Source organism: Actinocorallia aurantiaca, from assembly GCF_039533685.1.
Taxonomy (GTDB): Bacteria; Actinomycetota; Actinomycetes; order Streptosporangiales; family Streptosporangiaceae; genus Actinocorallia; species Actinocorallia aurantiaca.
Map to the genome: position 1 here is coordinate 183,975 of NZ_BAAATZ010000029.1, position 56,247 is coordinate 240,221.

53 protein-coding genes (1 of these 53 cut by a window edge) are annotated in these 56,247 nt (G+C 71.2%); 23 read left to right on the top strand and 30 right to left on the bottom strand.

The window, feature by feature from the left end; genetic code table 11:
* The coding region (locus ABD327_RS28770; protein WP_344454857.1) for a hypothetical protein at positions 1-2,100 on the top strand (2,100 nt) is incomplete at its 5' end.
* A gap of 131 nt (positions 2,101-2,231) precedes the next feature.
* Here ABD327_RS28770 and ABD327_RS28775 read toward each other — a convergent pair.
* From ABD327_RS28775 to ABD327_RS28825, 11 genes are all read right to left on the bottom strand, one after another.
* Positions 2,232-2,963, bottom strand: a complete 732-nt coding sequence (locus tag ABD327_RS28775; protein ID WP_344454859.1) for a hypothetical protein — start codon at positions 2,961-2,963, stop codon at positions 2,232-2,234.
* Positions 2,964-2,980: 17 nt separating this feature from the next.
* Positions 2,981-4,279 (bottom strand): MCE family protein, encoded by a 1,299-nt coding sequence (locus ABD327_RS28780; RefSeq protein WP_344454861.1) that lies wholly within the window; start codon positions 4,277-4,279, stop codon positions 2,981-2,983.
* A 7-nt stretch (positions 4,280-4,286) separates the two neighbouring features.
* A complete protein-coding gene (locus ABD327_RS28785; protein WP_344454863.1) occupies positions 4,287-5,267 on the bottom strand; it encodes an MCE family protein in 981 nt (326 codons plus the stop codon).
* Positions 5,264-6,310 (bottom strand): MCE family protein, encoded by a 1,047-nt coding sequence (locus ABD327_RS28790; protein WP_344454866.1) that lies wholly within the window; start codon positions 6,308-6,310, stop codon positions 5,264-5,266. Before ABD327_RS28790 ends, ABD327_RS28785 begins: the two co-directional genes overlap by 4 nt.
* Positions 6,307-7,332, bottom strand: a complete 1,026-nt coding sequence (locus tag ABD327_RS28795; protein WP_344454869.1) for an MlaD family protein — start codon at positions 7,330-7,332, stop codon at positions 6,307-6,309. Before ABD327_RS28795 ends, ABD327_RS28790 begins: the two co-directional genes overlap by 4 nt.
* On the bottom strand, positions 7,332-8,393 hold the full coding sequence (locus ABD327_RS28800; RefSeq protein ID WP_344454871.1) for an MlaD family protein: 1,062 nt from the start codon (positions 8,391-8,393) through the stop codon (positions 7,332-7,334). Before ABD327_RS28800 ends, ABD327_RS28795 begins: the two co-directional genes overlap by 1 nt.
* A 1-nt stretch (position 8,394) precedes the next feature.
* Positions 8,395-9,450, bottom strand: coding sequence for an MlaD family protein (locus tag ABD327_RS28805; protein WP_344454873.1), 1,056 nt, complete (start codon positions 9,448-9,450; stop codon positions 8,395-8,397).
* Positions 9,447-10,310, bottom strand: coding sequence for an ABC transporter permease (locus ABD327_RS28810; protein WP_344454876.1), 864 nt, complete (start codon positions 10,308-10,310; stop codon positions 9,447-9,449). The genes ABD327_RS28805 and ABD327_RS28810 overlap by 4 nt, the downstream gene beginning before the upstream one ends.
* Positions 10,310-11,038, bottom strand: a complete 729-nt coding sequence (locus tag ABD327_RS28815) for an MlaE family ABC transporter permease (RefSeq protein ID WP_344454877.1) — start codon at positions 11,036-11,038, stop codon at positions 10,310-10,312. The genes ABD327_RS28810 and ABD327_RS28815 overlap by 1 nt, the downstream gene beginning before the upstream one ends.
* Before the next feature lie 169 nt (positions 11,039-11,207).
* Positions 11,208-12,014 (bottom strand): SDR family oxidoreductase, encoded by an 807-nt coding sequence (locus ABD327_RS28820; protein ID WP_344454878.1) that lies wholly within the window; start codon positions 12,012-12,014, stop codon positions 11,208-11,210.
* A gap of 33 nt (positions 12,015-12,047) precedes the next feature.
* Positions 12,048-12,806, bottom strand: a complete 759-nt coding sequence (locus tag ABD327_RS28825; protein ID WP_344454879.1) for an SDR family NAD(P)-dependent oxidoreductase — start codon at positions 12,804-12,806, stop codon at positions 12,048-12,050.
* Between the two features lie 103 nt (positions 12,807-12,909).
* Between ABD327_RS28825 and ABD327_RS28830 the strand changes: the two genes are divergently transcribed.
* Both ABD327_RS28830 and ABD327_RS28835 read left to right on the top strand, forming a co-directional pair.
* Positions 12,910-13,755: an SDR family NAD(P)-dependent oxidoreductase gene (locus tag ABD327_RS28830; RefSeq protein ID WP_344454880.1), complete on the top strand. Its 846-nt coding sequence runs from the start codon at positions 12,910-12,912 to the stop codon at positions 13,753-13,755.
* A 2-nt stretch (positions 13,756-13,757) separates the two neighbouring features.
* Positions 13,758-14,255 carry a nitroreductase family deazaflavin-dependent oxidoreductase gene (locus ABD327_RS28835; protein WP_344454882.1) on the top strand — a complete coding sequence of 166 codons (498 nt, stop codon included), beginning with the start codon at positions 13,758-13,760 and terminating at the stop codon, positions 14,253-14,255.
* Positions 14,256-14,308: 53 nt separating this feature from the next.
* Here the strand turns inward: ABD327_RS28835 and ABD327_RS28840 are convergent, their stop codons facing one another.
* Genes ABD327_RS28840 through ABD327_RS28870 form a run of 7 tightly spaced genes read right to left on the bottom strand, consistent with a single transcriptional unit; the run spans position 14,309 to position 21,978 of the window.
* On the bottom strand, positions 14,309-15,130 hold the full coding sequence (locus ABD327_RS28840) for an enoyl-CoA hydratase/isomerase family protein (protein ID WP_344454884.1): 822 nt from the start codon (positions 15,128-15,130) through the stop codon (positions 14,309-14,311).
* 10 nt (positions 15,131-15,140) lie between these two features.
* On the bottom strand, positions 15,141-16,184 hold the full coding sequence (locus tag ABD327_RS28845; protein ID WP_344454886.1) for a phosphotransferase family protein: 1,044 nt from the start codon (positions 16,182-16,184) through the stop codon (positions 15,141-15,143).
* Positions 16,181-17,266 (bottom strand): TIGR03857 family LLM class F420-dependent oxidoreductase, encoded by a 1,086-nt coding sequence (locus ABD327_RS28850; RefSeq protein ID WP_344454888.1) that lies wholly within the window; start codon positions 17,264-17,266, stop codon positions 16,181-16,183. The genes ABD327_RS28845 and ABD327_RS28850 overlap by 4 nt, the downstream gene beginning before the upstream one ends.
* 14 nt (positions 17,267-17,280) lie before the next feature.
* Complete coding sequence (locus ABD327_RS28855; RefSeq protein ID WP_344454890.1) at positions 17,281-18,486, bottom strand: cytochrome P450; 1,206 nt, start codon at positions 18,484-18,486, stop codon at positions 17,281-17,283.
* An 8-nt stretch (positions 18,487-18,494) separates the two neighbouring features.
* Entirely contained in the window at positions 18,495-19,679 is a 1,185-nt protein-coding gene (locus tag ABD327_RS28860) for a cytochrome P450 (protein ID WP_344454892.1), read from the bottom strand.
* Positions 19,679-20,497: an SDR family oxidoreductase gene (locus ABD327_RS28865; protein WP_344454894.1), complete on the bottom strand. Its 819-nt coding sequence runs from the start codon at positions 20,495-20,497 to the stop codon at positions 19,679-19,681. The genes ABD327_RS28860 and ABD327_RS28865 overlap by 1 nt, the downstream gene beginning before the upstream one ends.
* Positions 20,498-20,508: 11 nt before the next feature.
* A complete protein-coding gene (locus ABD327_RS28870) occupies positions 20,509-21,978 on the bottom strand; it encodes an aldehyde dehydrogenase (RefSeq protein WP_344454896.1) in 1,470 nt (489 codons plus the stop codon).
* Positions 21,979-22,130: 152 nt separating this feature from the next.
* On the opposite strand from ABD327_RS28870, the gene ABD327_RS28875 reads away from it, so the two are divergent.
* The 7 genes from ABD327_RS28875 (at position 22,131) to ABD327_RS37525 (ending at position 28,809) form a co-directional block, all read left to right on the top strand.
* Positions 22,131-22,877 carry an SDR family oxidoreductase gene (locus ABD327_RS28875; protein ID WP_344454898.1) on the top strand — a complete coding sequence of 249 codons (747 nt, stop codon included), beginning with the start codon at positions 22,131-22,133 and terminating at the stop codon, positions 22,875-22,877.
* 220 nt (positions 22,878-23,097) lie between these two features.
* Positions 23,098-23,919: a class I SAM-dependent methyltransferase gene (locus tag ABD327_RS28880; protein WP_344454900.1), complete on the top strand. Its 822-nt coding sequence runs from the start codon at positions 23,098-23,100 to the stop codon at positions 23,917-23,919.
* 121 nt (positions 23,920-24,040) lie between these two features.
* Complete coding sequence (locus ABD327_RS28885) at positions 24,041-24,634, top strand: NUDIX hydrolase (RefSeq protein ID WP_344454902.1); 594 nt, start codon at positions 24,041-24,043, stop codon at positions 24,632-24,634.
* A gap of 527 nt (positions 24,635-25,161) precedes the next feature.
* A complete protein-coding gene (locus ABD327_RS28890) occupies positions 25,162-26,715 on the top strand; it encodes an IS200/IS605 family accessory protein TnpB-related protein (protein ID WP_344454904.1) in 1,554 nt (517 codons plus the stop codon).
* Between the two features lie 122 nt (positions 26,716-26,837).
* Positions 26,838-27,224 carry a hypothetical protein gene (locus ABD327_RS28895; RefSeq protein ID WP_344454906.1) on the top strand — a complete coding sequence of 129 codons (387 nt, stop codon included), beginning with the start codon at positions 26,838-26,840 and terminating at the stop codon, positions 27,222-27,224.
* Entirely contained in the window at positions 27,221-28,585 is a 1,365-nt protein-coding gene (locus tag ABD327_RS28900) for a CocE/NonD family hydrolase (protein WP_344454908.1), read from the top strand. The genes ABD327_RS28895 and ABD327_RS28900 overlap by 4 nt, the downstream gene beginning before the upstream one ends.
* Positions 28,585-28,809, top strand: a complete 225-nt coding sequence (locus tag ABD327_RS37525) for a CocE/NonD family hydrolase C-terminal non-catalytic domain-containing protein (RefSeq protein ID WP_425547253.1) — start codon at positions 28,585-28,587, stop codon at positions 28,807-28,809. Before ABD327_RS28900 ends, ABD327_RS37525 begins: the two co-directional genes overlap by 1 nt.
* Positions 28,810-28,850: 41 nt before the next feature.
* Here the strand turns inward: ABD327_RS37525 and ABD327_RS28905 are convergent, their stop codons facing one another.
* Entirely contained in the window at positions 28,851-29,213 is a 363-nt protein-coding gene (locus ABD327_RS28905) for a hypothetical protein (protein ID WP_344454911.1), read from the bottom strand.
* Positions 29,214-29,312: 99 nt separating this feature from the next.
* On the opposite strand from ABD327_RS28905, the gene sigJ reads away from it, so the two are divergent.
* The gene (gene sigJ / locus ABD327_RS28910) at positions 29,313-30,212 is read left to right on the top strand and encodes an RNA polymerase sigma factor SigJ (RefSeq protein WP_344454913.1); all 900 of its coding nucleotides are present in this window, start codon (positions 29,313-29,315) and stop codon (positions 30,210-30,212) included.
* Positions 30,213-30,237: 25 nt separating this feature from the next.
* On the opposite strand, the gene ABD327_RS28915 is transcribed toward sigJ, so the two are convergent.
* The 3 genes from ABD327_RS28915 to ABD327_RS28925 form a co-directional block, all read right to left on the bottom strand.
* Positions 30,238-31,392: an acyl-CoA dehydrogenase family protein gene (locus ABD327_RS28915; RefSeq protein WP_344454915.1), complete on the bottom strand. Its 1,155-nt coding sequence runs from the start codon at positions 31,390-31,392 to the stop codon at positions 30,238-30,240.
* A gap of 41 nt (positions 31,393-31,433) precedes the next feature.
* On the bottom strand, positions 31,434-32,726 hold the full coding sequence (locus ABD327_RS28920) for an acyl-CoA dehydrogenase family protein (protein WP_344454917.1): 1,293 nt from the start codon (positions 32,724-32,726) through the stop codon (positions 31,434-31,436).
* Between the two features lie 67 nt (positions 32,727-32,793).
* Positions 32,794-33,492, bottom strand: coding sequence for an enoyl-CoA hydratase/isomerase family protein (locus ABD327_RS28925; protein ID WP_344454919.1), 699 nt, complete (start codon positions 33,490-33,492; stop codon positions 32,794-32,796).
* Between the two features lie 127 nt (positions 33,493-33,619).
* Between ABD327_RS28925 and ABD327_RS28930 the strand changes: the two genes are divergently transcribed.
* From ABD327_RS28930 to ABD327_RS28945, 4 genes are read left to right on the top strand one after another with little or no spacing between them, the layout of a single operon-like run.
* The gene (locus tag ABD327_RS28930) at positions 33,620-34,870 is read left to right on the top strand and encodes a hypothetical protein (protein ID WP_344454921.1); all 1,251 of its coding nucleotides are present in this window, start codon (positions 33,620-33,622) and stop codon (positions 34,868-34,870) included.
* Positions 34,870-36,099: an acyl-CoA dehydrogenase family protein gene (locus ABD327_RS28935; protein ID WP_344454923.1), complete on the top strand. Its 1,230-nt coding sequence runs from the start codon at positions 34,870-34,872 to the stop codon at positions 36,097-36,099. Before ABD327_RS28930 ends, ABD327_RS28935 begins: the two co-directional genes overlap by 1 nt.
* Positions 36,100-36,111: 12 nt before the next feature.
* Complete coding sequence (locus tag ABD327_RS28940) at positions 36,112-37,644, top strand: class I adenylate-forming enzyme family protein (RefSeq protein WP_344454925.1); 1,533 nt, start codon at positions 36,112-36,114, stop codon at positions 37,642-37,644.
* A complete protein-coding gene (locus tag ABD327_RS28945; protein WP_344454927.1) occupies positions 37,641-38,435 on the top strand; it encodes an enoyl-CoA hydratase/isomerase family protein in 795 nt (264 codons plus the stop codon). The genes ABD327_RS28940 and ABD327_RS28945 overlap by 4 nt, the downstream gene beginning before the upstream one ends.
* Before the next feature lie 60 nt (positions 38,436-38,495).
* Here the strand turns inward: ABD327_RS28945 and ABD327_RS28950 are convergent, their stop codons facing one another.
* A complete protein-coding gene (locus ABD327_RS28950; RefSeq protein ID WP_344454929.1) occupies positions 38,496-39,314 on the bottom strand; it encodes an enoyl-CoA hydratase/isomerase family protein in 819 nt (272 codons plus the stop codon).
* A 65-nt stretch (positions 39,315-39,379) separates the two neighbouring features.
* Here ABD327_RS28950 and ABD327_RS28955 point away from each other — a divergent pair, with 65 nt between their 5' ends.
* Positions 39,380-40,627 (top strand): CaiB/BaiF CoA transferase family protein, encoded by a 1,248-nt coding sequence (locus ABD327_RS28955; protein ID WP_344454931.1) that lies wholly within the window; start codon positions 39,380-39,382, stop codon positions 40,625-40,627.
* Between the two features lie 124 nt (positions 40,628-40,751).
* Here ABD327_RS28955 and ABD327_RS28960 read toward each other — a convergent pair whose 3' ends face one another.
* From ABD327_RS28960 to ABD327_RS28980, 5 genes are all read right to left on the bottom strand, one after another.
* Positions 40,752-40,940: a hypothetical protein gene (locus ABD327_RS28960; protein ID WP_344454933.1), complete on the bottom strand. Its 189-nt coding sequence runs from the start codon at positions 40,938-40,940 to the stop codon at positions 40,752-40,754.
* The gene (locus ABD327_RS28965) at positions 40,937-42,700 is read right to left on the bottom strand and encodes a hypothetical protein (protein WP_344454935.1); all 1,764 of its coding nucleotides are present in this window, start codon (positions 42,698-42,700) and stop codon (positions 40,937-40,939) included. The genes ABD327_RS28960 and ABD327_RS28965 overlap by 4 nt, the downstream gene beginning before the upstream one ends.
* Before the next feature lie 163 nt (positions 42,701-42,863).
* Positions 42,864-43,388 (bottom strand): hypothetical protein, encoded by a 525-nt coding sequence (locus ABD327_RS28970; RefSeq protein ID WP_344454937.1) that lies wholly within the window; start codon positions 43,386-43,388, stop codon positions 42,864-42,866.
* A 149-nt stretch (positions 43,389-43,537) separates the two neighbouring features.
* Positions 43,538-43,855 carry an STAS domain-containing protein gene (locus tag ABD327_RS28975; protein ID WP_344454939.1) on the bottom strand — a complete coding sequence of 106 codons (318 nt, stop codon included), beginning with the start codon at positions 43,853-43,855 and terminating at the stop codon, positions 43,538-43,540.
* Positions 43,855-48,015 (bottom strand): SpoIIE family protein phosphatase, encoded by a 4,161-nt coding sequence (locus ABD327_RS28980; RefSeq protein WP_344454941.1) that lies wholly within the window; start codon positions 48,013-48,015, stop codon positions 43,855-43,857. Before ABD327_RS28980 ends, ABD327_RS28975 begins: the two co-directional genes overlap by 1 nt.
* A gap of 232 nt (positions 48,016-48,247) precedes the next feature.
* Between ABD327_RS28980 and ABD327_RS28985 the strand changes: the two genes are divergently transcribed.
* Together ABD327_RS28985 and ABD327_RS28990 are read left to right on the top strand one after the other, a co-directional pair.
* Complete coding sequence (locus ABD327_RS28985; RefSeq protein ID WP_344454943.1) at positions 48,248-49,573, top strand: PP2C family protein-serine/threonine phosphatase; 1,326 nt, start codon at positions 48,248-48,250, stop codon at positions 49,571-49,573.
* Positions 49,570-49,926: an STAS domain-containing protein gene (locus tag ABD327_RS28990; protein ID WP_344454945.1), complete on the top strand. Its 357-nt coding sequence runs from the start codon at positions 49,570-49,572 to the stop codon at positions 49,924-49,926. The genes ABD327_RS28985 and ABD327_RS28990 overlap by 4 nt, the downstream gene beginning before the upstream one ends.
* Positions 49,927-50,054: 128 nt before the next feature.
* Here ABD327_RS28990 and ABD327_RS28995 read toward each other — a convergent pair whose 3' ends face one another.
* On the bottom strand, positions 50,055-50,837 hold the full coding sequence (locus ABD327_RS28995; protein WP_344454948.1) for a tyrosine-protein phosphatase: 783 nt from the start codon (positions 50,835-50,837) through the stop codon (positions 50,055-50,057).
* A gap of 106 nt (positions 50,838-50,943) precedes the next feature.
* Here ABD327_RS28995 and ABD327_RS29000 point away from each other — a divergent pair, with 106 nt between their 5' ends.
* Positions 50,944-52,179, top strand: coding sequence for an isochorismate synthase (locus ABD327_RS29000; RefSeq protein WP_344454950.1), 1,236 nt, complete (start codon positions 50,944-50,946; stop codon positions 52,177-52,179).
* On the opposite strand, the gene ABD327_RS29005 is transcribed toward ABD327_RS29000, so the two are convergent.
* Positions 52,161-52,820 (bottom strand): TetR/AcrR family transcriptional regulator, encoded by a 660-nt coding sequence (locus tag ABD327_RS29005; protein WP_344454952.1) that lies wholly within the window; start codon positions 52,818-52,820, stop codon positions 52,161-52,163. The two genes, ABD327_RS29000 and ABD327_RS29005, sit on opposite strands and share 19 nt — an antisense overlap.
* 273 nt (positions 52,821-53,093) lie before the next feature.
* Here ABD327_RS29005 and ABD327_RS29010 point away from each other — a divergent pair, with 273 nt between their 5' ends.
* The 4 genes from ABD327_RS29010 to ABD327_RS29025 all read left to right on the top strand — a co-directional run.
* Positions 53,094-54,590 (top strand): glycoside hydrolase family 10-like protein, encoded by a 1,497-nt coding sequence (locus ABD327_RS29010; protein WP_344454954.1) that lies wholly within the window; start codon positions 53,094-53,096, stop codon positions 54,588-54,590.
* Positions 54,591-54,667: 77 nt separating this feature from the next.
* Entirely contained in the window at positions 54,668-54,874 is a 207-nt protein-coding gene (locus ABD327_RS29015; protein WP_344454956.1) for a DUF3040 domain-containing protein, read from the top strand.
* A 535-nt stretch (positions 54,875-55,409) separates the two neighbouring features.
* Entirely contained in the window at positions 55,410-55,850 is a 441-nt protein-coding gene (locus ABD327_RS29020) for an ATP-binding protein (RefSeq protein ID WP_344454958.1), read from the top strand.
* Positions 55,851-55,891: 41 nt separating this feature from the next.
* Positions 55,892-56,247, top strand: partial view of a hypothetical protein gene (locus ABD327_RS29025; RefSeq protein ID WP_344454960.1) — the beginning only. 2,695 nt of this gene lie beyond the right edge of the window; only the first 356 of its 3,051 coding nucleotides appear in the window; it begins with the start codon at positions 55,892-55,894; its stop codon lies beyond the right edge, outside the window.

The window sequence follows — 56,247 nt, forward strand, 5'->3', positions numbered from 1 at the left end:
GTCGTCGTGCGGCAGTTCGACGCGGTGCTCATGTCCGCCGGGTTCAAGCTGTCCCGGGAGGCGATGGAGCACCTGGCCGGGCTGGACGAGGGGACCGTCGTCGACTTCGCGGTCCGGACGCTGGGGGTCGTGCGGCGGGAGGTGGGGGACCACGTCCGGCACAACACCTACTTCAAGGACTTTCCGGCGGGAGTGCCGGACACGGTGGATTTCTGGGCGCGGTGCCTGGCGGAGGCGCTGCTCGACCCCGCCGTCATCGAGGCGGGCGGGCTCGACGGGCTCACCGCCGGGGGCAGCCTCAACTTGCTGGCGCTGCCGTCCTACGGGCGTTACCTGCACACCTACGAGGAGATGCTCGCCGCCCACGACGAGCTGATCCCCTCGGCGGGGGACAGGGTCACGGTGCTGCACCTCGGCGGGACGGTCGACGATGAGGCGTCGAGGCTGTATCTGGCGCTCGCGGGCGGCCGGGCGCCGCTCGGCGAGGACGACCTCGACGCGCTGCGGAGGCTCGCCGGGCACTGCGCGGACGGGCCGCAGCCCGAGGCGGTCCCGGTACGGGAGAACCGTGCGGTCATCAACCGGGTGAGGCTGGCCGCGGGACGGGAACTGCTGGTCGACACCGTCACCGACGTGCTCCGGCTGGCGTGGGCCCTCTCGGCCGTGGAAGGGGAGGAGGAGCCGGAACCGGCGCGGTTCCGCTCGCTGGCCCGCCGGGAGCGAAGGGCGCTGCTGGCCGCGCTGGACGGGGTCGTGGCCGCGTCGCCCGCGAAGCTCGGGGACGTCCCGCCCTACCGGGAGCAGTGGAAGCGGCTGGGGGAGCGGCTCCACCCGCACGAGTATCCGCGCTGGCCGCACGCGGCCCGGGTGTTCGCCGTCGCGCGCGGGGAGGAGCGGGTGCGGTCGTTCTCCGCGCGGGTGCAGGCGGCCATGGCGGCGGAGGACGTGCCGGGCGCGGCGAGGCTGCTGACGGCCGCTCCGGGTGTTCTGTTCCGGTCGCTGGACTGGCTGGCGCGCTCGGCGTCCTCGGAGGAGGAGCGGCGCGTGGTGCTGGAGGCCGCCGGGTCCGCGGTGGAGCGGGTGTCGGGACGGGTGCTGCTGTCCATGCGGGAGCACCTGGTGAACCGGGTCGAGTCCCGGGGCGGGAGCCGGGTGTTCGTCAACCGGCACGGCAGGGCGTGGGTCGCGGACGACCGGCGGGAGCCGCTCGACGCCGACCTGGCGGGGCGGCTGTGCGCCCTCCTGGACGCCGAGGTGACGCGGCGGCTGCCCGAGGTCGGGCACCTGGTGGTCGACCGGGACGTGTGGCAGGTGGCGCTGCCCCTGTCGGGCAAGTCGTCCCCGTCCGGGTTCGGGGTGCTGCCGCGTGGTTCGGTGTCGCCGGTGGAGGGCGGGCTGCTGCGCTTCTTCATCCACTGGCGGGAGCGTGAGGAGAGGACCGACTTCGACCTGTCGGCGCTCCTGCTCGACGAGGACTACACGGGCGCCTCCCATCTGTCGTGGACGCAGCTGACCGGGTTCGGCGGAGAGCACTCCGGCGACATCACCTCCGCCCCGGAGGGGGCCAGCGAGTTCATCAACCTGGACCTCGGGAGGCTGGAGCACCGCGTCGTCGTCCCGCAGGTGCTCATCTACGACGGGGAGGGCTTCCACGAGGTCGCCGAGTCGTTCTTCGGCTTCATGACGCTCGACGCCGAGCAGGCGGGGGCGCCGTTCGAACCGGCGACGGTGCGGATGAAGTCCGACCTGCGAGGGGCGGGCCGGGGGGCGCTGCCGCTGGTGTTCCTGCGCGGTGAGGACGGGAGGTGGCGGGCCAAGTGGCTGCACCTCTTCCTGCGGGGCGCGGCCCGATTCAACCAGGTGGAGACGACCGGTGTGACGGCGACGCCCCTGGTCCGCACGTTCGTGGACCGGGAGTTCCTGCGCGTCCGGCATCTGACGGACCTGTGGGCGGCGAAGGCGGGAACGGTCTCGTTCCTCGGCGAGGGCGACCTTCCGGACGCTCCCGTGACGTTCGTCGGCATGGAGCGGCCCGAAGAGCTCCCCGAAGGCTCACAGGTGTTCGACCTGACCAATTTGGCGGACTTGATCCCCGCCTGAGTGCTACGGTGCTCGCAGGCGAGGCCATGAGACGGGTTCCTTCTAATTTTTTTCCAAAAAATGTGATCTACCCGTCTCGCTCTCCTCGCCCCTGAAAAAGGCTCCCGGTCATCCGGGAGCCTTTTCCGTTGTCAGGGCGTCTTCGTCTCCGGCTCCGCGTCGGGCTTCTCGGTGGTGCCGTCGGGCTTGGTGAGGCTCTCGTCGTCGGCCGCGAGCGTGGCCATCGAGTCGACCTTCCAGACGCCCTTCTCCAGGATCAGCTCCAGCATGAGCTTCGTGCCGAGCACCCGCCGCACCCCGGCGGTGCTGCTCACCTCGGTGTCGAGCACGACGAGGGTCCTGGCGCGCTGCCCGTCGACCTCGTTGACGTAGACGTCCCGCACCGTGGCCTTGGCATTGGCCTCGTACTTCCTGATGACCTCGGCGAGGCCGTCGAAGGCCGTCTGGTAGCTCTGCCCGAACTCCGCCGACGACAGCGAGCCGATGCGTTCGCGGGCGCCGTCCAGCTCGGTGTAGCGGTAGGCGAGCAGCGCCTGGCTGAACTCCGCGGACCTGGTCCGGACGAGCTGCTCGGTGTGCGCGGCGTCCCCGAGCCGGTCCGCCTCCCGCCACTGCAGGACCGCCGTGGTCACCGAGGCGATGAGGACCAGGACGACGGCGGCGACGAGGAGGATCCCGCCGACCGGGATCCGCACCGCCACGGTGTCCCGGCCGGATTTCTCCACAGGCGTCTCGGGCGTCTCGGGTGTCTCTTCGGGCGCCTTCTCCTCGACGGCCTCCGGCTCCGAGCCAGGAGTCTTCTCGGCGTCTTCGACGGGTTCTCCGGTGACGTCCTCGTCGACGTCTTCGGCCTTCGTCGTCATCTTGGTCTCCCGGGTTGTCATCGAGACGTGCTGCGGAAACGGCGGACGGTGTGGGCGGCGACGCCGAACAGCACGAGGCCGCCGAAAAGGATGGGAAGCAGGGTCAGCCAGTCGCCCTTCCCCTCGTCGGGGGATCCGGCGGCCCTGGGGGCGATCGTGGTGAACGGCTGCGGATCCCGGCCGGAAGGGACGCCGCCCTCCTGCCGGGCGGTGCCGGCGGTCTCGGCCGCCTCGGCCGCCTCGGGGGACCGGTGCTCCGTACGCCGGTCGGTGCCCGTCTTGCAGTAGTAGACCGGCGGGACGTGCGGGTCGGCGAGCTCCTGCGAGTACTCCTGGGCGTTGGTCGTCGGCCCGGCCAGGGTGATCAGCAGCTTGACCTTCGCGTACATCCCCTCGGGCCGCTTGATGAGGATGTGGTCGGAGACCACGGGGAAGTCCTTGTGGATATTCGTGAGCGCGCGCTTCAGTTCTTTGGCGTTCGCGTCGGTGAACAGCGGCGCGCCGGGGGTCTCCAGCGCGGTGAGCAGGCAGCGCATCCCGGGCTTGGACTCGTTCAGCAGCCCGTTCACCTGCTCCAGGAAGCCGGGCGAGCGGTCCAGCAGGCTGTCGAGCTCGGCACGGGAGCCACTGAGCGTCCCGGTGAACGCGGCCAGGTCGTTGAGGCCCGACGCCAGCTCGGTCCGCGACCCGGACAGGGTGTGCGTCAGCTGGGTGAGCTGGACGGCGAGCGCGTCGAGCACCCCGGAGTTGTCCGCGAGCGTCCCGGTGAGCCGGTCGAGGTCGGCGAGGGTGTCGCGCAGGTTGTTCCCCTGCCCTTCCAGGCCGGTCGCCAGCTCGCCGGTGAGGATCTTGATGTCCTCCGGCTTCACCGAGTTCAGCAGCTTCCCGGCGCTTTCGAACAGGCGCTGGTATTCGACGGCGACCTTGGTGTTCGCCAGCGGGACGACGTCCCCGTCCTTCAGAGGGGTGCCCCTCGGGCCCGTCGGGGGCGTGAACTCCACGTACGGTTCACCGACCGCGGACTTGCGCAGCACCTGGGCCGTCGCGTTGCCCGGCACGTCGACGCCGTCGTCGAGTTCGACCGTCACGTCCACCCGTCCGGTCTTCAGCGCGACCCGGTCGACCCGGCCGATCTTGACGCCGAGGTAGTCGACCTCCAGGTCCTCGCGCAGGCCGGGCAGGGAGGAGAACTCGATCCGCACCCGGAAGGTCTCCTCGCCGATCCGGATCGGCAGGAGGGAGGTTCCGGCCCAGACGAGCATGATGACGGCGATCGCGGCGAAGACGCCGAGGTTGAGCAGGATCCGTGGCCTCATCCGCGCCTCACCTCGGTCCCATGAGCTCTTCGAGCGTGTCGGCGAAGTCCGGTTTCTTCGGGGCGGAGCCGGTGGGGAGGAAGCCGTTAAGCCACACGTGGATGAGGGCCTGGCCCTCGTTGGTCATCGACGGGGCCTTGGCGAATCCGGTGAGCAGGCCGGTGGTGAAGGCCTTGAGCTGGTCCTTGCCCTTGATCATCCGGCCGAGGACGGCGTCGAGCCGCAGCAGCAGCGTGCGCAGCCGGGCGCCGTGCCGGGTTCCCACCTTCGCGTTCACCGCCTCGGCCATCTCGGTCAGCTCCTTCACCGCCTGCTTGAGCTCCCTGCGGTCCTTGCGGACCCGGGCGGTGGTCTCGATCAGAGTGCCGGGAAGCCGGTCCAGGGACTGCCCGCTCGCGGCCAGCGACCGGCCGAGCCGGCCCATGCCGTCGATGACGTCCGCGAGGTCCCGGTTGGCCGCGGCGTAGCTGTCGGAGATCTCGGTGGCCTTCTCGATGATCTCGTGGAGTTTCGGCCCCTGCCCCTCGAGCCCGGTGGACAGCCCGGTGACGATGTCCCCGAGGTCCTGCCCGCCGAGCGCGGCGATGACCGGAGCGACCCGCTCGGTGACCTGCTCCAGGCCCGGCTGCACGTCGGTCACGGTGATCGTCGCCTCGCTCGCCAGGAACCCCGAGACCTCCTTCGGCGGCTCGAGCCGCACGTAGTTCTCTCCCAGCAGCGAGACCTTGGCGACGGTGGCGGTGGTGCCGGCGGGGACCCGCGTCCCGTCGACGAGCGACATCGTCACCTTCACCCTGTAGCCCTGCAGCCGGATCCCGGTCACCGAGCCGACCGGGACGTCGGAGATCTGCACCGAGTGCCCGGTGACGAGGTTCTGCACGTCGTCGAACACCGCGTACAGGGTGAGGTCCCCCCGGGGGGCGCCGATCAGCTGGATGGAGCACGCGCTGGTGGAGAGCGCGACGGCCAGGACGAGCAGCCTTCTCACGAGCCGCCTCTCTTCACCGTCTTGTCGACGCAGTTGCCGAGCGGCTTGTCGAGGCACGGGACCTCGCCCCAGCCCATGAGGTCGAAGATGGGCTGCAGCCAGATCCGCATCGTCGCGTTGAGGTGGACCCGGATCGCGGCGACGTCGTTCTTCCTGTCCCAGGTGTTGACGGCGAGGTCGGTGAACCGCGCCAGCCCGGTGATCGTCTCGGAGATCGAGGCGCTGTTGGACTTCAGCGTCAGCACCAGCGTCGAGGACTGCGCCAGGGTGGCGGGCAGCTTCTCCCGGTAGGCGGTGATGACGACCTCGCCCTTGCGGACGAGGGTCTCGAGGCCGACGAGGAAGTTCTTCAGCCTGGTCCGCTCGTCGGCGAGCTGCCCGCCCACCTCGGCGACCGAGTCGATCAGCGTGCGCAGCTTGTCCTCCCTGCGGTTGAGCGAGGACGACAGGTCGCGCAGCCCCTCGGCGACGGAGACGATCTGCTCGTCCTGCGCCGCGAGGTCGCCGGCGAGCTCGGCGGTCGTCGACAGCGCCCCGTTGATCGAGTCGCCCCGGCCCTCCAGCAGTTCGGCCCCGCTCCCGACGAGCTGTTCGACCTTCTTCGGGTCCACCGACTCGGCGAGCGTGGTGAAGGCCGACAGCGCCTCGTCGATCTCCACGGCGGGCTCGGTCCGCTCGACCGGGATGACCGTGCCGGGCTTCGCCCGTTCGTCTCCCGGCCTCCACGGGGGGAAGAGGATGACGCTGCGCTCGCCGATGGCGCTCTCGGCGGCGATCGTCGCCTTGACCCCGGCGGGGAGGGGAACGTCGGAGTCGACTCTCAGCTTCACGCGGACCCGGTCGTTCTCCACCCGGAGGTCCTCGACGACGCCGACGTTCGCGCCGATCACCTTGACGCGCGACTTCTCGTAGAGCGCGGGCGTCTTCTCGAAGTAGACGACCACCGGGTAGGCGCCGCCCTCTTCCAGGACTCCGCAGCCGCCCAGGCCGAGCATCAGCGAGCCGCTCATGGCCGCCGTGAGGAGTTTGCGTGGTGCCGTCACCGTCCTCCTCCCATGCTGTCGGCGAGCTTGCGGATGTCCTCGGCCGACAGGAGGCCGAGCTGCGTTCCGATGGCGTCCACCCAGGGGCCGTGGCTGTTGCTGGCGTTGAAGGTGGTCAGCGTCGGTCCCATCCAGGCGAGCAGGGTGTTGAGGTCGCCGATCTGCGGGCTCAGCTCGCCGACCACGCCCTCCAGGTCGTCGATGAGCTCGATGAGGTCGGCCTGCTCGCGGCTGATCAGCTTGCTGATCCGGGTGACCGCCGAGTCGCCGCTGCCCAGCAGCACCGACAGCTCGGCCTGGCGGTCGCGCAGCTCGTCCAGCAGCTTCTGGATGTTGCGCGCCAGCGCGGCCAGCTGGGTGTCCTTGGACTTGGCCAGCTTCAGCAGGCGGTCTCCGTCGGAGACAAGCCGCTTGAGCTGCGGTCCGGACTCCTCGAGACCGTCCGCCAGGTCGGTGAGGTTGCGCAGGGAGCCGACGAGCCGCTCGCGGGTCTTCGGGGAGATCCCGGTGACCTGGTCGATGACCTCGGAGATGAGCTCGGTGTCGAGGTCGGCCAGGCCCTTGGTGCCGGACGCCAGCAGGTCGTTCACCGTGGTCGGCGTCTGGGTGCGGTCCAGCGGGATCCGGCGCCGCTCCTCGGAGAGGCCGGACATGTGCGGCTCGGAGACCGGGCCGGCCAGCCGCAGGTACCGGCCGCCCAGGATGTTGGAGGTCCTGATCTCCGCCCGGGTCTGCGGGCCGAGGGCGACCTCGGAGTCCACCTTCCAGGTGATGAGGACAGTGCCCCGGGAGAAGTCGGGCTCCACCGCGGTCACCTCGCCGACCTTGATCCCGGCGACCTTCACGTCGTTTCCCGAGTGCAGCCCGCCGGTGTCGGCGAACACCCCGGTCATGGTGTAGCGGCTCTGCAGCAGGCCGAGGCTTCCGGTGAGGAAGACCGCGAGCAGCAGCAGCCCGATGACCAGCGTGGAGACCAGGCCGAGCACGATCGGATCGCGGTCGCGGAAGGACTTGAGCGCCATCACTCTCCTCCCAGGATGAGCTTCCGCAGGGCCTTGGGGGACTCGGCGGGATGCTCCGTCGAGCCGACGAGTTTCGGATCGAAGGGGCACGGCCCGGGGGAGAGGGTGACGCAGGGGGCGGTGCCGGTGACGTACTGGCCGTCGTTGAAGGTGTCGTACAGCCGCTGGAGCTTCGGGCCCATCACGGTGATGGTCTCCAGGAGCGGGCCGAGGTTGCGCTCCGTTCCGCCCATGACCTCGGCGAGCCGGTCGACGACCGAGGTGAGGTCGTCGGCGTTGTCGCCCATGACGCGGTCGGTGGTGCGCAGCATGGCCGACAGCTCCTTGAGGGCGTCGTCGACGAGTTCGCGGTTGTCGACGAACGCCTGGGAGAGGGTGACGAGGTCGTCGGAGGCCTTGATGATCTGCTTGTCGCGTTTGGCGATGATGCCGGTGACGGTGGAGTAGTCGTCCAGCATCTTCTGGAGCGTCTCCCTGCGGTCCGCGAGGGTGGAGGAGAGCTTGTCGACGTTGGTCAGCAGCTGGGCGATGTCGTCCTCGTTGCCGTCCAGCGCCAGGTAGACGGACATGAGGATCTCGTTGACCCGGCCGGAGTCGAGGTTGCGGGTGAGCGGCTCCAGCCGGTTGACCAGGTCGCCGATGTCCACGACGGAGCGGGTGCGCTCGATGCGGTCGCCGTCGCGCAGCCGCTCGGCGCTCGTTCCGGGGACCAGGTAGACCACGCGCTGGCTGATCGCGTCGCGCCAGCGGATGGCGGCCTGGCTGTCGGCGGGCAGCCGGTGCTCGGCGTAGATCTTGAGTTCGACCTTCGCCCTGCCGTCCTCGACCCTGATCGAGCCGACCTGCCCGACGGGCGCGCCGGCGATCTTCACCTTGTCGCCCTCGACCAGCCCGCTCACGTCGTCGAAGACGGCGGTCACCTCGTAGGTCTCGTTGAAGTCCAGCCTGGCGATCTGCGAGGCGATGACGTAGGTGAGGGCTCCGGTGAGCGCCAGGAACGCGACGAGCTGGAGGAGCGCGGAGCGGCGGCCGCGGCGCCGGGCGTCGGAGGAGTCCCGCATCTCAGCTCCCCCCTCTCTTCTTCTTCGTCTTCTTCCGGGAGGTGTCGGAGACGTCCCCCATGGGGCAGACACCGAGGAACATCTGGCAGGGATCGCTGGGCAGCACGATGTTCACCGCGAGCATGCGCTTCTTCTCGCCGATGGGCGCGAAGCCCAGAGCCCGGTAGATCGGCATCAGATCGATGATCGTTCTGAGGGAGGGGCCCGCGATCCCGAGCTGCCCGCGGATCAGGGAGACGGCCCGCTCGGCGGAGCGCACGCCCTGCGTCAGCCCGCCGCCGTACCCGGTGAAGCCGCTCTCGACCGTGTCCCCGGCCTCGGCGACCCCGATCGCGAGGTTCTTCACCCGGTCCTCGCCGGAGTTCAGGGTCCTCAGGGTGTCGTCGCCCGCGGCGACGAGCGTCCCGACGTCCTCGCCCACCCCGCGCAGCCGCGCCAGCCTGGCCAGGTCCTCGATGAACCTCCGGGCGTCCTGCCGGTGGTCGTGGGCGACGTCCACCAGGGTCCCGGCGTTGTCGACCAGGCCGCGCACGTGGTCGCCCTGCCCGGCGAGCGCCGTGCTGAGCGTGTCGAAGATGATCGCGACGTCCGCGGGGTCGACGGCCGCGAGGGCCTTCTCGGCGTCCACGAGCAGGTGGCCGAGGTCCCCGCTCTCGGAGGTGCGGACGATGTCCTGCCCGTCGGCCAGGTACGGCCCGGTGCCCTCGTGCTCGCCGGGGATCAGGTTGACGAACTTGGGCCCGAAGACCGACTCGGGCTCCACCGCGGCCGTCGCCGAGTCGGGCACCCTGACTCCCGGGTCCAGGCGCAGCGTCAGCTTCGCGCCGCTCGTCCCGGCCAGTTCGATCCTCTCGACCCGGCCGACCGTGACGCCGCGCAGCTTGACGGGCGAGGTGGAGTTCAGCCCCTGGCTCGCGTTGCCGACGTGGGCGGACAGCGCGATGCCCTTCTCCTCGAACGGCTTGGCCACCACGAGGTGGAGCGAGACGGCCAGGACGGCGGCGGTGGCCGCGGTGACGAGGAGCCGTGGTCCTTTCGACAGCTGGTCCAGGTTCATCCGGCGAGCCTCACCGATCCGCCCTGACCCCAGAACACGTAGGACAGCAGCAGGTTCAGCGTCACGATCGTCACGATCGACATCCGGATCGCGCTGCCGGCCGCCCGGCCGACCCCGACCGGGCCGCCGCTGGCGTAGTAGCCGTGGTAGCAGTGGATCGTGATGACCGCGAAGGCGAAGATCGCCACCTTCACGGTGCTGAAGATGAGGTCCTCCATGGGCAGGTACAGGTAGAAGTAGTAGTCGTAGACGCCCGGAGCCAGGCTGAAGAACTGGGTGCTGATGAACCGGGTGGCGAAGAAGCTGGCGAACAGCGCGATCAGGTAGAGCGGCACGAGCGCCACGAGAGCCGCGACGACGCGGGTGCACACGAGGTAGACGAACGAGTTGATGCCCATCACCTCGAGGGCGTCGATCTCCTCGGCGATGCGCATCGCGCCGAGCTCCGCGGTGAAGGCCGAGCCGCACTGGGCGGCCAGGGCCACCGCCGCGATCACGGGGGTGATCTCGCGGACGTTGACGAACGCGCCGACCAGGCCCATGAACGACTCGGCGCCGATGACCTGGAGCCCCGTGTAGACCTGGAGCCCCACCTCGGTGCCCAGGAACAGCGACATGATGAAGATGACGAACACCATGCCGCCGCCGATGACCGTGGCGCCGACGCCGATGACGATGTCGCTGACCTGGAGGGCGACGGTCTTGGCGTACTTGAACCGGAACACGATGTCGCGGATCGAGTAGAAGACCACCTTCAGCAGGAAGAGCGGCCATGTCGCCAGGTCGGCCGCCCGGTTCACGGCGCCGGTGGAGAACCTGGTGACGCCGGTGACCGCCTTGCGCGGCAGGTGGATGTACATCAGGTCACCGGGGGGTAGGCGAGGAAGTAGATGGTGGTGATGATGTAGTTGAAGGCGAAGACCAGCATGAAGGCCAGGACCGTCGACTGGTTGACCGCCCGCCCCACCCCCACCGGGCTCAGCTCGCAGTTCATGCCCTTGTGGCAGGCGACCAGCGCGGAGATCATGCCGAACAGCCAGGCCTTGAACAGGGTGACGAACAGGTCGGACACCCGCAGCAGCCCCATCGCCCCGTCGACGTAGGCGCCCGGGGTGACGCCCTGGAGCAGGACGTTGAAGACGAACCCGCCGACGGCCCCCGACATGATGACGAGCGAGGCCAGCATGGTGGACACCACGCTCGCCGCCCACATGCGCGGGGTGACCAGGCGGTGGACGGGGTTGACCCCCATCACCTCCATGGCCGACAGCTCGTCGCGGATGTTGCGCGCGCCCATGTCGGAGGTGATGGCGGAGCCGCCGGCCCCGGCGATGATGAGCGCGGCGGCGATGGGCGCGACCTCGCGGACCAGCCCGACGATGACCGCGCCTCCCGTGGCCGACTGGGCGCCGAGCTGCCCGGCCAGGTCGCCGACCTGGAGGGCCACGGTGGCGCCCAGCGGCAGGGCCACGAGGATGACGGGGAGGGTGGTGACCCGGGCGAGGAAGACGCACTGCTCCACGAACTCCCAGAACCAGGTCCGGATGTCCCAGGAGCGGCGCAGTCCCTCGAGCCCGACCGCGAACATCTCACCGAGGGACAGAAGTCCCTGGTGAAGCCGTGCGGTTGGTTGGAAGGTGGTCATGGATCGGCTCTTTCTCCCGAGGGGTGGGGGAGCAAAAGATAATGTATATAATCAACAATATTGCCGACTTCGGCCACCGTAGCCCGCGTCACACCCCGTCAGCAAGCCCCTTTCACTTACGGAAGAGATCTCCCTCACCGAACATGGACTCGAACATGGAGGAGTAGTCGGGGCCGCGGCGCAGGTGGTGGCCGCCGTCCACGTTGAGGATCTGGCCGGTGATCCAGGAGGACTCGGGACCGGCCAGGAAGCGCACCGCCTCGGCGATGTCCTCCGGCTCGCCCACCCGGGCCAGCGGCATGCAGGACAGGTAGTCCTCCAGGATCGGCCCGGTGTCGGCGATCCCGGCGACCAGCTCGGTGCGCACGACGCCGGGCCGGATGCCGTTGACCCGGACGCCGAAGGTGCCCAGCTCGTCGGCGGCCAGCTGGACCAGGTGGTCCACGGCCGCCTTGGAGACCCCGTACGCGCCGAACCAGCGGTGGGTGTTGGAGGCGGCGATCGAGGAGACCACCACGATCGCGCCGCCGCCGGCCTCGACCAGGGCCCGGGAGCCGTGCTTGATCGTCAGCATCGTCCCGGTGGCGTTCAGGTCCATCGTCGCCCGCCACGCCTCGGTGTCGATCGAGCCGATCGGCCCGATCGAGGTGGACCCGCCCGCGTTGGCGACGATGGAGCGCAGCGTGCCCCGCTTCGCCGCGTGGTCGACGGCCGCGGAGATCTGCTCCTCGTTCGTGATGTCGGCGACGACGTAGTCGGCTTCACCGCCGAGCCGTTCGACCGCGCCCCGCAGCCGCTCCTCGCTGCGCCCGCAGATCGTGACGGCGGCGCCGTCGGCCAGCAGCCGGGCCGCGCAGCCCAGGCCGATGCCGCTGCCGCCGCCGGTGACCAGCGCGGAGGTTTCCTTCAGTGAACCCATTTCCTGCCTTCTTTCCTTGGGGTGAGGGGTGGTTCAGCGGTCGACGGCGGTGGCGCCGCCGTCGACGGTCAGGTGGGTGCCGGTGATGAACGAGGCCTCGCCGCTCAGCAGGAAGCGCACCGCCCCGGCGACCTCCTCGGGGCCGCCCATCCGGCCGAACGGGGACTTGGCGGCGAACTCCGCGCGCATCTCCTCCGGCGCGACGCCCAGGAACGGGGTGTCGATGTATCCCGGGCACACCGCGTTCACCCGGATGCCGTCGAAGGCGAGCTGGTGGGCGAGCGCGCGGGTGAGCCCGAGGAGCCCCGCCTTGGACGCGCAGTAGGCGGGGATGAACATCTGCCCGACGAACGCCTCGATCGAGGAGATGCCGACGACCGCGGATCCGGGATTGGCGCGCAGGTCGGGCAGCAGCGCCTGCACCAGCAGGGCGTGGGCGCGGAGGTTGACGTCCTGCACCGAGTCCCAGGACGCCTCGTCCAGGTCGCCGAGGGCCGCGGGGGCGGAGACTCCTGCGGCGTGGACGAGCCCGCCGATCGTGCCGAGCGCCGCGCGGCTGCGTTCGATCGCCTCGGGGAACGCGGCCGCGTCGGACACGTCGACCCGCACGGCGACGGTGGCGGCCGAGGTCTCGGCCGCGAGTTCCGCGGCGAGGCCGCCGGCGTCGGACAGGTCCCACAGCGCGACCGGACGCCCAGCCGCGGCCAGGACCCGGGCGCAGGCGGCGCCGATCCCGGACGCCGCGCCGGTGACGATCACGCCGGTCGAGGGGTTGTCGTCTCTCGATCCCAAGGCAATTCCTTATACTTGATACTTGATGATGTGGGGTCGCTCACACTACCGTTCCAGAGGATTCTCTAAAAGATTTCGAAAAACCGGTAGGCAGGAGAGGGCCATGGAGGAACTGCGCGGCCGGACGGCCGCGGTCACCGGTGCCGGAAGCGGCATCGGCCGGGCGCTGGCCCTGCGGCTGGCGGACGAGGGCATGGACCTGGCCCTGGCCGACGTGCAGCCCGAGGCGCTGGCCGAGACCGCCGGGCTGGCCGCGGCCCGCGGGGTCCGGGTCGTCTCCCGCGTCACCGACGTGGGGGAGGAGCGGGAGGTCGTCGCGTTCGCCGACCACGCGTTCGCCGGACTCGGCGCGGTGCACCTGCTCTGCAACAACGCGGGCGTCTTCATGGGCGGCCGGGTGTGGACGAGGCCCGCCGCCGACTTCGAGTGGGCGCTGCGGGTGAACCTCTGGGGCATCCTGCACGGCGCGCGGGCGTTCGTACCCCGCATGCTCGAGCAGGGGGAGGCGGGCCACATCGTCAACACCTGCTCCGTCGCCGGGCTCTTCGTCGGCCCCGGCTCGGCCCCCTACACCGTCTCGAAGTGGGCCGCCTTCGCCGCGACGCTCAGCCTCGCCCAGGAACTCGCCATGGAGAACGCGAAGATCAGGGTCTCGGCGCTGTGCCCCGGCGGGGTGACCACCCGCATCCACGAGTCCGAACGCGTCAGGCCCGACGCCCTGCGCAGCGGGCCGGGTGACGACGCGGCCTTCATGAACGAGATGATCAGGGCGACGGTGGAGAACGGAATCCCGCCGGAGGAGGTCGCCGAGCAGGTGGTGGACGCCGTCCGGACCGGCAGGTTCCTCGTCCTCACCCATCCCGCGTACACCGAGGGGCTCCCCGAGCAGGCCGAGGCCCTCATCGCGGGAAGACTGCCGAACATGCCCGACTTCGAATGGCGAGGATGACCATGAGCTCACAAGCGTCCGCCCCACGCGGCATCGACTCCCCGATGGTCCCCAGGATCCTGCGGGTGATGTCGCAGGCCAACGTCTTCGTCTACCGCGCCACCGGCGGCAGGATCGGCGGCAAGTGGCGGGTCGGCAGCGCCTTCCCGCGCGGCGTCCCCGTCTGCCTCGTCACCACCACCGGCCGTAGGACCGGGCAGCCGCGCACGCTGCCCCTGCTCTTCCTGCCCGACGGCGACCGCGTCATCCTCGTCGCCTCCCAGGGAGGCCTGCCGAAGAACCCCCTGTGGTACCTCAACATCAAGGCGAACCCCGACGTCACCGTCCAGGTGGGCAAGCGGGAGCGAAAGATGCGCGCCCGCACGGCCTCCCCGCAGGAGCGGGCCGAGTTGTGGCCGAAGCTGGTGGCGATGTACGCCGACTTCGACTCCTACCAGGCCCGCACCGAGCGGGAGATCCCCGTCGTCATCTGCGAGCCGGCGCCCGGCGGCTCGAGCTGAAGGAGCGGTGGGAAGGGGGCGGCGGCAGAGCGCGGCCCCTTTCCCCCGCGGGGTCAGCGCAGGTTCCAATCGACCCGTTTCCCCGATTTGAAGACCCGCTGCCCCTCGGACAGGCTCTCCTCGCTGAGGGAGCTCTGCACCAGGGTGTCGGCCACGGCGAGGGCCTGCCGGTAGGCCAGCTCCCGGGTGTACCAGACGGACCTGACGGTGCCCTGGAGGGCCAGCGTGGGCTGTGAGGCCATGGTCTGGGCGAGCTCCATGGCCTTCTCCTGCAGCTCCTCCGCGGGCACGACCTCCTGGACGAGGCCGATCTGATGGGCGCGCTGGGCGCTCATGCGTTCGTAGGAGCCCATGAGGGAGACCCGCATGATCTCGCCCAGCGGCATGCGCTGGGCCATCATCATGGACTCGTAGACCGTGGCCATGCCGTAGGTGGTGTGGGGGTCGAAGAAGGTGGCGTGCTCGGCGGCGATCATGAACTCGACCTCGCCCAGCAGGTAGAAGGCGCCGCCGCAGGCCATGCCGTTGACCGCGCCGATGATCGGCTTCCACAGGTCGGCGGAGGTCTTGGGCATCAGCCAGTCGCCGGGCTCGTTCTGGTGCATCGGGGTTCCGCCCTGCTGCCCGAGCTCGGGGGTGCGGTCGTCCTCGCCGACGGCGGCGGCGGTGCGGTCCAGGCCGGTGCAGAACGCCTTGTCCCCGGAGCCGGTCAGGACGATCACCCTGATGTCGTCGTTGGCGCGCAGCTCCCGCCAGCAGGCGTGCACCTCCTTGACCATCCGCATGTCGAAGGCGTTGTGGACCTCGGGCCGGTGGAGGGTGACCCGGGCGACCGGGCCGAACTCCTCGTACTTCAACGTCTGGTAGCGGGACAATTCCGTCTCCTCAGATCAGGTCGAGGGTGCCGAGCTCGCGGATCATGGCGCAGGACCTGCGGGCCATGGCCAGGAACATCAGGTCGCCCCGTTCGGTCGGGGATCCGTAGACGCAGCCCAGAACGGTGATCAGCGGCCCCTGGACGGCGGCGAAGCGGTAGTCGTCGAAGCACTCCTCCAGGCTGTAGCCGTCCACGCCGTACGAGGTCAGCGCCGCGTGGTAGCGCGCGACGAGATCGCGCTCGCAGGCCGCCCGGTCGCTCGAGCGCAGCCCCGTGCCCAGGAAGAAGGACAGGTCGCGAAGGGGGTGCCCGAGGCTGAGCGTCTGCCAGTCCACGGCGATCACCTCCGGCCCGCCGTCGGGGTGGAAGAGCAGGTTGTCGGGCCGGTAGTCGCCGTGGACGGGGCCGAACCGCTCGGGGCGGGCCAGCGCCCAGGCCGAGGCCCGGTCGGCGACCTCGCGCAGGGTGCGCGCGTCCGCTTCGTCGAGCCGGCCGTCGAACCGTTCGACGAAGGTCTCGACGGAGCCCTCGAAGGCCTCGCCCAGCCCCGCGGCGTCCTCCTCGCTGACGGCGCTGAGCCAGGGCAGGTCCAGCAGCGTCGGGTCGCACCAGCGCGGCCCGTGCAGCCCGGCCAGGGTGACCACGGCCGCCTCGGCCTGGGCGGGTGAGCAGCCGGTGAGCTGGTCGCCCTGCGCGGCGGGGGAGGCGTCCTCCAGGAGCAGGGTGAAGGCGGCGCCGTCCTCGGAGATCGCCTTGTGGTGGCAGACGGGCGTGCGCACCGCCACGGTGTGCACGAGATCCCGGTAGAAGGACACCTCGGTGCGGTAGGCGGAACTGAGGAAGACCCGGAGGTCGGGGTTCTCGGAGGGCAGCTTGGCGACGAGGCTGCGCGGCACGTCCGGGGCCCCGGTCAGCTCCAGCCGGTAGCAGGTGCCGATCTGCCCCGAGCCGATCCGCCGCCACGTCACCCCGGAGACCTCGCCGCCCAGGACCTCGCTCAGCCAGGACGCCGTCAGCTGTTCGGGCGCGTCCACCACGGAGTCGGAGGTCATCTGGCGCCTCTCCCCGGGTTGAGGTCGGCGCGGGAGCCGAAGTCGGCGGGACGCACCGCGCGGTAGGCGGACAGGACCGGCTCCAGCTCGTCGGGGGCGGCTCCGTGCAGGATCACGCCGTCGGCCCCGGCCTTGAACTGGTCCAGCACGCGCCCGGCGCACCGTTCGGGCGAGCCGGTCGCGGACGCGGCCAGCCACTCCTCGGGGAGCAGCTCGTTCAGCCGCTCCAGCTGCTCGGTCGTGCCGATCGCGTCGAAGGCGCCGGGGAAGCCGGAGACGAGGTCGTCGGCGCGGAACCGGGCCAGGACGTCGGGGTCCCAGTGGTTGAGCCGGACGAGCAGGTCGCCGTAACCCTGGAGGTAGGTGGCCAGCCGCCCGGTCAGCTTGCGCAGCCGCAGTTCGGGTTCGATGTGGTCGCCGACGACGGCCAGCACCGACCAGACCCGCACCGAGGCGGGATCCCGTCCGGCCTTCTCCGCGCCGCGCCGGACCGCCTCGACCGAACGGGCGAGGGTCTCGTCGGTGAAGAAGGTGTGCAGGACGACGCCGTCGGCGACCTTCCCCGCGAACTCCAGGGTGCGTTCGCCCATGGCCGTCAGCATGACCGGAATGTCCTCGTCGAACGAGGCGTCCTGCATCAGGTAGGGGAACTTCCCGGCGGGGCCGTCGTGCCCGATGACGGGCTCGCCCCGCCACAACGTGCGCAGGATGCCGATGACGTCCTCGAGCTGGGCCTGGGTGACGCGGGGCAGCCCCATCACGTCGAAGAGCATGTCGAAGCCCCGGCCGAGGCCCAGCGCGAACCGGCCGCCGGTCATCCGGTGCATGGTGGTGGCGAACGTCGCCGTCAGCAGCGGGTGGCGAGTGTTGTGGTTGGTCGCGGCGGTGGCGATGCCGAGCCGCTCGGTGGCCGCGCCCGCCGCCCCCGACAGCGTCGCGGCCTCCTTCACGTTGAAGCGCTCGGACAGGAACGCCGCCCCGAGGCCCAGCCGCTCTGCCGAGCGCACCTCCGCCAGCAGGTCCCTCGGATTGTCGGAGTGCCCGGCGAGGCCGTAGAAGCCGAGTTCCCACAGGTCGTCCATCGTCGTTCCTTCGCTCAGCGCGCGGACTTGGGGGAGGGGGTGAAGCGGACCTTGAAGGTCTCGTAGCCGGACACGAAGTTCGCCGGACGGCACGCGGGCTCGACGTCGTCGACCGGCTCGATGTCGGGCAGCCGCTCGAGCAGCCGCTCGAACATGACCTTCAGTTCCAGCCGGGCGAGGCTGTTGCCCAGGCAGAAGTGCGGCCCGTTGCCGAAGGCGAGGTGGTCGTTGGGGGTGCGCGTGACGTCGAACCGGTCGGGGTCGGTGAAGACCTCCTCGTCGCGGTTGGCCGACGGGTAGAGCAGCAGGACCTTGTCCCCCTCCCTGATCGTCTGCCCGCGCAGCTCGAAGTCCCGGGTGGCGGTGCGGTTCATGTTCTTGATGGGGGAGACCCAGCGGAGCATCTCCTCGACGGCCGTGGGGATGAGACCCGGGTCGTCGAGGAGCAGCCGCCGCTGGCCGGGGTTGACGCACAGCTGGTACATGCCGCCGGAGATGACGTGCCGGGTGGTCTCGTCGCCGCCGATGAGGATCAGCAGGGACTCCTGGAGGAGGGAGTCGTGGTCGAGGCGGTCGCCGTCGACCTCGGCGTGCACGAGGACGCTCAGCAGGTCGTCCATCGGGCATTTGCGCCGCTCCTCGATGGCCTGGCCCGCGTACTCGTTGAAGCCGCCGAAGGCGTCCGCGGCCTTGACGAGCAGCTCGGGGTTGTCGCCTCCGGTGAGCGCCTTGAGCATGTCGTCGGACCACTCCAGCAGCGTCCCGCGGTCCTCGGGGCGGAAGCCCAGCGCGTCGCCGATGACGATGAGGGGGAGCAGCGCGGCGATGTCGGAGACGAAGTCGCACTCCCCGCGCTCGCACACCTCGTCGATGATCTCGTCGCAGATCCGGCGGAGGTAGTCCTCCTGGTCGGAGACCCGGCGCGGGGTGAAGCCGCTGCTGATCAGCTTGCGGCGCATCTTGTGCTCGGGGTCGTCCATGTCGATCATCATCGGCATGGCGGGGTTGTCCGCGCGGATGCCCTGGGCGTTGGAGAAGACGTCGGGCGTGCGGGAGACCAGCCGCAGGTCCGCGTGCTTGGAGACGCCCCAGACCCCGCCGTGCGGGTCCCGGTAGACGGGGGCGTTCTCCCGCATCCAGCGGAGTTCGTCGTGCGGGTCGCGGCCCCAGAACTCCCCGCTGATCAGGTTGATGCCGTCGTTGACGGGCTGCTCGGTCATGGTCCTCCTCAGGAGCCGTCGCGCTGGATCGTCAGCGGCAGTTTCGCCAGGCCGCGGACGTTGCTGGAGTAGTGCCGCTCCACTCCTTCGCCGTCGACCGTGAAGTCGGGGAAGCGCTTGAGCAGCTCCTCGAACGCCACCCGGGTCTCCAGCCGGGCCAGAGAGGCGCCCAGGCACAGGTGGCGGCCGAAACCGAAGCTGACGTGCCGGTCGATGTCCCGGTGGATGTCGAACGCCTCGGGATCGGGGTACTTGCGCTCGTCGTGCACGGCCGAGCCGGTCAGCAGGATCACCCGCTGGTCCGCCGGGATGACGGTGCCGCGGACCTCCACCTCCCGGGTGGTCCACCGGCCCTGGTAGTGCGACGGCGGGTCCCAGCGCAGCATCTCCTCGACCGCGTTCGGGATCAGCCCGGGGTCGGCGACGAGCTCGCGGCGCTGGTCGGGATACCACGCCAGCGCGATGACGCCGTTGGGGATGAGCTTGGCGACGGTCTCATGTCCGGCGAAGGCCAGCTCCAGGAACCGGGAGGCCAGCTCTCCGTCGCCGAGGGAGCGCAGGTTTCCCTCCTCGTCCTCCACCTGGGTGTTCATCAGCATCGTGATGACGTCGTCGCCGGGGTTGGCCCGCCGGTCCTTGACCAGTTCGGCCAGCAGCGCCCACAGCTCGGCGCTGGCCTCGAAGACGTCCGGCGGGGTGCTCATGTCCTCGTTGCGGACGGCGACCCGGTCGCTGAGGTGGTGGATGCGCTCCCGCTCGGAGGCGGGGATGCCGATGAGCTCGCTGATGACGTCCAGGGGCAGGCGGAAGGAGAACTCCTCCACCAGGTCGAACCGGTCGGCGCCCGCGACCTTGTCCAGGAGGTCGGCGGCGGTGCGGCGGATGAACGGCTCGAGCTCGGCGATCCGGCGGGGGGTGAACAGCCGGGCCACGATCTTGCGGTGGAAGGTGTGCTCCGGCGGGTCCTTGACGATGAGGAACGGCGCGCCCTGGTCGACGCCCTCGATGGTGACGCCGTGCGCGCTGGAGAACACGTCGGTGTCCAGGTGGGCGGCGATGACGTCCTCGTAGCGGGAGAGCGCCCAGAAGCCGACCTCCTCGTTGCGGTAGACGGGAGCCTCGTCGCGGAGCGCCCGGTAGACCGGGAAGGGGTTGTGGACCGTCTCCCGGTTGAACGGGTTGTACTCGACCATCAGTGCTCCTTGCTGGGCTGGAAGGGGAGGAGCGGCCGGCCGGAGGAGTCGACCACCGGGGACGGGGAGCGCAGGGTGAGGTTCTCCATGCACACCCCGGGCCTGCCTGCTCCGGCGGCGACGACTCCGAGCAGGACGTCCGCCACGTCCTGCGGGCTCATGAACTTCTCCTGGGCGAGGCCGCGGGAGATCCAGTCGTTCAGCATCCGGTCGAGCAGGCCGGGCTCGAAGTCGTTGCCGAAGTCGGTGGGGACGGTGGCGCCGACGGTCACGGTCGTGAAGCGCAGTCCCGGGTGCTCGATCCGCCAGCCCTCGATCATGCGCTCCAGCGCCGCCTTGCTGGTGGAGTAGGCGCCGATCCCCGGACGGGGCTGCCCCACGCTCTCCGAGGAGAGCACCATCACCATGGCGCTCGGCTCCAGGAGCGGCAGGAGGCGGCGCAGGAGCCTGCCGACGCTCAGCACGTTGGTCTCGAAGATCCGCCGCCAGTCGTCGTCATCGGTGTCGGCGATCAGCCGCATGGGGGCGGCCCCGATGCAGGAGACGAGCAGGTCGAGGCCGCCGAGCCGGTCGCGGACGGTCTCGGCGAGGCGGGCGCAGTCCTCTTCCCTGGTGAGGTCGGCGGCGACGGGCTCGCCGCCGCCCGCCTCGTCTCGCAGCTTCTCCAGCTGGTCCAGCCGCCGCGCGGCCAGGACGGCCCGGGCCCCCGCCTTGACGGCGCCGACGGAGAACGCGCGGCCGATGCCCGCGGACGCGCCGGCCACCAGGATCCGGGCTCCGGAAAGGGAGGAGAGGTCGGTGTTCGAAGGGTGCGACACGTTCCGTCCCGTCAGCAGGCTTCGGCGATGGTCTTGATCTCCAGGTACTCCTCGAAGCCCGCGAGGCCGCTCTCCCTGCCGACGCCGCTCTGCTTGTAGCCGCCGAACGGCGCGTCGGCCCCGTAGAAGAGGCCGCCGTTGACCGAGATGGTGCCGGTGCGGACCCGGTTGGCGACGGCGCGCGCCCGCTCCTGCGAGGCGCTGACGACCATGCCGGACAGCCCGTAGGGAGAGTCGTTGGCGATCTCGACGGCGTGGTCGTCGCCGTCGTGGGCCAGGACCGCGATGACCGGGCCGAAGATCTCCTCCCGGGCCACCGTCGCGTCGGGGGCCACGTCTGCCAGCACGGTCGGCTCGACGTAGTAGCCGCGGGTCAGGTGCTCGGGCCTGCCGCCGCCGAGCGCCACCCGCGCGCCCTCGGCCACGCCCTTGTCTATGTAGGCGAGCACCCGGTCGCGCTGGCGTGCGTTGATGAGCGGGCCCATGAGCACGCCGGGGTCGGTCGGGTCGCCGTAGGGCCAGCCGGTCAGCGTCTTCACCAGCTTCTCGACGCCCTCGTCGTAGCGGCTGCGCGGCAGCACCAGCCGGGTGAGGATGGCGCAGCCCTGCCCGGCGTGCGTGGTGATCTGGAAGGCGGCATTGCCGACGACGGCGTTCATGTTCGCGTCGTCCAGCGCCAGCAGGGCGGACTTGCCGCCCAGCTCCAGGAAGACCTTCTTGATGTTCTCCGCGCCCGCGCGCATGACCTTGCGGCCGGTGTCCGTGGAGCCGGTGAAGGAGACCATGTCGACCCGGGGGTCCTCCGACAACCGCTGCCCGAGCTCATGGCTGGACCCGGCGACGATGTTGAGCACGCCGGGGGGCAGGTCGGTCTCCTCGGCGGCGATGCGGCCCAGGATGGTGGCGTTCCAGGGGGTGTCGGGCGCGGGCTTGAGCACGACGGTGCAGCCTGCCGCCAGCGCCGGGCCGATCTTCGCCAGGATGATCTGGACGGGGAAGTTCCACGGGGTGATCGCCCCGACGACGCCGACCGGTTCGCGGCGCTGGATGCGCCGGGACCGGATGCCGTAGGGGGAGGCGACGCCCAGGTCGGTCTCCCACTCGTAGTTCTCGGCGAGGTCGGCGATCCAGCCCAGGCCCCCGACGGGGGTGGCGAACTGGGCGCCGTCGGTGAGGGCGACCGGGCAGCCGACCTCGGCCACGATCGCGGCGCGCAGCTCGGCTGCGTTCTTCGTCAGGGCCTCCTGGAGCTGCCGGATGCAGCGCACCCGGAAGGCGTGGTCGGTCGACCAGGACGTCTCGTCGAACGCGCGGCGGGCCGCGCCGATCGCCCGGTCCATGTCGGCGGCCGTGGCGTCGGCGGTGTGGCCGATCACCTCCTCGGTGGCGGGGTCGACGTTGGGGAAGGTCCCCCCGTCCGAGGCCGGGACGAGTTCGCCGTCGATCAGGAGGAGCTGCTCACGTCCGCTGCCCGATGTCATGGAGCCTCCGAGGGGGTGGTGCGCGGTCGGGAGGGCCCGGGCCGCGTGAATCTGATTTTAAAAACTTGATGATGTATATTATCGCCAGATCGGGTGCCCGGCCACTGCCCCTGCGGCCGCGCCCGCCGAGATCCCCCACGAGGAGGGCGCAGATGCGCTTCGCGGACAAGGTCGCCATCGTCACCGGCGCGGGCCAGGGCATCGGCGAGACCTACGCCAAGTCCCTCGCAGAAGAGGGAGCCAGGGTCGTCGTCGCCGACCTCAACGAGGAGCAGGCCGTCCGGGTCGCCAAGGAGATCGAGGCCGCGGGCGGCGCCGCGCTGGCCGTCAAGGTGGACGTCTCCGACCCCGAGAGCGCGCTGGCCATGGCCGCCGCGACGGAGGAGGCCTACGGCGGCGTCGACTTCCTCGTCAACAACGCCGCCATCTACGGGGGCATGCAGATCGAGTCCCTGCTGAAGGTGGACCTCGGCTACTACGAGAAGTTCATGGCCGTGAACATGCACGGCGCGCTGCACTGCACCCGCGCGGTGTACCGCAGCATGCGCAAGCGCGGCGGGGGAGTGGTCGTCAACCAGTCCTCCACCGCCGCGTGGATGGCCGGCGGCTACTACTCCATCGCCAAGGCCGGGCTCAACAGCCTGACCGTCAGCCTCGCCGCCGAACTCGGCTGGATGAAGATCCGCGTCAACGCCATCGCGCCCGGCCCGACCGACACCGCCGCCACCCGCTCCGTGGTGGGGGAGGGGGCCGACTCCCTGGTGCAGGAGCTGATGATCAGGCGGATCGGCACCCCGCAGGACCACGTCGGCGCGCTGCACTTCCTGCTGTCGGACGAGGCGTCCTGGGTGACGGCCCAGATCCTCGCCGTCGACGGAGGGCACATCGTCCGGCTGTGAGCCGGACCCGCACGGCGGGAGCCCGTACCGGGGAGCGCATCCGCTCCTTGGGTACGGGCTCTTTCTCATCCCTCGGACTGTACCCATCGTCTCCTTTGCCGGGAAGACCCGAGTAGAGACTGGAGTCTCATTCGCCTGCTCCCGGGAGAGGCGCGGGCTGAGTCCCCGCGATCGGGGAAGGATCTGACATGTTCGGATTCGACCGGGGGGCGGGGGACGGATGGGCGGGTGGGGCGCGGAGCTCTCGGGAGTGGAGCGGACGGCGCTGGTGACGCTGTACCTGCGGGCGTTGGAGAGCCGCTCGAAGGACTCGATCCTGCGGGACCACGCCGCTTCGGAGGCGGTGCGCCGGATCGGCGACGACCTCGGCCTCGGCTCGCTGAAGATGCGGCTGACGGCCGGCGACCGCTACCTGGTGGTCCTGCGGGCCAGGCAGTTCGACCTGTGGGCCAAGGCTTTCCTCGCCCGCCACCACGACGCCGTCGTGGTGCAGCTCGGCTGCGGACTGGACAGCCGGGCGTCCCGGCTGAACGTCCCCGCGGGGGTCCCCTGGTTCGACGTCGACCTCCCGGAGGTCGCCGCGCTGCGCCGGGAGCTCTTCCCCGACCGGGAGGGCCACCGGACGATCGGCGCGTCGGTGACCGAGTCGCAGTGGTGGGAGGAGATCCCCTGGGACCGGCCGGTGCTCGCCATCGCGGAGGGCCTGCTGATGTACCTGCCGGAACCGGAGGTCCGCCGCCTGCTGGAACGCCTGACGGACCGCTTCACCACCGGATCCCTGCTGTTCGACGGGGCCGCCCCCTGGGTCGTGTGGGTCTCGAACAGGCTCCCCCGCATCTACGGGGAGTTCACCATGCAGTGGGCGACCCGCGACGCCCGGGAGGTCGAACGGTGGATCCCGCGCCTCCGGTGCGTCGAGGAGATCGCGCTGCTCGCCCAGCACGCCGTGATCCCATCACGCCTCCACCGTCACCTGTACCAGGCGCTCGGCCTCATCCCCCCGCTACGGGACGAACTGCGGCTGTTCCGCTTCGAGTTCTGAGCCCCGCATGCCCGCCCCGTCGCCGGTCGGGACCGTGGTCGTACGGGCGTTTTCAGCGGCGCAGGAACATGCGGCCTCGGTAGGGTGCTGGTCCGGCGACGTTCGAGGAAGGCCGTCCACGATGCCTTCAGCCCCCAAGGACCCGCGCGGACGCGTCCGCGCCCTGGTGGAGGCCGTCGCGCCGTTCGACGCGCGGGAGGCCGCCGACCGGCGGTGGAGGACCCTCGACTGGGTGGATTCGGGCGCTCCGCTGTTCCGCACCGCCAAACCCGCCACCCCGCCGAGGCACCTAGTCGTCTACACGGCACTGCTGGACGAGAAGGCCGGCACCGTCCTGCTGGTCGACCACGCCAAGGCCAGGACGTGGCTGCCGCCCGGCGGCCACGTGGACGACGGCGAGGACCCGCGGGCCGCGGCCGCGCGTGAACTGGACGAGGAACTGGGACTCTCCCTGGAGTTCCACCCCCGCCTCGGCCCGGCCCCGTTCTTCCTGACGGTCGCCGAGACCCGCCCGCCGCACCCTCACACCGACGTCTCGCTGTGGTACGTCTTCGACGCCGACCAGACCTGCCCGCTCGTACCGGACCTGACGGAGTTCTCCCGCACGCAGTGGTTCCCGCTCACGGACCCGCATCCGAGGGCCGACGGCTTCGAGCTGGGCCTGTCCCGCTTCCTGGCCAAACTGTCCTCGGCTCTGGACCTGCCCCCGACCTGAGCCGTCCGGCACCGGTAGCGGCGTTCGCGGCGCCGGGGCGGGCATGTGGGCTCAGCGGGCGGGGACGCCGAGGGTCTTCATCATCAGGGGCCAGGCGGCGTGGAGTTCGGGCTCCCAGACGTTCCAGTTGTGGCCGCCGTCGTGGTAGAGGTGGGTGGTCGCCGGGATGCGCAGGCGTTTCAGCCTGTCGGCGAACGAGGCGGTGGTGGCACCGCAGAGGGCTTCCTGGAGCTGGGGGTATGAGCTGTTGCCGGTTGAGTGTTCAGGAGTGTCCGTGAGGTTCCTCTGGTCGTCTGTGGCCTTGCCCCTGGACCTCGCGGCGTAACCTGCGCGGCCGGTCTCGACGGCCGGGTGCCGGCCGTCGGTCCCTCCGGATGCCCGGGGGATTTTCGGGTTTCCCGTCCGTGCTCATTACACCGCGAGTAGGTTTTCTTTCGGTCACACCCGGTGACCTCGGGCAGGTGGGGAAGGGGGCGGCGTGTCGACGATCCGCAACCGTCGCCGTCCGGCTCCCGGACCGGTCCGGCATGGCTGAGCCGGGAAGGCCGCTGCGGTCGATCGCCGCGCCGTTTGTCGTCGCCCAGGCCCAGGGTGTGTCGATCCGCGCCCGCATCAAAGGCCTCACCTCTCGAGATGAGGAGGTGCTGTGCCGGGTGGGTGCGCATCTGGGGTCGTTGGCGGGCCGGGACCTGGCCGCCCGCTGCGCTGACGGCCTGGCCCACACCGCGCAGCGGTGGGCGGAGCGCAAACGGAACCTGACCGGGGAGTCGTCGTCCCGGTGGGCGGGGACGATCACCAAGGCCACCCACGACCAGTGGGCGTTGTCGCGGCGCTCCCAGGTCGCACACCTGAACACCCTGGATGCCGCCATCGGCACGATCGAGCATCGTCTGGCCCTGCCCCTGGGCGAGAAGGGAAGCAAACGCGCCCCCGGCGGCTACCGCTCCAGGAGCGAGTGGTTCGCCAAGTCCCGCCGCCTGGCTTTGCTGAAGGAACGCCGCACGAAGGTCGCGGCCGACCGCGACGCCGGGAGGGTGCGGGTGGCGCGCGGCACCCGCAGGCTCGCGAACACCCGCCATCACCTGAAGGAAGCCGGTCTGAGCGAGAAGCAGTGGCGAGAACGGTGGGAGGCGGCCCGCTGGTTCCTGTCCGCCGACGGCGAGAGCGGCAAGCGATACGGCAACGAGACCATCCGCATCACTCCCGACGGGCAGATCTCCCTCAAACTCCCCTCACCCCTGGCCGAACTGGCCAACGCCCCCCACGGCCGCTACGTGCTGACTTCCAAGGTGTCCTTCGCCCATCGGGGCCGGGAATGGGCGGATCGGGTGGAGGCCGATCGGGCGACGGCCTACCGCCTGCACCTGGATGCGGACCGGGGTCGTTGGTATGTGGACGCGGCCTGGCAGCGCCCGCCCGTGCGGATTCTCCCCCTGGAGGCGGCGAGGGCGGCCGGGATGGTGGCGGTGGACACCAACGCCGACCATCTGGCGGCCTGGCGGCTGGACGTCCACGGCAACCCCATCGGCCGGCCGGAGCGCTTCGACTACGACCTGTCGGGCGCATCAGAGCACCGGGACGCGCAACTGCGCCACGCCCTCACCCGGCTGCTGCACTGGACCTGCCGCACCGGGGCGAAGGCGATCGCGGTGGAGGATCTGGACTTCGCTGAGGCCAAGACCCGCGAGAAGCACGGCCGCAACCGACGCTTCCGCCAGCTCATCTCCGGCATCCCTACCAGCCGCCTCAAAACCCGGCTGGCCTCGATGGCCGCCGAGCACGACCTGGCGTTGGTGGCGGTGGATCCGGCCTACACCAGCCGGTGGGGCGCCCAGCACTGGCAGAAACCGACCAGCACTCCCCAACGCAAGACCACCCGGCACGAGGCCGCGAGCCTGGTGATCGGGAGACGCGCCCTGGGTCACGGTGCCCGGCGTCGGACGGCACCGCCCCCGCACCACCGGAGTGATGGTGCGGGGCATCGGGCCGTCCAGGCCTGTCGCCGCGGTCCGGAGCGTGAGGGAACCCGCCCCACCCGCACGGATGTACGGACACGATCGGTGCATCCGCCGGGTGCGTGAAAGCAGGGGACCAGCCTGTCCAGCACCGTTCGGGACAGGCCGCTGATCACAGGGTCACTCCTGGACAGTGTTAAGGAACGGTCAACGGGGTCTTCTTCTTCACCTCGCCGACGATGCAGAGCGTGCTGGGGTTTACCCCGCTCCAGTGCGGCCTGACCTTCCTGCCGGTGGCGATCCTGATCGTCGCGGTCGCGCCGCTGACCCCGGCACTCGTGGAGCGGCACGGCGCGAACAGGGTGGTCGGCGTGCTGAGCCTGGGCCGGGAGGCGTCGGGCATCCTCGGCGTCGGCGCCGTAGGACTCGTCGTGTCCACCCGCGAGGCCGCCGCCAGGGCGGACGGCGCCGATCCGGTCGTGGCGTTCACCGCCGGTTACGCCGACGGGCCGCGCGCCGCGTGCCTCCTCCTGATCGCTGGCGCGGTGATCGCCTGGCGCACCCTGCCGGGACGCGCCCCCGTCCCCGCCTTCACCGCCGCGCCCGAAGAGGTCCCGGCCTCACTGGAGAGATGACCATGTGGAAACGCGTCTCCGCGGCGCTGACGGCCGCGGTGCTGGTGTGCTCGTCGTTCGGCCCGGCACGTGCCGCGGCGGAGACCGTCGTCACGACGGACGTCGAGGTGCCGATGGGGGACGGCGTGACACTGGCCGCGCACGTCAACGCGCCGCAGTCCCCGGGTGAGCACCCGTTCGTGCTGTTCCCGAGCGCGTGGGACCAGTCGGCCGCCCAGAGCCAGATCCCCGCGTGGAAGACCGCGAAGAAGGGATATGTAACGATCTCCGTGGCGATGCGCGGCTTCCAGGAGTCCGGGGGCGAGATCGACGTCGCGGGCCCGAAGACGGTCCATGACATCTCCACCCTCATCGACTGGGCGCTGGCGAACACCTCCGCCGACGGGAGGCGTATCGGCATCGTCGGGCTGTCCTATGCCGGAGGCATCAGCCTCCTGGCCGCCGCGCACGACCCCCGCATCCGGGCCGTCGTCTCGATGAGCTCCTGGGCCGACCTGGAACGGGCCTACTACCCGAACCGGACGAGGGCGGAGTTCGCGATCCGCGCGCTGTACCAGAGCGCCACGGCCAGCGGCCGCCCCGACGCCGAGATGACCGACTTCTACCAGGACTTCCTGGCGTTCGAGAACGAGGACTCCATCAGGGCGTACGCGAAGGTCCGCTCGCCCTCCGAGTACGCCGACGCCTTCCAGCGCAACAGACCGGCCGTCATGCTCGGGCAGGAGCTCAACGACCTGGCCTACGCGCCGGACCAGATCATCGACCTCTACGACCGGCTGCCCTCTCCCAAACGGCTGGAGTTGCGCCCCGGAGACCACATCAGCCAGTCGGCCCAGGGCATGATCGGGATCGACAACCCGCTGTGGAAGAACGTCCACCGCTGGCTGGACGCGCACGTGGCCGGCACCGACCGGAGCATCACCACCGAGGACCCGGTGCTGATCCAGCCCCGGACCGGCGGCGGCCTGCGCCCGGAGGAGACCTACCGGGACCGGCGGTCCATGCCGGGCACCGCCCGCCGCTTCTTCCTCGGCGGCGGGCTCCCCACCGGCACGGTCGGCGACACCCCGCCGGAACCCTGGTCCCGGACCATCACCCACGCCTACAACTGGGCGGTCACCCGCGAGGCCGTCTTCGTCTCCTACCTGCGCGAGGTCTTCGGCGGCGAACCGCCCCGCTCCACCCTCGGCCTCGTCGGCCGGGAGCACGCGATGATCTGGCGCGGCGACCCTATCCTCCGCTGGTCGAAGATCCGCGGCCGGGCGAAGCTGCACGTCACGATCACTCCTTCCGCCGAGAAGGGCACCGTCCACGCCTACCTCTTCGACGTCGACGCTGGGACCCCGACAAGGCGTTCCTGATCCGCGAAACCCCCTTCTCCTGGCGGAACGCGACCCCCGGAAAGCCCTTCGCCCTCGACCTGACCCTCCCCGACACCGCCTACGACCTGGCCCCCGGCCACCGCGTCGGCCTCGCCCTCACGACCCACGACGTCCTCTTCCGCTCAGAGAACGCCGACGACGCCCCGATCACCTTCAGCTCGTCCCCGACCGACCCCGCCTTCATCGAAGTCCCGATCCGCTAGGAAGGCCATAGTCGATCCCGGTATGCCCCCTGTGTCGGACTTCAGCGCCGTGCCAGCGCCAGCACGCTCAGGCCGAACATCAGGACGCCCAGGGGGAGATGGACCGACGGGATGTGCGCGATGCCGAGCGCGACCTGGACCGAGGCGAGGACGAGGAAGCCGGACGCGTGCCAGACGGGCCGGGTCGAGCCGCCGCCCGGCTTCCACGCCAGCACCGCCGCGAGCACGTACAGCATCGACGCCCCGTACATCACGCGGGCTCCGGCGCTGTGCAGCGTCTCCCCGTAGGGCGCGGTCAGCAGCAGTCCGGCGGAGGCCGCCTGGAGGAAGATGGTCAGGGTCTGCAGGGCGATCGCGATCCGCAGAAACGAGAAGCGGCGCTGTGCCGTCGCCTGGGTCGCCATGTCACGGTCCCCTTTCCGCCCGAAGGCGGTAGATCGATATGGTCTCACCAGCCCGACGACGCGGGCCCGCGAAAGGTAAGGCGACGAGGCGGTCGGAGCATGGGGACGGCGGGGACGAGCACCGAAGGGATAACCGGTGAGCGGCACCAGTTGATCAATGTCGCCTACCGGTTGCTCGGTTCACCGGCCGAGGCCGAGGATGCCGTGCAGGAGGCCTACGCGCGCTGGTACGCGCTGACGCCGAGCCGGCGGGAAGAGATCGTGTCCCCCGGCGCCTGGCTGACGACGGTGACGGGCCGCATCTGCCTGGACGTGCTCGGCTCGGCGCGCGCCCGGCGCGAACGCTATGTCGGCGCGTGGTTGCCCGATCCGCTGCCCGACCGCGCCGAGCGGGACCGCGGCCATGGCGCCGACCCCGCCGACCAGCTGGTCCTGGACGAATCGGTGACCATGGCCTTCCTCGTCGTCCTGGAGTCGATGACACCCGCCGAGCGGGTGGCGTTCGTCCTGCACGACGTCTTCCGGTATCCCTTCGCCGAGATCGCCGACATTCTCAGCCGGACCCCCGCGGCCTGCAAGCAGCTCGCGGCCTCCGCCCGGCGGCGGGTGCGCGTCACGCGGCCTCCGGCGGCGGGGGCCGGGCAGGCCGACGTGGTGCGGCAGGTCAAAGAGGCGTGGGAGGCCAAGGACATCGCGGCCCTCGTCGACCTCCTCGACCCGGCCGCCGTGATGACCGCCGACGGCGGCGGCATGGCCGGTACCGTCCTGCGCCCGATCGAAGGCGGTGCGCTCATCGCCCGGTACATGGTCGCCATCGCCGACAAGGTCCCGGGGCTCGAACTCCTGGAGCGGTCGGTCAACGGTGTGCCGGGCCTGGTGGCCCAGAGCGCCGGCGCCGTCGAGACAGTGGCCTCGTTCGACGTCGCCGACGGTCGCGTCACCCGGATCTGGGTGGTCCGCAATCCGGAGAAGCTGCGGCCGTGGGCGCGGAACGGCTAGGAGGATCCCAGGCGGGACCGGAGCCTCAATTCCGTGCGGCGGCCAGGGACTGCTTGGCGATGACGACCTGCTGGACCTGGCTGGTGCCCTCGTAGATGCGGAACAGGCGGACGTCGCGGTAGAAGCGTTCGACCGCGACGCCGCGCATGTAGCCGGCGCCGCCGTGGACCTGGACGGCGCGGTCGGCGATGCGGCCGACGGCCTCGCTGGCGAAGTACTTGGCGCAGGAGGGGCCCATGCGGGTGTCGGAGCCGTCGTCGAAGGCGCGTGAGGCCTCCATGACGAGGGAGCGGGCGGCGTACAGGTCGGTCTGGGAGTCGGCGATCAGACCCTGGATGAGCTGGAATTCGGCGATGGGGCGGCCGGACTGCTTGCGTTCCAGCGCGTAGGAGACGGTCTCGTCCACCAGCCGCTGGGACGCTCCGACGCACAGGGCGGCGATGTGCAGGCGTCCGTGCGCCAGGCAGCGCATCGCCGTGATGTAGCCCTCGCCGCGGCCTCGCGGGCCGCCGATCAGCGCGTCCTCGGGGACGTGGACGTCTTCCAGGTACACCTCGGCCGTCCAGGCGCCGTGCTGGCCCATCTTCTTGTCTTTGGGTCCGACGGTCAGGCCGGGGGAGTCGGCGGGGACGAGGAAGACCGAGATGTCGCGGGACGCCTTCTCCTTCTCCCCGTGCCGGGCGAAGACCATGAAGACGTCGGCGACGGGGGCGTTGGTGATGTAGCGCTTGCTCCCCGACAGGACGTAGCCGCCGTCGACCTGGCGGGCGGTGGTCTTCAGGCCGGCAGGGTCCGAGCCGGCCTCGTCCTCGGTGAGGGCGAAGGACGCCGTCCACTCGCCGGACGCCAGGCGGGGCAGGTGCGCCTTCTTCTGCTCCTCGGTGCCGCCCTCCATGAGGACGTGCCCGGCGATGCCGTTGTTGGTGCCGAACAGGGAGCGGAACGACGGCGTGGTGTAGCCGAGTTCCATGACGAGCCGGGCCTCCTGGGCCATGGACAGGCCGAGGCCGCCGTACTCCTCCGGGACGGCGAAGCCGTACAGGCCCATCCGGGCGGCGGCCTCCCGCAGTTCGGCGGGCATCTCGTCGGTCTCGTCTATCTCGGCCTCGCGGGGGACCACCCGCTCCCGCACCAGGGCGCGGACCGCGTCGGTGATCTCTTTGACGTCGCTGTCGTCCATGTGTTCCTCGCTCTTCTCCGATGCGGAATGTGTGACGGCGCTCAGCCGCGGGGGACCTCGCGCCAGGGCTCGCCCTCCCACTGGTCGGGCTCCTTGGGCAGCCCCAGCACCCGCTCGGCGAGGATGTTCTTGTTGACCTCGCTGGTGCCGCCCTCGATGGTGTTGGCCCTGCTGCGCAGCATGCCCCGCACCTCCGGCGGCATGCCCTCCGCGTAGGCGGCGAGATCTCCCGCACCGGCGGGGCCCTCCCAGGCGGTGGCGCCCAGCCCGAGCATCCGCGCGGCGGCGGCCTGCATGCGCTGGTTGAGCTCCGAGCCGTGGACCTTGCCGACGGAGCTCTCCGGGCCGGGCGGCAGGCCCGCCTTGAGACCGGCGCGGACCCGCATGTTCGTCCAGCCGCGGATCTGCTCCTCGCACCAGAGCCGGACGAGCTCGCCGCGGGTCCCGGCGTCGTCCCAGCCGTGGGGGAGCCCCTGTTCGGCGCGCTCGCGGGCGAGTCCGATCAGGCGGCGGCTGCCGGAGCCGCCGATCCGGTCGACTCCGCCGGAACCGGAACCCGAGACCATCTGGCGTTCGCCGCTGAGCGTCGCCCGCGCCACCCGCCAGCCGTCGTCGACCTCCCCGATCCGCTGGGAGTCCGGAACGAAGGCACCGTCGAGGAAGACCTCGTTGAAGTCGATCTCACCGCTGATGTGGGGAAGCGGCCGGACGTCCACGCCGGGCTGGCGCATGTCGATGAGGAAGTAGGTGATGCCCTTGCGCTTGGGGACGTCCGGGTCGGTGCGGGCCAGCAGCACCCCGAAGTCGGCCAGGTGCGCCCAGGTCGTCCAGACCTTCTGCCCGGTGACGCGCCAGCCGTCGCCGTCCCGCTCCGCCTTGGTCGACAGCGAGGCCAGGTCGCTGCCCGCGCCCGGCTCACTGAACAGCTGGCACCAGACCTCCTCGTTGGAGACGATCTTCGGCAGGAAGCGCAGCCGCTGCTCGTGCGTGCCGTACGCGAACAGGGCCGCCGCCGTCAGGTTCAGCCCCAGCGGGTTCAGCCTCGGCAGGTGGTAGGGCGCCAGCATCCGCTCGGCGGTCTGCGCGAACTTCCGCGACCAGCCCAGCCCGCCGTACTCCACCGGCCACTGCGGGACGACCAGCCCGCTGCGGGCGAACGCCGGGTACCACGCGCGGTACTCGTCCGGCGTCCGCACGGTGCGCACCACGCTGGGCCCGCCCCGTTCACCCGCCTCCCGCCAGGTTCGCGGCACTTCGCGTTCGATCCACTCCCTGACGGCGGCCCGCACGGCCTCCTCGTCACGGCACTCGGCCAGGGACGGGGTCTGGTTCATTCGGTTCCTCTCACGTCGCTCGGCCCGGCTTCCCGAGGACGTCGGCAAGCCCGGTGGCGGAAGGCGCTCACGGTCGGGCTCCTCTGGCCTCGGTCAAGCCGAGCTCCAGGGCACGCCAGAGGGCGCGCTTGGTGGCGGCCAGCGCTTCCGGGTCGTTCTTCGCGATCTGCTCGGCCAGCCGCTGGGCGGCGGGGCGCAGTTCGTCGGGGGCGACGACCTCGCTGACCCAGCCCAGGCGGCGGGCGTCGGCGGCGGTGACGCGTTCGTGCGCGCCCATCAGGGCCATGCGTGCGACGGGACCGAAGGCCGCGCGGCGGGCCAGGCCGATGGTCTCGAAGGCGCTGACCTGGCCGACCGAGACATGGGGGTCGAGGAAGGACGCCTGCTCCGAGGCGATGACGATGTCGGAGTCGACGACGAAGTGGAGGCCGCCGCCGGCGCAGACGCCGTTGACGGCGGTGACCACGGGCTTGGCGACGCCCAGGTGCCAGGCGGTCAGCTGGAGCGCGGCGCGTTTGGTGCGGCGTGACATCTCGCGGAGCGCGGCCGGGTCGCGGTTGAGCTGGACGACGTCCAGGCCGGTCTGGAAGGCCCGGCCCTCGCCGGTGACGACGATCGCGCGGACGTCCGGGTCGGCGTCCAGCTCGCGCCAGGCCTCGGGGAGGGCGGCCATCATCGCGGCGTCCATGGCGTTGCCGACCCGGGGGCGGTTGAAGATCAGCCAGCCGACGGGCCCGTGCCGCTCGACCAGAAGGGTCTCGCTCATGTTCGACCGGCCTCCCACTCTCCCGCACTGTTCCACGCATAGTTTATATTTGATATCCATATCATGGGAATGTCCGGGCCCGTGAGCCGGAGTCGCGGTGACACCGGCGGAGGCGAGGAGACAGAGCTTGACGACTGGGAAGATCACCGACGAAGGGGTGGCGCGGCTGCGCTCCCGCATCGGCGTCCCGCATCCCTACCCGGCCCCGCCGCACTACCGGCGGCCCGGCGAGGACGCCTTCCGGCACATCGCCTGGGCCTACGGCGACGACAACCCGCTGTGGTCGGACCCGGACTACGCGGCCGGCACCCGCTGGAAGGGCTCCATCGCCCCGCCCTCCCTCGTCGGCGGCGACAGCCTCATCGGCGAGGACTCCCTCACCGAGGCGGAACTCGCCCGCCAGGACGAGCTCAAGGGCGACCCGCTGCGCGGCGTGCACGCCTTCTACGCCGCCAGCGAGCGCGAATGGTGGGCCCCGCTGACCCCCGGCCACCGCGTCTTCCGGCGCACCGCGCTCGTAGGAGTCGTCGACAAGCCCAGCGAGTTCGGCGGACGCGGCATCCAGGAGTGGACGTCGCAGGCCTTCCGGACCGACGACGGAACCCTCCTCGGCGCCCAGTACCGCATGATGTACCGCACCGAACGGGAGAAGGCCCGGGAGCGCAAGAAGTACGACGACGTCGCCATCGAGCCCTGGACCGAGGAGCGCATCGCCGAACTCGACGCCCAGTACGAGGCGGAGAAGCCCCGTGGCGCCGAACCGCGCTGGTGGGAGGACGTCGAGGAGGGCCAGAAGATCAGCCCCCTGGTCAAGGGCCCGCTGACCGTCACCGACATGGTCTGCTGGCACGTCGGCATGGGCATGGGCATGTACAACGTCGCCCCCCTGCGGCTGGCGTACCGCAACCGGAAGAGGGTTCCGCGCTTCTACCACCGCGACGAGCTGGGCGTCCCCGACGCGATGCAGCGCGTCCACTGGGACCCGGCTTTCGCCCGCAAGTCCGGCAACCCCACCACGTTCGACTACGGCCGGATGCGCGAGACCTGGCTGATCCACGCCTGCACCGACTGGATGGGCGACGACGCCTGGCTGTGGCGGCTCCGCGTGGAGTTCCGCAAGTTCAACTACGTCGGCGACGTCCAGTGGGTCGAAGGCGAGATCGTCCGCAAGTACCTCGCCGAGGGCGACCGCCCCGCCGTCGACCTGGAGCTGCGCACCCGCAACCAGCGCGGCGAGGTCACCTCCCCGGCGTCGGCCACCGTGCTGCTGCCCAGCCGCGAGCACGGCCCCGTCCGCCTGCCCGACCCGCCGGGCTCCGCCACCACCCTGGAGGACGCGTTCGACGCGACCATCGACCGTTTCGCCCGGGACCGCTGATGGACGAGAACGAGCTGAGGCTGCTGCGCGAGTCCGTCCGCGAGGCGCTCACCGGCCTGTCGCCCTCCTCGGAGGTCCGCGCCCGGATGACGAGCGAGGACGGCTGGGACCGCGCGACCTGGCGTCGGCTCTGCAATGAGCTGGGCCTGTCCGGTTTCATGGTGCCCGAGGAGCACGGCGGCGGCGGATTCTCCGCCGTCGAGCTCGGCGCGGTCTTCGAGGAAGCCGGACGCACACTGCTGTGCGCTCCGCTGCTGGCCACCGCCGGACTGGCGATTCCGCTGCTGCTCGCCCTCGGAGACGCCGAGGCGCACAAGCGCTACCTGCCCGGCCTGTGCGACGGCTCCCTCATCGTCACGGTCGCCACGACCGACACTTCCGGCCGTTCGCTGGTCGAAGGCGGTACACCGGGCGTCAGGTCACAGGACGGACCGTCCGCTCCGGCGGGGGCCGACGCTTCGGGCAGTCGGCCAGGTGCGGACTGTGCGGTGGAGGTCGGGCTTCGGGACGGTGCCCCCGTCCTGTCAGGTTCCGTCGGTTTCGTAGTGGACGGCGCGGCGGCCGACGTGATCCTGGTGCCCGCCCGTACCGAAGAGGGAACGGCCGTCTACGCCGTGGCCGCGGACGCTCCGGGCGTCACCGTGACCCCTCTGACGACGCTCGACCAGACTCGCAGGCAGGCCAAGCTCTCCTTCCGGGACGCTCCAGCGACCCGGCTGGGTGAGGGCGACGCGACCGAAGCGGTGGAGAAAGCCCTCGACATCGCCCGCGCCATGCTCGCCGCCGAACAGGCGGGCGGCGCGGCCGTCTGCCTGGAGATGGCCGTCGAGTACGGCAAGACCCGCGTGCAGTTCGGCCGCCCCATCGGCAGCTTCCAGGCCTTCAAGCAGAAGGTGGCGAGCCTGCTCATCCAGGTCGAGTCAGCACGAAGCGCCGCCGAGGCCGCGGCACAGGCCGCCGCGGTCGCACTCGACCCCGACGCCGCGGTCCGGCTGCCCGGCCTGCCCGGCCTGGCCGTGGTGGCGTCGGTGGCGCGGATCTACTGCTCGGAGGCGTACGTCGCCGTCGCCGCCGAGAACATCCAGCTCCACGGCGGCATCGGCTTCACCTGGGAGCACGACGCCCACCTCTACTTCAAACGGGCCTGGACCGGCCGGGAACTCCTCGGCCGCCCCGAGGAGCACACCGAACGGCTCGCCGGGCTGCTCACCGCGCAGGCCGCGCCTTGAAAGGGGCCTGATGTGAACGGACCGAGGCACGGCCCCGAAGACGGAGGCCTCGCGGCCTTCCTCCTGGACCACGACGATCCCGCGGACATCCCCGTCCTGTACTGGAAGGACGGCTCACTCACCCGCGGCGAGCTCATCGAGGCGGCGGAGAGGCTGGCCGGACGTCTCGGGCCGGTGGCCGGGCTGCCCGTCGCCTGCCTGGTGGACGACGGGGTGCGTGCGATCACCGCGATGTTCGCGACCTGGCTGGCCGGGGGAGTCTACGTCCCGGTCAACGCCAGGCTCACCGACACCGAGGTGCGCGCACAGCTCCTCGCCCAGCGGCCCGCGCTGGTCGTCGTCGGTCCGGAGCAGGCCGGGAGGGTGCCGGAGGGCATCGGCGTGCTGGCGGAGGAGGCGCCCGGCCGCTGGACGGCCCTCCGCCCGCCCGCCGAGCCGCCCGAGCACCGGTTCGGCGAGGACGAGGCGCTGATCATGCGGACGTCCGGCACCACCGGGGACTCCAAGCCCGTCGTGCTGAGCCATAAGGGCGTCCGCGACGGCATCGACACCGTCATCGCCAAGCTGCGCGGCGGCAAGGCGAAGGGCGGCGGCCGGCCGCCGATGCCCAACCTCATCCCCACCTCGCAGGCGCTGTGGGCGGGTTCCTGGAACGCGTTGTTCTCCTTCCGCCTCGGCGCGCCCGTGGTGCTCCTGGACCGCTTCGACCCGGTCGACTACGCCGATCTGGTGCGGCGTTTCGAGCTCAGGTCCACGATCCTGGCGCCCGCGATGATGACGATGCTGCTGGAGGACCCCAGGGTCACGGATCTGGGAAGGCTGCGGTTCGTCCGCTCCGTGACCGCGCCCCTCGTCCCCGACCAGGCGCGGCGCTTCCGGGACCGGTTCGGCGTCGGCGTGCTGAACTCCTACGGCCAGACCGAGCTGGGCGGCGAGGTCGTCGGCTGGACCGCCTCGGACACCCGCGAGTTCGGCGAGAGCAAGCTGGGCGCGGTCGGCCGCGCCCATCCGGGCGTCGAGATCCGCATCCTCGACTCCGAGCGCCGCGAGCTCCCGCCGGACGAGGCCGGCGAGATCTGGATCAGGTCGCCGTTCGCCAACAAGGCGGACCTTCCCGCCGACCGGGTCGCCGACGGCTTCCTGCGCACCGGCGACCTGGGCCGCCTGGACGCCGAGGGGTTCCTGTGGATCGAGGGCCGGGTCTCGGACATGGTCAACCGGGGCGGCCTCAAGATCGTCCCGCAGGAGGTGGAGGCCGCGCTGCGCCGCCACTCGGCGGTCGCCGACGCCTGCGTCGCCGGGGTGCCGGACGCCCGCCTGGGCGAGGTGCCCGTGGCCTGGGTGCGGGTCGCCGCGGGGGAGGAGCGGCCGGACGAGGCGGCTTTGCTCGCCTTCCTCCGCGAGGGCCTCACGGGTTACAAGGTGCCGGTGGCGGTGCGCTTCGTGGCCGACTTCCCCCGCACGGAGATAGGCAAGGTGCTCCGACGCGAACTCGTCGCGAGCTTCGACGGATCCCGGTCCGCTGACGAAATGGAGAGTCGATGAGCTACCAGACCCTGGAGGTCACCCGCCGGGGCCGTGTCGGCTGGCTGGTGTTCAACCGCCCCGAGGTCCGCAACGCGATGAACAACGCGATGCGCGACGAACTCCGCCTGGCCTGGACGGAGCTGGCGCGGGACCCGGAGGTCCGGGTGATCGTCAACGCCGCCAACGGCAAGTCCTTCCAGACCGGCGCGGACGTGCTGGAGCTGGCCACCGACGGCATCGGCATGGAGCGCTACCGCAAGTCGGTGGAGGCCTGGGACATGGGCTTCACCAGCTGGCAGCTCGGCATCGACAAGCCGGTCATCGCCGCGGTGAACGGGGTGTGCGCCGGCGGCGGCCTGCACTTCGTGGCCGACGCCGACATCGTCCTGGCCGCCTCGGACGCCGCCTTCACCGACCCGCACGTCTCCGTCGGCCAGGTCAGCGCGATCGAGACCATCGCACTCATGCGCAAGATGCCCGCCGAGGCCGTCTTCCGGATGGCGCTCGTCGGCCGGTACGAGCGGATGGGCGCGGCGCGGGCGCAGGAGCTCGGCCTGGTCAGCGAGGTCATCGACCCGCCGGAGCGGCTGCACGACGCGGCGCAGGAGCTGGCCGAGAAGATCGCCCGCAACTCGCCCGCCGCGCTGGCGGCGACCAAGCGCGCCCTGTGGGGCGCGCTGGAGCACGGCCTCACCGACGCGTGCCGGGCGGGCGCGGCGGAGCTGACCGGTCTGTGGGGCCACCCCGACCAGGCCGAGGGCCCCGCCGCCTTCGCCGAGAAGCGCGAACCCCGCTGGAAGACCGACTGAGCCGAGACCACTCGTGCGCGGCGACCACCCGGGAAGTTCCCGTCCTACGGGTCAGAAAGGTCAAAGCCCCTTGAACTGCGGTGCCCGGCGTTCCGCGAAGGCCTTCATGCCCTCGCGGAAGTCGGGGCTCCGAGAGCTCAGCTCCATCGCGTACGCCTCCTCACCGAGGTGCCGCCGCAGATCGTGGTCGGGAGCCGAGGCCAGCAGGCTCTTGGTGAGTCCGAGGGCCGCGGTCGGCCCCGCCGCGAGCCGTGCGGCCAATTCCTCGGCGGTCCCGGCGACCTCCCCGGAAGGAACCGCACGATGGGCGATGCCCCATTCGGCGGCCTCGACCCCGTTGAACTTCCGGTCGAGCATGAGCAGCTCCCTCGCCTTGGCCACGCCCACGACCCGGGGCAGCAACCAGGTGCTCCCGGAGTCGGGGGTGAAGCCGCGCCGCAGGAACGGATACCAGAAGACGGCGTCCTCGGCGGCGACCGTGAAGTCCGAGGCCAGCGCGAGCTGCGCCCCGATCCCCACGGCCCAGCCGCGCACCGCGCAGACCACCGGAAGCTGGAGTTCCAGCAGCAGCGGGATCAGCCGGTTCGCCTGCACGGGCATCCGCCGCTGGATGCTCCCCGTCCGGGGCTTGGACGCCTCCTCGCCGCGCCTGTTGCGCCCGACGATGTCGAACCCGCTGCAGAAGTCGTCGCCCGCCCCCGTCAGCAGCACCGCCCGCAACCCGTCGTCGGTGGAGGCCGCTTCGAGTGTCCGGATCAGCCCTTCCATGGACGTGTCGTCGAGCGCGTTGCGCCGTCCGGGGGAGTCGAGGACGAGCCGGAGCACCCCGGCGTCGTCGGTCTCGACGTCCAGGCCGGGCACCGATGCGTAGCGGGTCATGTGGGCTCCTCCGGAGGACGGCTTGTAGCTTATATATAATAAACAGTCTAGTTCCAGGAGGATCCGTGTCCCACGCCGCCGAAGGCCCACGACTGCTGTCCGGACTGCGCGTGGTCGAGTGCTCGATGCTCGGCCCCGGCGCGGTCTCCACCCCGCTCGCCGACCTCGGCGCCGACGTGATCAAGGTCGAGCCCCCGTCCGGCGACTACATCCGCTCGATGAGCTGGCCGATCGTCCAGGGGAACTCCCTGCTGCACCTGCACATCAGCCGCGGCAAACGCAGCATCGTCCTGGACCTTCGCACAGAGGCGGGCAAGGAGACCTTCCTGGCGCTGGTCGCCGAAGCCGACGTCGTGATCGAGGCGATGCGCCCCGGCGGCCTGGACCGCCGCGGCCTCGGCTACGCGGCCCTCCGCGAGGTCAACCCCAAGGTCGTCATGTTCACGATCTCGGGTTACGGCATGACCGGCCCCTACCGCGACCTGCCCAGCCACGGCATCGCCTACGACGCCTGGGCCGGCACCGTCGCCCCCGTCCCCGGACCCGACGGCCTGCCCTCAATCCCCGACCACACGTCCATCGGCATCACCGCGGGCCCCCTCTTCGGCACCGCGGCCGTCCTCGCCGCCGTTCTGCGAGCCCGCGAGACCGGCCAGGGCTGCCACCTGGAGGTCGCCCAGTCCGACGCCGCCGCCGCCTTCGACTGGCTCCGCAGCGAAGGCCACCGCGCCTACACCCGCCCCGAGGACGAGGTGACCGGCAACCCCTCGGACGGCTACGAACGCCGCCCCCCGGGCACCGGCGGCATGGACGAGGGCGTCCGCTACCAGTTCTACGCCTCCAAGGACGGCCACGTGCTGTTCATGGCCTCCGAACGCAAGTTCTGGCAGAACTTCTGCGAGGCGGTCGGCCGCAAGGACCTCTTCGAGGCCGCTCCAGGCGAGAAGCTCGCCGACCACGCCCGAGGAGACCTGCGCCTCCGCCACGAGCTGGCCTCGATCTTCCGCACCCGCACCACCGCCGAATGGATCGGGTTCGGCTCGGCCCACGACGTCCCCATCGGCCCGGTCAACACCCCCGGGACCATCGCGGCCGACCCCCAGTTCGCCGACCGCATGCCCTGGCAGCCCGCCGACCGCCTCGTCGCCGACCAGCTCCCCTTCCCCGTCCGCGTGGTGGGCGAGGCCCCTCCCGCGGCCTCTCGCCCCGCCCCCGCGGCCGGCGAACACACCGCGGAGGTGCTCCGCGACGTCCTCGGCTACGACGACTCCCAGGTGGCCGCCCTCCGCGACTCGGGCGCCTTCGGCGACTGACGCAGCACCAGGTGGACGAGGGACGGACCGCACCGCCGCGCGGATCCGCGACTTCGTCCGCGTCACCGCGGATCCGCCCGACGCCTTACTGCGTAAAAGCGTCGGGCAGGTGAGCCCGTGCGGATCAGTCGACCGGACGGGCCCGCGGGGTGCCCGAGTCGCCCTCCTCCGCCGCCGTCGGGGCGTCGTCCTCTTCGTCCTCGGCCGCGCGCCTGCGGTCCAGGATGACCGCTCCGGCGATGACCCCGATGATGGCCAGGGCGGGGACGAAGAGGGCGATCGCCTCGACGGCGGGATGGTGGGCGAGGATCATGCGCCCGACCGCACCTCTGGACGGGCCGCCACCGCACGGGCCGTCCGGGAGACGCCCCAGCCGAGGGCGAGCACCAGGATCAGGGTGCACAGCAGCACCACCAGGGAGGCCGCGGCCCAGATCCAGCCGGGTACGTCCTGCTTGAGCTCGCGCTGCAGAATGGGCTGCTCGCCCTGGACGTCGCGGGTGAACCGGGGCTCCGCGGGCAGTTCCTTCGCGCCGATCACCGGGTCGGCCGGCAGGAAGACGGGGGCGGCGGCGAGCGAGCGTCCGTCGTGGATGCGCACGAGGGTCTTCCAGGTGCCGTCCAACGGCATCGGCTCGGTGGTGCGGTAGGTCGCCGGACCGGTCTTCTCGAGCCGGTCGACGTGCAGGCCGTTGCCGCCCTGCCAGGAGGTGACCTGGATCCAGGCGGGGTCGTCCAGCGGCCGGCTGAGCGTGAAGACGGCGTTCCCGTCGGCGGACAGTTCGGCCGAGACCTGCATGTCCTTCGGGATGGTGAAGATGAGGCAGTTGGCGACCGCGGCTCCGATGACGAGGAGGGACCCCGCGAACAGGCTGCGGCTGACGGCAGGGCGGGGGAGCCGTCCGGCCAGACCCTCGGCCAGCAGGACGCCCAGGACCGCGCCGGACAGACCGCCGGCCAGTGCCATCAGGACGCCTTCGACCAGGATGTCGGTGGTCCAGGGCAGCCGGAAGGCCACCTGCGTCCAGGCGTACTGGGCCGCGAACCCGGCGGTCCCCACCACGGCTCCGGAGACCACCCCGAAGACCATCGGACGCTTGATCAGTGCGAGCGCGACGAGCTCGATGAGCACGGCCTCGGCCAGGTACATGGGGACGGCGGCGTTGAGCTCGCCGATGACCGGGCCGACGGCCAGTGAGACGCCGCCGCGCACCAGCAGGTAGAAGACGGCGGCCAGGATCGCGCCGCCCCGCCCGACCCACAGCCGGGCGGTGACCAGGGCGCACCCGGCGGCCAGCGCGATGAGGAACGGCTGGTTGACCAGACGGAACTGCGGGACGCCGAAGTCGAACTCGGCCTGGAAGACCGACAGGCCGATGAGGAGGCCGCCGCAGGTCATGCCGCGCCGCAGGTAGGCGATCGCGGGGGAGGGCACGACGTCTCCGGCGGAGGCGCGGCCTTCGCGTTCCAGGACGAGCATGCCGACGAGGGACAGGCCGGCGCCGCCGATGAGCATCAGGTGGGTGGGTCCCCAGAGGGTGACGTCCTGGCCGAAGAGGCGGTGCCAGACGTCGTCCAGCGGGAAGCCGACCAGGGCGTAGAAGCCTGCGCCCGCGACGAGCGCGCCGCCCGCCGGGACGTACCAGGTGCGGGTGACGCGCAGCGGCGCCGGCCCGGGCTTCTCGCCGACCGGCATGGTCAGGGCGATGAGTCCGGCGGCGAAGATGCCGAACAGCCCGATCAGGATGGGGTAGTGGGCGATGTTGGCGAGCGGCCCCTCGTCCCGGCCGTGGGTGATGTGCAGGGAGATATCCCAGTACATCCCGAGCAGCGCGGTCATGAGGGCGAGCATGGCGACGACGGACGGCAGCGACGCCCAGCCGGGCAGCCCCCGTCCGATGCCCTTGGCGCCCAGCGAGGCCAGGGTGTCGAGCACCCGCAGCCGCCCGGTGCGGTGCCCGTAGCCCAGGGCCAGCAGCGCGACGGTCAGCACCAGTGCGACGCCGCTGGCGATCAGCACCTGGTCGAGCGCCGCGCCTCCGGCCGGTTTCAGCTCTTCGGCGAGAACTCCCATGAACAACTCCTCGAAGGGGGGTGAGACCACGCACCCTAATACCCCACTGGCTTATGTGTCATTCACCAATGTCTCGTTCACGGGGTTGAAACCCTGTGTCCTTCGCCACGGACGGCCGACGGCCCGCTCACGCCGCTTCGGCCTGGTGGCCCGCCACGCCGCCTCAGCCCTCCTGGGCTCCGGCCGTCCGGGACCGCGCGGCCTCGCACGTCCAGCGGGTGACCGCGTCCAGGGAGACCATCGCGATCTGGGCGGCCCGCTCGACCGAGACGCCCTCGGCATGGGCCGCCAGGACGGCGCGACGGACCCGCTCGGTCGCCGCCTCGTGCCGGAACCCCGCTTCCTGGCACTCGAAGCCCGCCTCGGCCAACTCGCTCAGCACGGCTGCCCGGCGCGCCTCCCGCAGACCCTCGGTATCCATCCGGGCGCGGGCCCGCGCTTCGAGTTCGGCGTGTTCCTGCTCGGTGCGAACCGCGACGCCGGCCATCCCCTCCAGTACCTCCAGCGCCTCACTCAAGGTCGCGGCGGCGTCCAGCGAGGCGCTGTAATCGGCGTCGACCTCCCACAGGGGATCGGTCGGCCCCATCCCATGGCGGCGCTCACCGGACTGACGCACCCGGTCCGACCACATCCCCACCGCCATCTGAGCGGTCTTCACCGCCTGCACGACCTTCTCGTAATCGCCCATCCCGGCCCTCCTCCTCCGATGTGCAGAAGTAGATCTCGTACTGGCGACAGCGCACCACCGGTGTCACCGCCGGTCCGCGCACCTCGACGCGGGTGTCGCGCCTTCGACGGGGATGAGGACGATGGTCGCGGCGAGGATGTCGCGGACGTTCAACCCTGCGGGAAGAAAGGGGTATCGGGCTCCAGGCCGTGGACGGTGGTCAGGTCGGCGAGTCCGGAGACGGTCAGAAGGGGGCCCAGGAGAGGGGTGGCGATCAGTTCGATGCGGTCGGCGTGGGTGAAGAGGACGGTGAGGCCGGCGCTGTCGAGGTAGTCGACGGCGGTCAGGTCGAGGACGAGGTGGCCGGGGATGTCGTCGAGGGCGGCGGCGAGGATGCCGGTGTTGCTCATGTCGATCTCGCCGTCGATGGCCAGGAGGGCGGTGCCGTCCGGGCGGTGTCCGCGGGTGAGGGTGAGCGGGGTGGTCATCAGGCGATCCTCGTGTACATGTCGACTGTGGTGCCGGCGGGGCCCGGGGTGATGGTGACCCGCTGCATCATGGCGCGCATCAGGGCGATGCCGCGGCCGCGGCGGGCGTTGGGCTCGGGTCGGGGAGGCATCCAGCGGCCGGTGTCGGCGACGGTGAGGTGGAGGTCGTCGACGAAGGCCTCGGCGCGCAGGCGGATGGTGTCACCGGGGGCGTGGCGGTGTCCGTGCTCGATGGCGTTGGCGCACGCCTCGCCGGCGGAGACCAGGACGTTCTGCACGGTCTGGGGAGGCAGCTGGCACTGGGCGAGCCAGCTGCGCAGCGCCTTGCGGACGGGGGCGAGCTGGGCCGACTCTGCGGGGAAGGTCACCTCCAGCGGTGCGGGGTGGCGGTACAGCAGAAGGGCGACGTCGTCCTCGTAGCCGCCGGTGGGGCTCAGGCGGGTCATGACCTGGGTGGCCAGGTCGTCGACGGCGACGTTCCGGCCCTCCTGGACGGTCTCGCCCGCTTGGCCGATGCCCGCGCTCAGCGGACGCCGGCGGCGTTCGACGAGCCCGTCGGTGTACAGCAGCAGGGTGGCGCGCGCCGGGATGGTGCACTCGCCTTGGGGGCGTTCCCTGCCGGGCCGGACGCCCAAGGGGATGGAGCGGCCCTCGTCCAGGAGGAGAGTGGTGCCGTCGGGCAGGACGAGGATGCCCGGCGGATGCCCGGCGCTGCAGTACGTCAGATGGCCGCTCTCGTAATCGAGGACGCCGCAGAAGACGGTGGTGCACAGCGCGCCGGGGACGGTGGCGGCGAAGTGGTCCAGGGCCATGAGGGTTCGGGCGGGGCTGGGGTCCTGCAGCAGGAGGGCGCGGCAGGCGCTGCGCAGCTGCCCCATGACGGCGGCGGCCGCCAGCCCGCGGCCGACGCAGTCGCCGACCACGATGCCGATGCGCCCGTCGGGCAGGGTGAAGGTGTCGTACCAGTCGCCGCCGACCTCCAGGGGGCGGCTGGCGGGTTCGTAGCGGACGGCGAAGCCGTCGGGCAGATGGGAAGGGCCGAGGATGGCGCGCTGCAGCGCCAGCGCGGTCTCGCGCTGCTGGTCGATCTGGTGGACGCGGACCAGCCCCTGGGCGAGGTGCCCGGCCAGCAGGGACAGCAGCAGCTGGTCCTCGCCGGTGAAGGGCCGCCGGTCGCCGAGGTCGATCCACAGCGCCATGGGGCCTTCGGGGTGCTCCAGGAGGATGCCGGCCCCGTCCTGGTCGACGGCCGGGGTGAGCGGAGGCCGCTGAGGCAGGCCGGAGAGGATCCCGCGGCGCTCGTCGGACAGGTCCCGCCATGTGATCGAGGCGTCGGTGGCGCTCAGGACGGGTTCGTCGTCGTGTTCGCCGAAGACGGCGGCCACCACGCACCGGGCGTCCCACAGCTCCCTCAGCTCGTCCAGCGCGCAGTCCAGCGCGTCGGGCAGGCTCGTGGCCCGGGACAGGCACGTGCTGAGCGAGGCGAGGGCGCTCTCGCGCTGGATGGCGTAGTGCTCGGCGGTGACGTCGCGGAAGGTCCCGACGATGACCTTGTGTCCGGTGTCGGGGTTCTGGACCTGGTTGAACGTGGCCGTGGCCCACAGCCGGTGCCCGTCGCGATGGATGACGGGGATGGTGTAGCGGCCCCGGGTCTGGTCGAGCAGGGTTGAGAAGGCGTCGGCGACCTGCTGGTGGGCCTGGGGGTCGGTGGAGGCTTCCGGCCACCAGGGGTGGATCGGCCGGTAGGGCAGGCCCTCGGGGCCGTAGCCGAGGATGTCGGTGAAGGCGGCGTTGATCTCGATGACCGCGCCGTCCTCGTCGCAGACGAAAAAGGCCTCCTGCATGGAGTCCACGAGTGCGGCGCGCCAGCGGGCGTGGTGGTTGCGCAGCCGGGCCAGTTCCACGTTCGCCCGGACGCGTGCCAGCAGCTCGGCGGCGGCGAACGGCTTCACGAGGTAGTCGTCGGCACCGGCCTGCAGGCCTTCTATGGAGGCCTCCTGTCCGGCCCGGGCGGAGAGCAGCAGCACGGGGACGGACGGCGTCCGGGGGTCGGCGCGCAGCGCCGCGACCAGCGACAGGCCGTCCATGCGGGGCATCATCACGTCGCTGACGACCAGGTCGGGGGCGTGCGCCCGGACGGATTCCAGGGCGTCCTGGCCGTCGTTGACCGCGTCGACCCGGTAGCCGGCGTCGGCCAGGATGCGGGTGAGGTACTCGCGCATGTCGGCGTTGTCGTCGGCGATCAGCACCCGCGTCGGGACGGCCGGGCCGGTGGGGGAGTGGCCCTCGGCGGACGGGTCCGCCGCGTCGGCCTCGTCGCCGGGCAGCCAGCGCAGTACCTCCTGGAGGTACGGGTCGGCGCCGGCGGAGACCGAGGCGGAGACCGAGGCGGTGCCCGCGGAAGGCGCCAGCGATTCGGCCGGCAGGTGGGCGGTGCCGTAGGGCAGCCGGATGGTGAAGGAGGTGCCCTCGCCTTCGGCGCTCTCTGCGGTGATCGTGCCGCCGTGCAGGCCGACGAGCTCCTGCACCAGTGCCAGGCCGATACCGCTGCCCTCGTTGGATCGGGAGCGGGCGCTCTCGATGCGGTGGAACCGCTCGAACAGCCGGGGCACCTCCTCAGCGGACACGCCGATGCCGGTGTCCGCAACGGTGATCGCGGCGTGGTCGTCCTCCCCGCTCACCGAGACACGGATGGAGCCCTCGAAAGTGAACTTCAGCGCATTGCTGAGCAGGTTGAAGACCACCTTCTCCCACATGCCGCGGTCGAGGTGGACCGGCTCGTCCAGCGAAGGGCAGTCGACCTCGAAGGACAGCCCCGCCTTGTCGACGGCGGAGCGGAAGACGCTGGCGAGCTCGGCGGTGACCTCCGCCACGTCGACCCGCTCATAGCGGGCCTGCATGCGGCCGGCCTCGATGCGGGAGAAGTCCAGCAGGGCGTTGACGAGCTTGCTCATCCGCAGCCCGTTGCGGTGGATGGTCTCCAGCTCTTCGCGGGCGCGCTCGTCCGTCTCGCCCAGCCGGTCGCGCAGCTCCTCCAGCGGCCCCATGATCAGGGTGAGCGGGGTGCGGAACTCATGGCTGATGTTGGAGAAGAACGCGGTCTTGGCGCGATCCAGCTCGGCGAGCTCCTCGGCGCGCCGCTGCTGGGCCTGGTAGCTGCGGGCGCTCGCGATGCCCGCGGCGATGTGCCCGGCGACGAGCTCGGCGAAGCCCCGGTAGCCCTCGTCCAGGGGGCGGTAGCGGTTCAGCGCGGCGACCAGGAACCCGTACGGCGCGTCGCCCTGCTGGAGCAGCGGCAGCACCAGCGCGTGCGTCGGTGGTTCCGACCAGTCCCCGGCCGGCAGGCCGGCGTACGCGGTGCCGCCGAGCTCCACCAGCACCGACTCGCCCCGGGCGAGCGCCGCTGCGGGCCATACCGCGCCGGAGCCGTCGGCGGGCAGCGTCTCCGGGGCGGCGCGGTGGCCGGAGGCGATACCGGTCGAGCCCGCGAGCCGCGCGGAGCCGTCCTCTTGGAGCAGGTAGGTCAGCGTGAACGGGAAGTCCCGCAGGTTGCGGTCGAGTTGGCGGCCGGCGAAGGCGAGCATCTCCTGCTCGGTGCGCACCACGCTGAGGTCGGAGCCGAGGTCCCGCAGCGTCGCCATCTGCCGTCCGCCGATGATCCGTTCGGTCTCCTCGCTGACCACGCACAGCATGCCGACGACCTCCCCGGCATCGTCGCGCAGGGGGCTGTAGGAGAACGTGTGGTACGACTCCTCGGTGTAACCCGACCGTTCGAGGAACAGCAGCAGGCCCTCGTCCCAGGTCGCCTTCCCCGTGGACAGCACGGTCTCGATCCGGGGGCCGATGTCGTCCCAGATCTCCGCCCATACCTCGTTCGCGGGCCGACCCAGCGCCCACGGGTACTTCTGGCCCAGCGTGTCCCGCCGGTAGGCCGCGTTGCAGAAGAACGTCAGCTCCGGGCCCCACGCCATCCACATGGAGAAGCGGGACGACAGCAGGATGCTCACCGCCGTCTGCAGGCTCTGCGGCCAACCGTTCGGCGGGCCGAGCGGGGTGGCCTCCCAGTCCACTGCGGCGAGGTCCCGGCCGACCTCGGCGTCGACGGTGAAGACCTCGGTCGCCGCGGGCGGTTCGTGCCCGGAGTCTTCAGAGCGTGTCACCGGACTGCCTTCCTTCACGCCGATCAGTTCCCCGCAAGTAGCCGCTCATACCTGTCCGCGCCGCCAGCTCACCGATCCTGGAGAACGCACCGGTTCCGCCATGTCGGTCACCATGTCGTCCTCTTCACACGTCCCAGGCCCTTACTCCGCCCGTGGGGCACGGCGACGCAGACGGTAGGATAAGCCAGATTTCAACCCAACATGCACTGGACGGGACCGAAACAGCTGGGAGGTGACGGTGCCGGACGGCGACCTCTACCAGCCGGCAGATCCCTCTCCAGATGCCGAACAGCGGCGGCTGGCCGCAGTACGCCGCTACAGCATTCTGGACACCCCTCCCGACGGCGTGTTCGACACCATCGCCTCCCTGGCGGCCCGTATCTTCCAGGCCCCCATGGCCACCGTCGCGATCGTCGACACCGACCGGGTGTGGTTCAAGGCGACACACGGGCTGGACGGGGTCCCCCAAGTCGGCCGTGAGCCCGGCCTGTGCGCCTCGGCGATCCTCCACGACGCCCCGTACGCCGTCTCCGACGCCCTCACCGATCCCCGCACGGCGGCCAACTCCCTCGTCCAGGGTGAGCCAGGTGTGCGTTTCTACGCCGCCGCGCCCATCACCACCGAGAGCGGAGAGCGCCTGGGGACGGTCAACGTCCTGGACATCCGTCCCCGTGAGGCCACAGACGACCAGATGGCGGCCCTGAAGGACCTCGCCTCACTGGTGATGGACGAGCTCGAACTGCGGCTGTCCGCGATGCGGACCGTCGCGGCCGAACGGCGGATGCGTACCGACGCCGAGCGTCTGGCCCGCACCCTGCAGCGGACCCTCCTGCCGCCCGCCCTGCCCCGGGTGCCCGGCCTCAGCGCAGCGGCCGCCTACCATCCCGCCTCCGTGGACGAGGTCGGCGGTGACTTCTACGACCTCTTCCCCCTCGACGACGGCCGCTGGGCGTTCTTCCTCGGCGACGTGTGCGGAAAGGGCGCCGACGCCGCGGCCCTGACCTCGCTGACCCGCTACACCCTGCGCGCCGCCGCGATCTACGACCCCGACCCCTGCACGGCGCTGGCCAACCTCGACACCGTCCTCAAGGGCGAGTACCAGGGCGACGATCCGCGGTACTGCACCGCTGTCTTCGGGGTGCTCGAGCCCGAGGACGACGGCTCCTTCACCGTCACCCTCGCCGGCGGAGGCCACCCCTCGGCCCTGGCCGTGCGCGCGGACGGCGGCGTCGAGGCCGTCTCGACGACCGGAGGCCAGCTCATCGGACTGCTGCCCGACCCGCAGTTCGTCCAGGCCACCACCCGGCTCGCTCCCGGTGAGGCCCTCCTGCTCTACACCGACGGCCTCACCGAAGCCCGTACATCCGATGGCACTATGCTCGGAGAAGACGGACTGGCCCTTCACCTGTCCGCAGCCTCCCTGCGCGGAGCAGACGGCCTGCTCAGTATCGTGGACAAGCTCCTCACCGAACTGGGCTCAGGCATCAGCGACGACACCGCGCTGCTCGCTCTGGCCGTTCCGCCTCTCCCCACCTCACCCGTACAGGAGGACCGGTGACCGATCGTACTTTGACCGTCACCCGCCAGACCCACCCGTCCGGCGCCACCGTGGTGTCCGTGGCCGGTGAACTCGACCATCACACCTCGCCGCAGTTCTCCCGCGTACTCGACGACACGCCCTTCGGCCCCGAGGCCCCGGTGGTGATCGACCTGGCGGAGCTCACCTTCTGCGACTCCACCGGCATCACCGTGCTCGTCACCGCCTACCGGCGTGCCCACGCGACGAGCGCTCGTCTGTTCTTCACCGGGACGAGTTCCCATCTGATGCGCGTCTTCCACACTGTCGGCCTTGACAAGATCTTCACCTTCGAGCCGACCACCGAACACGCCCTCAAGGCCCTGCCCTCCTGAGCGCTCCTCTGCGACACGGTGTGCTCTCTGCCGCACCGAAACCGGACCTGCTCAGCGGCAGCCTGCGCCGCGGCTCCCGGAAGGCCCTCGCCTCCCGGGAGCATTTTACTGTGTAAAGGCGCCGGGCTTCAGCGCACCAGCCTGGAGCGCAGGGCGCCGGTGTCGTCGTCGGTCCAGCCGTTGGCGGCGAGCCAGTTCAGGGCGCCGCCGTGGAGGCGGTCCAGGCCGTTCAGGAAGCGCTCCATGATGAACGCGTGGGGGAGGTGGCTGTCGGCGGGGCGGTCGCGCAGGTCGGTGCTGTAGGTCTCGCTGCTCAGGAGGCGGCGCAGGATCGCGTCGATGCGTTCGGCGGTCAGCGCGTAGTCGGCGACGACCGCCTCGCGGGCCACGCCCGCGACCTCCAGGGCCAGCGCGCTGACCACGCCGGTGCGGTCCTTGCCGGCCGCGCAGTGCACGATGGAGGCCCCCTCCTCGTGCGCCATGACGCGCAGCGCGGCGACGACCGAGTCGGCCCTGTCCCGCAGGTAGCCCTGGTAGAAGCCGACCGACCTGTGCTCCGGGTCCTCCTGGACGGCCCGGCTCTGCCAGGGCAGCGCCTTGTCGACCTCGACCCCGGCGGCGATCTGCGTCTCCACGAACAGGGACAGGTGGTGGATCGTCACCCCGGGCAGCCGGGTGAGGGGTCCGGGCCCTTCGCGCTGGACCTCGGCGAGGCTGCGCAGGTCGATCACATGGCCGAGGCCGATCCCGTCCGACAGCAGCGCCACGTCGTTCTCGGTGAGGCTCTGCAGGTTGTCCGAGCGCAGCACCCGGCCGAAGCGCGTGGTGCGCCCGTCCGTGGTGGGAAGGCCGCCCAGGTCGCGGACGTTGGCGGCACCTTCGAGGGAAATCCAGCGGGTCTTCTCCGTCACGATCGTGAGCCTACCCTTGGGGCAAGACGGGGTATCGCGCAGATCACGTGGTGAACAGCGGCCTCCGCTGTTTGAACAGGTTCAACTGTTCTGTAGTGTGGGCAAGGTGAGCGTCGCGCTGGGAACCTCCGAACAGCTGACCGTCCGCACGGTGCCGGTGGAGGGTCCCGTCGACCTCATCGCGCGCCTGCCGCACCCCTCGGCGCTGGCCTGGGTCCGCCACGACTCGGGACTGGTCGGCTGGGGAGAGGCCGCGCGCATCCGCGTCCCCGGCGGCGACGACCGCTTCGGCTGGGCCCGCCGCAGGCTGGCGACACTGTTCCAGAACGCGCTGGTCGACGACTCGGTGGGGGTGCCCGGCTCGGGCGCCGTCGCCTTCGGCAGCTTCGGTTTCGACCCCAAGAACGACGACTCGGTGCTCATAGTTCCCCGCGTGGTGCTCGGCTGGCGCGACGGGACGGCCTGGCACACCACGATCGGCGACGACGTCGACCCGCTGACGCTCATGCGCCCCGCCGAGGAGCCCGAAGGGCTGGAGTGGTCCGGCGGCTCGATGGGGGAGGAGCGGTGGGGGCGGGCCGTGGAGAGCGCCGTGCGGCGCATTCGCGGCGGCGCGCTCGGCAAGGTCGTCCTCGCCCGCGACCTGAAGGTGCGGGCGTCCGCCCCGATCGACGCGCGGGTGCTGCTGCGGCGCCTGGCCGAGCGCTACCCCGAGTGCTACACCTTCGCGGTGGACGGGCTGGTCGGCGCGACCCCCGAACTGCTGGTGCGCCGTATCGGCGGGCAGATCGAGTCCCTGGTGCTGGCCGGGACCACCCCGCGCGGCGGCGACGAGGACGAGGACGCGGAGCTGGGACGGGCGCTGCTGCGCTCCGGCAAGGACAGGGGCGAGCACGCCTACGCGGCGGAGATGGTCCGGGAGGCGCTGCGCCCGCTCTGCGTCGAGCTGGACGTCCCGCGGGTGCCCGAACTGCTGCGCCTGGCCAACCTCCAGCATCTGGCCACGCCCGTCCGGGGCCGGCTGGCGGAGGAGCGTTCCGTACTGGACGTGCTGGGCGCCCTGCATCCGACGCCCGCGGTGTGCGGCACCCCCACCGGCGAGGCGATGGAACTCATCCGCGAGCTCGAGGAGATGGACCGCTCCCGGTACGCCGGGCCGGTCGGCTGGGTGGACGCCAGGGGCGACGGGGAGTGGGGCATCGCGCTGAGATGCGCCCAGCTCGACGGCGCAGAGGCCCGGCTGTTCGCCGGCTGCGGCATCGTCGCGGGATCCACCGCCCCGGCCGAGCTCGCCGAGACCAGGACGAAGTTCCGGGCGATGCGCTACGCGCTGGAGGGCTGAGCCGACCGCGGCTCCAGCAGTGACAGGATCGCCGCGACCTCGGGGTCGTGGGCCGCGGTGGCGCCGATCATCCCCACCAGCTGGCCGGACAGCCACGGCACCAGGGACTCCCGGGTCAGGGTGCGCTCCTGCAGCCAGGTGAGCATGGCGCCCTCGCAGGCCGCCACCCAGCAGCGCAGGGTGAGCAGGAGGAACGGCGAGGGCGCGACGGGCTCCAGCCGTTCGAGCACCTGGCCGACCACCGCGTGCCTGGCCTCGTCGACCAGGGCGGCGGTCTCGGAGGTGGCGATGACCGAGCCGTTGCGCAGCAGCGCGATGTACCCGGCGGCGCGCTCCTCGGCGAAGGAGACGAACTCCTCCAGCGTCGCGTGGAGCTGGTCGAGCAGGTCGCCGTCCCGCTGCCGGGAGAGGCGGCCCACCAGGTCGTCGACCGCGGCCCTGAGCGCGGCGACGCGGATCTCCTCGATGTTGGAGAAATAGCGGTAGACCAGGGCGCGGGAGACCTCGGCGTGCGCCGCGACGTCCTCCATCGTGAGGCGGTCCGAGCCGTTCCGGCCGAACAGCTCCAGGGCCGAGTCGATGAGGGCCTGCCGGCGCTCTTCGGGGGACATGCGGCGCGGGCGGTGATCGGTGGTGGTCATGCTCGCCTTGTCTGTTCGGGGAGCCTCGCTCGCGCCGCGGAGGCCTTCAGCGCAAGGTCATAGTAGAAGGCGGCCCCGCCGTCCGCCAGACGTTCGGCGGGGCCGGGACGCCCCGCCGGACTCGGTGGCCATGACAAAAACCGGGTCACGGCTCGGTCACGTCCGGGAAACGGTAGCCTCCGGAGGATGCGAAGAGCGCTGAGTGCCGTGGCCGGGCTGACGGGGCTGGTTCTTGTGACCGGATGTGCGAGCGGGGGCGCGGAGACCGCGCCGGTGCCCAGTGCCTCTGTCGACCCCCGGGCGCAGATGGGCCTGTCGCGGGCGGACGCGGAGTGCCCGAAGGTCGGGCCCGCGGACGACGGCTCCTCCCGGCAGGTGCGCGGCATGTGGATCTCCTCGGTGTACGGCGGGGACTGGCCGGGCGACCCCGAGGCCCCGGTGGAGAAGAAGAAGGCCTCCTACCGGGCGATGCTGGACTCGGCTAAGGCCAAGAGGCTCAACGCCGTCTTCATGCAGATCCGCCCGGCCGGCGACGCGTTCTACCCCTCGTCCCACGAGCCGTGGTCGGTGTGGCTGACCGGCACCCCCGGCAAGGACCCGGGCTGGAACCCGCTGAAGTTCCTCATCGACGAGGCGCACGCGCGCGACCTGGAGTTCCACGCCTGGTTCAACCCCTACCGGGTGGGCGAGGACAACGACCGCCGCAAGCTGGCCCCCACGAGCCCGGCGCGCAAGAACCCGACCTGGGCGGTGAAGTACGGCAAGTACCTCTGGTACGACCCGGGCCTGCCGCAGGTGCAGGATTTGGCGACCGCCGCCGTCATGGAGGTCGTGGAGAAGTTCGACATCGACGGAGTGCACTTCGACGACTACTTCTACCCCTACCCCTCGGACGGGGAGTTCCCCGACGCGGCGACGTACAAGAAGTACGGCCAGGGGTTCAAGAGCAAGGGCGACTGGCGGCGCGACAACGTCAACAAGCTCGTCAAGCGGCTGTCCGGCGAGATCAAGGACGCCAAGCCGTGGGTGAAGTTCGGCATCAGCCCGTTCGGGATCTGGCGCAACAAGAGCGGCCACCCCGAGGGCTCGAACACCAGCGGGCTGGACTCCTACGCCGAGATCTACGGCGACACCCGCAAGTGGGTGAAGGAGGGCTGGCTGGACTACGTGCTGCCGCAGCTGTACTGGGCCATCGGCGACCCGCGCGCCGACTACGCCACGCTCGTGGCCTGGTGGTCGAACCTGGTGCGCGGCACCGGGGTGCAGCTGCTCATCGGGCAGGCCGGCTACCGGATGGGGGAGTCCTCGTTCGCCGCCAAGGCCGACCAGATCAGCAGGCACCTCACCCTCAACCGCAAGTACCCGGCGGTGCGCGGTGACGTCTTCTTCAGCGCGGCCGACTACACGTCCGACAAGAAGGGCTTCGTGTCGGCGCTGCTGCGCGACCACTACAGGGCCCCCGCGCTGATCCCGCCGTCCGCCGGAGGAGAGCGGCCCGCCGCTCCCGCCGGGCTGAAGGCGGAGCGTTCGGGCGCGGGAGTGAAGCTGGCGTGGAAGGGCGACGCGACGTCCTACGCGGTGTACCGCAGCAACGGCAAGGGGGAGGAGTGCGCTCCGGTCAAGGCGTCCGACCTGCTCACCACCACCCGCGCGAAGTCCCTGGTGGACACCACCGCCAAGGTCGGGCAGGCGTACACCTACCGGGTGACGGGGCTGGACCGCACGCACCAGGAGAGCGGCCCGTCCCGGGCCTTCGTCCTCACACCCTGATTGGGCCGGGCCCGGAGGATAGAAAGAGTCTTGATCGGGGAACACAACGGGGCAAGGTGACCCCCCGGAGGTACGGCATGGCCTTGTCGATGGACGAGGAGCGCATCCTCACCGAGATCGCATCCCGGCTCAGTCAGGACGACCCGGCGCTGGCCCAGCGGCTGGAGAGTTTCGGCGGGCCGGAGGGCACGCCCAGGCGCCGCATCATCGCGGCGGTGTTCGTGGTGGTGTTCGGCGTGGTCGCCGCGCTGGCGGCGGCCGTGGCGATACTGCTGTCGCAGTGACGGAGGCCTGAAGCTCCTCCGCCGACCCCGGTGAGTCCCACCGGGGTTCTTCGGCTGCCCCGGGGCCGGGGCGAGAAGTCAGGCCGGTGTGGTGGTCGCCTCTCGGCGGATGGCACAACACGGCTCCAGCCGAACGGTATTCCGTGAAGGCTTTAGATGCGGCCCGGGGACACTGGCCACACCGGCGTTCCCCAGTTTAACGGTCTCCGGAGGGTGCCTTCTCCACCCCCCGCCGAAAGTCTCTTCGCCGTGCCTCCGGGGACCCCGGATGAATGTGACACGGGTCACGTACTCCAGACTGAGACTCCGTGCGTCCCAGCTTGTGGGCGTATTGAACGATTTTGGGTGAGGAGTGGCTGATGGCGGGACTTTGGTCCCCGGACGGCCCGAAAGTGGACGCGTCATACAACAGTGCCGTTTCGGCCAGACCTCACCGAGCCGCACTTCGCCGGGGGCTGACGGGGAACATTCCCCGGAGAGGGCCGGGGATCCTCGCCTGCCACCGCAACGCACGTCGATCGGGAGGAGACGGGCAGTGGACGCACCGCGACTAGGGCTGGTCGGGACGCCCGGCGCCCGCACCGCGGCCTGGGAGTTCTCCCCTGATCTGCGGGCGCCGGGGCAGGCCCGGGCGCTCATCCGCACCGAACTCTCCTCCTGGCGGCTCAACGACCCCTCCGACGTCGACGACATCGTGCTGATGGTCGACGAACTCGTCGCCAACGCGGTCGTGCACGGCAAGGGACGGATCCGCCTGCGGCTGCTCCTCGACGGGCTGCTGCTGCGCGGCGAGATCACCGACGACAGCCCCCTCGAGCCGCCCCCCGCCCCGGTCGCCGAACGCCCCTTCGACGCCGAGGACGGGCGCGGCCTGTTCCTGGTGGCGATGCTGGCCGCCGACTCCGGCTGCAGCAGCGCGGGGTCGGGCAAGACCGTATGGTTCACCCGCCGGCTGACCGGCCTGGACGGAGCTTGATCATCCGGCCGAACGTCACCGGGGGAGACTAGGATCAGGGCGTGAACTGGCAGACCTCCGGAACCCCCGCCGATGATCCCTTCGCCAAGGCCGAGGCCGACGTCCGGGCGATGACCTCCTCGCAGTGGTGGCAGACCGCCGCGCCGCAGCAGCGGGCCGAGCAGGTCGCCTCCCGGCTGCTGGCCGGCCCCGGGGAATGGTGGCTGTTCGGCGCCTGGGGCCGGTGGTACCGCTGCGGTCTGGACGCCCACTGGCACCCCTCGCCGCCGCCCGCCGACCCGGGCGCCCGCCGCGTCCTGGCTCCCGCGCCTCCCGGCGTCGGCAACCCGCCGGTGCCGCCCCAGCTGGTGCCTACGGGACCGGACGTCACCGCGGGCCCCATGGCCGGCGCCGGGCT

What these genes read in the sequence shown, in the direction of transcription:
- ABD327_RS28775 (WP_344454859.1), bottom strand. Translation starts at nt 2,963, where the DNA reads ATGACGACGAAGGCCGAAGACGTCGACGAGGACGTCACCGGAGAACCC.
- ABD327_RS28780 (WP_344454861.1), bottom strand. Translation starts at nt 4,279, where the DNA reads ATGAGGCCACGGATCCTGCTCAACCTCGGCGTCTTCGCCGCGATCGCC.
- ABD327_RS28795 (WP_344454869.1), bottom strand. Translation starts at nt 7,332, where the DNA reads ATGGCGCTCAAGTCCTTCCGCGACCGCGATCCGATCGTGCTCGGCCTG.
- ABD327_RS28800 (WP_344454871.1), bottom strand. Translation starts at nt 8,393, where the DNA reads ATGCGGGACTCCTCCGACGCCCGGCGCCGCGGCCGCCGCTCCGCGCTC.
- ABD327_RS28805 (WP_344454873.1), bottom strand. Translation starts at nt 9,450, where the DNA reads ATGAACCTGGACCAGCTGTCGAAAGGACCACGGCTCCTCGTCACCGCG.
- ABD327_RS28810 (WP_344454876.1), bottom strand. Translation starts at nt 10,310, where the DNA reads ATGTACATCCACCTGCCGCGCAAGGCGGTCACCGGCGTCACCAGGTTC.
- ABD327_RS28815 (WP_344454877.1), bottom strand. Translation starts at nt 11,038, where the DNA reads ATGTTCGCGGTCGGGCTCGAGGGACTGCGCCGCTCCTGGGACATCCGG.
- ABD327_RS28820 (WP_344454878.1), bottom strand. Translation starts at nt 12,014, where the DNA reads ATGGGTTCACTGAAGGAAACCTCCGCGCTGGTCACCGGCGGCGGCAGC.
- ABD327_RS28830 (WP_344454880.1), top strand. Translation starts at nt 12,910, where the DNA reads ATGGAGGAACTGCGCGGCCGGACGGCCGCGGTCACCGGTGCCGGAAGC.
- ABD327_RS28835 (WP_344454882.1), top strand. Translation starts at nt 13,758, where the DNA reads ATGAGCTCACAAGCGTCCGCCCCACGCGGCATCGACTCCCCGATGGTC.
- ABD327_RS28845 (WP_344454886.1), bottom strand. Translation starts at nt 16,184, where the DNA reads ATGACCTCCGACTCCGTGGTGGACGCGCCCGAACAGCTGACGGCGTCC.
- ABD327_RS28850 (WP_344454888.1), bottom strand. Translation starts at nt 17,266, where the DNA reads ATGGACGACCTGTGGGAACTCGGCTTCTACGGCCTCGCCGGGCACTCC.
- ABD327_RS28855 (WP_344454890.1), bottom strand. Translation starts at nt 18,486, where the DNA reads ATGACCGAGCAGCCCGTCAACGACGGCATCAACCTGATCAGCGGGGAG.
- ABD327_RS28860 (WP_344454892.1), bottom strand. Translation starts at nt 19,679, where the DNA reads ATGGTCGAGTACAACCCGTTCAACCGGGAGACGGTCCACAACCCCTTC.
- ABD327_RS28870 (WP_344454896.1), bottom strand. Translation starts at nt 21,978, where the DNA reads ATGACATCGGGCAGCGGACGTGAGCAGCTCCTCCTGATCGACGGCGAA.
- ABD327_RS28875 (WP_344454898.1), top strand. Translation starts at nt 22,131, where the DNA reads ATGCGCTTCGCGGACAAGGTCGCCATCGTCACCGGCGCGGGCCAGGGC.
- ABD327_RS28880 (WP_344454900.1), top strand. Translation starts at nt 23,098, where the DNA reads ATGGGCGGGTGGGGCGCGGAGCTCTCGGGAGTGGAGCGGACGGCGCTG.
- ABD327_RS28885 (WP_344454902.1), top strand. Translation starts at nt 24,041, where the DNA reads ATGCCTTCAGCCCCCAAGGACCCGCGCGGACGCGTCCGCGCCCTGGTG.
- ABD327_RS28890 (WP_344454904.1), top strand. Translation starts at nt 25,162, where the DNA reads ATGGCTGAGCCGGGAAGGCCGCTGCGGTCGATCGCCGCGCCGTTTGTC.
- ABD327_RS28900 (WP_344454908.1), top strand. Translation starts at nt 27,221, where the DNA reads ATGACCATGTGGAAACGCGTCTCCGCGGCGCTGACGGCCGCGGTGCTG.
- ABD327_RS28905 (WP_344454911.1), bottom strand. Translation starts at nt 29,213, where the DNA reads ATGGCGACCCAGGCGACGGCACAGCGCCGCTTCTCGTTTCTGCGGATC.
- sigJ (WP_344454913.1), top strand. Translation starts at nt 29,313, where the DNA reads ATGGGGACGGCGGGGACGAGCACCGAAGGGATAACCGGTGAGCGGCAC.
- ABD327_RS28915 (WP_344454915.1), bottom strand. Translation starts at nt 31,392, where the DNA reads ATGGACGACAGCGACGTCAAAGAGATCACCGACGCGGTCCGCGCCCTG.
- ABD327_RS28920 (WP_344454917.1), bottom strand. Translation starts at nt 32,726, where the DNA reads ATGAACCAGACCCCGTCCCTGGCCGAGTGCCGTGACGAGGAGGCCGTG.
- ABD327_RS28925 (WP_344454919.1), bottom strand. Translation starts at nt 33,492, where the DNA reads ATGAGCGAGACCCTTCTGGTCGAGCGGCACGGGCCCGTCGGCTGGCTG.
- ABD327_RS28935 (WP_344454923.1), top strand. Translation starts at nt 34,870, where the DNA reads ATGGACGAGAACGAGCTGAGGCTGCTGCGCGAGTCCGTCCGCGAGGCG.
- ABD327_RS28945 (WP_344454927.1), top strand. Translation starts at nt 37,641, where the DNA reads ATGAGCTACCAGACCCTGGAGGTCACCCGCCGGGGCCGTGTCGGCTGG.
- ABD327_RS28950 (WP_344454929.1), bottom strand. Translation starts at nt 39,314, where the DNA reads ATGACCCGCTACGCATCGGTGCCCGGCCTGGACGTCGAGACCGACGAC.
- ABD327_RS28960 (WP_344454933.1), bottom strand. Translation starts at nt 40,940, where the DNA reads ATGATCCTCGCCCACCATCCCGCCGTCGAGGCGATCGCCCTCTTCGTC.
- ABD327_RS28965 (WP_344454935.1), bottom strand. Translation starts at nt 42,700, where the DNA reads ATGGGAGTTCTCGCCGAAGAGCTGAAACCGGCCGGAGGCGCGGCGCTC.
- ABD327_RS28970 (WP_344454937.1), bottom strand. Translation starts at nt 43,388, where the DNA reads ATGGGCGATTACGAGAAGGTCGTGCAGGCGGTGAAGACCGCTCAGATG.
- ABD327_RS28975 (WP_344454939.1), bottom strand. Translation starts at nt 43,855, where the DNA reads ATGACCACCCCGCTCACCCTCACCCGCGGACACCGCCCGGACGGCACC.
- ABD327_RS29005 (WP_344454952.1), bottom strand. Translation starts at nt 52,820, where the DNA reads ATGACCACCACCGATCACCGCCCGCGCCGCATGTCCCCCGAAGAGCGC.
- ABD327_RS29015 (WP_344454956.1), top strand. Translation starts at nt 54,668, where the DNA reads ATGGCCTTGTCGATGGACGAGGAGCGCATCCTCACCGAGATCGCATCC.